The sequence below is a fragment of the Massilia sp. Masssp94 genome (assembly GCF_059491305.1).
On sequence record NZ_CP168501.1, the window covers coordinates 2,563,457 to 2,618,524 of the forward strand.

General features: G+C 65.3%; 53 protein-coding genes and 1 riboswitch (1 of these 54 running past the window's edge). Of the genes, 18 read left to right on the forward strand and 35 right to left on the reverse strand.

Annotated elements, in window-relative coordinates:
• A protein-coding gene (locus ACEN9G_RS11285) for a carbohydrate kinase family protein (RefSeq protein WP_413380448.1) crosses the window boundary here: on the forward strand, positions 1-746 show its 3' portion. Its footprint begins 175 nt before the window's first position; 746 of the gene's 921 nt are visible here — the last part of the coding sequence; its start codon lies off the left edge, out of view; it ends in the stop codon at positions 744-746.
• Here the strand turns inward: ACEN9G_RS11285 and ACEN9G_RS11290 are convergent, their stop codons facing one another.
• The 5 genes from ACEN9G_RS11290 to ACEN9G_RS11310 form a co-directional block, all read right to left on the reverse strand.
• Positions 747-1,988 (reverse strand): maltoporin, encoded by a 1,242-nt coding sequence (locus ACEN9G_RS11290; protein WP_413336813.1) that lies wholly within the window; start codon positions 1,986-1,988, stop codon positions 747-749.
• A 94-nt stretch (positions 1,989-2,082) separates the two neighbouring features.
• On the reverse strand, positions 2,083-2,994 hold the full coding sequence (locus ACEN9G_RS11295) for a carbohydrate kinase family protein (RefSeq protein ID WP_413672979.1): 912 nt from the start codon (positions 2,992-2,994) through the stop codon (positions 2,083-2,085).
• A 1-nt stretch (position 2,995) separates the two neighbouring features.
• A complete protein-coding gene (locus ACEN9G_RS11300; RefSeq protein WP_413336811.1) occupies positions 2,996-4,024 on the reverse strand; it encodes an ABC transporter permease subunit in 1,029 nt (342 codons plus the stop codon).
• A gap of 11 nt (positions 4,025-4,035) precedes the next feature.
• On the reverse strand, positions 4,036-5,544 hold the full coding sequence (locus ACEN9G_RS11305) for a sugar ABC transporter ATP-binding protein (protein WP_413336810.1): 1,509 nt from the start codon (positions 5,542-5,544) through the stop codon (positions 4,036-4,038).
• A gap of 24 nt (positions 5,545-5,568) precedes the next feature.
• Positions 5,569-6,510 (reverse strand): substrate-binding domain-containing protein, encoded by a 942-nt coding sequence (locus ACEN9G_RS11310; protein WP_413336809.1) that lies wholly within the window; start codon positions 6,508-6,510, stop codon positions 5,569-5,571.
• Between the two features lie 303 nt (positions 6,511-6,813).
• Between ACEN9G_RS11310 and ACEN9G_RS11315 the strand changes: the two genes are divergently transcribed.
• Entirely contained in the window at positions 6,814-7,812 is a 999-nt protein-coding gene (locus tag ACEN9G_RS11315) for a LacI family DNA-binding transcriptional regulator (protein ID WP_413336808.1), read from the forward strand.
• A 6-nt stretch (positions 7,813-7,818) separates the two neighbouring features.
• On the opposite strand, the gene ACEN9G_RS11320 is transcribed toward ACEN9G_RS11315, so the two are convergent.
• On the reverse strand, positions 7,819-8,478 hold the full coding sequence (locus ACEN9G_RS11320) for a GNAT family N-acetyltransferase (RefSeq protein WP_413336807.1): 660 nt from the start codon (positions 8,476-8,478) through the stop codon (positions 7,819-7,821).
• 113 nt (positions 8,479-8,591) lie between these two features.
• Between ACEN9G_RS11320 and ACEN9G_RS11325 the strand changes: the two genes are divergently transcribed.
• Positions 8,592-11,648 (forward strand): two-component regulator propeller domain-containing protein, encoded by a 3,057-nt coding sequence (locus ACEN9G_RS11325; RefSeq protein ID WP_413336806.1) that lies wholly within the window; start codon positions 8,592-8,594, stop codon positions 11,646-11,648.
• A gap of 2 nt (positions 11,649-11,650) precedes the next feature.
• Here the strand turns inward: ACEN9G_RS11325 and ACEN9G_RS11330 are convergent, their stop codons facing one another.
• The 4 genes from ACEN9G_RS11330 to ACEN9G_RS11345 are packed head-to-tail and all read right to left on the reverse strand — an operon-like array spanning position 11,651 to position 16,649.
• Positions 11,651-12,889, reverse strand: a complete 1,239-nt coding sequence (locus tag ACEN9G_RS11330) for a multifunctional CCA addition/repair protein (protein WP_413336851.1) — start codon at positions 12,887-12,889, stop codon at positions 11,651-11,653.
• Between the two features lie 5 nt (positions 12,890-12,894).
• Positions 12,895-13,611: a glutathione S-transferase family protein gene (locus ACEN9G_RS11335; protein WP_413336805.1), complete on the reverse strand. Its 717-nt coding sequence runs from the start codon at positions 13,609-13,611 to the stop codon at positions 12,895-12,897.
• 21 nt (positions 13,612-13,632) lie between these two features.
• Positions 13,633-14,598: a complex I NDUFA9 subunit family protein gene (locus ACEN9G_RS11340; RefSeq protein WP_413336804.1), complete on the reverse strand. Its 966-nt coding sequence runs from the start codon at positions 14,596-14,598 to the stop codon at positions 13,633-13,635.
• Positions 14,599-14,627: 29 nt separating this feature from the next.
• Entirely contained in the window at positions 14,628-16,649 is a 2,022-nt protein-coding gene (locus ACEN9G_RS11345; protein ID WP_413336803.1) for a lytic transglycosylase domain-containing protein, read from the reverse strand.
• Positions 16,650-16,728: 79 nt separating this feature from the next.
• On the opposite strand from ACEN9G_RS11345, the gene ACEN9G_RS11350 reads away from it, so the two are divergent.
• Positions 16,729-17,292 carry a 5-formyltetrahydrofolate cyclo-ligase gene (locus tag ACEN9G_RS11350; protein ID WP_413336802.1) on the forward strand — a complete coding sequence of 188 codons (564 nt, stop codon included), beginning with the start codon at positions 16,729-16,731 and terminating at the stop codon, positions 17,290-17,292.
• Positions 17,293-17,355: 63 nt separating this feature from the next.
• Here ACEN9G_RS11350 and metF read toward each other — a convergent pair whose 3' ends face one another.
• From metF to metK, 4 genes are all read right to left on the reverse strand, one after another.
• Positions 17,356-18,189, reverse strand: coding sequence for a methylenetetrahydrofolate reductase [NAD(P)H] (gene metF, locus ACEN9G_RS11355; RefSeq protein ID WP_413336801.1), 834 nt, complete (start codon positions 18,187-18,189; stop codon positions 17,356-17,358).
• Entirely contained in the window at positions 18,176-18,529 is a 354-nt protein-coding gene (locus ACEN9G_RS11360) for a phage holin family protein (RefSeq protein ID WP_160406869.1), read from the reverse strand. Before ACEN9G_RS11360 ends, metF begins: the two co-directional genes overlap by 14 nt.
• Positions 18,530-18,619: 90 nt before the next feature.
• A complete protein-coding gene (ahcY, locus tag ACEN9G_RS11365; RefSeq protein ID WP_413336800.1) occupies positions 18,620-20,035 on the reverse strand; it encodes an adenosylhomocysteinase in 1,416 nt (471 codons plus the stop codon).
• Positions 20,036-20,063: 28 nt separating this feature from the next.
• A riboswitch (S-adenosyl-L-homocysteine riboswitch) is annotated at positions 20,064-20,134 on the reverse strand.
• A 69-nt stretch (positions 20,135-20,203) separates the two neighbouring features.
• Positions 20,204-21,373, reverse strand: coding sequence for a methionine adenosyltransferase (metK, locus tag ACEN9G_RS11370; RefSeq protein ID WP_413336799.1), 1,170 nt, complete (start codon positions 21,371-21,373; stop codon positions 20,204-20,206).
• Between the two features lie 179 nt (positions 21,374-21,552).
• Here metK and ACEN9G_RS11375 point away from each other — a divergent pair, with 179 nt between their 5' ends.
• From ACEN9G_RS11375 to dapF, 3 genes are read left to right on the forward strand one after another with little or no spacing between them, the layout of a single operon-like run.
• Entirely contained in the window at positions 21,553-22,404 is an 852-nt protein-coding gene (locus ACEN9G_RS11375; RefSeq protein ID WP_413336798.1) for a lysophospholipid acyltransferase family protein, read from the forward strand.
• Positions 22,401-23,264: a lysophospholipid acyltransferase family protein gene (locus ACEN9G_RS11380; RefSeq protein WP_413336797.1), complete on the forward strand. Its 864-nt coding sequence runs from the start codon at positions 22,401-22,403 to the stop codon at positions 23,262-23,264. Before ACEN9G_RS11375 ends, ACEN9G_RS11380 begins: the two co-directional genes overlap by 4 nt.
• 11 nt (positions 23,265-23,275) lie before the next feature.
• Complete coding sequence (gene dapF, locus ACEN9G_RS11385; protein WP_413336796.1) at positions 23,276-24,139, forward strand: diaminopimelate epimerase; 864 nt, start codon at positions 23,276-23,278, stop codon at positions 24,137-24,139.
• A 13-nt stretch (positions 24,140-24,152) separates the two neighbouring features.
• Here dapF and ACEN9G_RS11390 read toward each other — a convergent pair whose 3' ends face one another.
• Positions 24,153-25,742 carry a tetratricopeptide repeat protein gene (locus tag ACEN9G_RS11390; RefSeq protein WP_483126657.1) on the reverse strand — a complete coding sequence of 530 codons (1,590 nt, stop codon included), beginning with the start codon at positions 25,740-25,742 and terminating at the stop codon, positions 24,153-24,155.
• 482 nt (positions 25,743-26,224) lie between these two features.
• Between ACEN9G_RS11390 and ACEN9G_RS11395 the strand changes: the two genes are divergently transcribed.
• Positions 26,225-27,298 carry a porin gene (locus ACEN9G_RS11395; protein ID WP_413341848.1) on the forward strand — a complete coding sequence of 358 codons (1,074 nt, stop codon included), beginning with the start codon at positions 26,225-26,227 and terminating at the stop codon, positions 27,296-27,298.
• A 468-nt stretch (positions 27,299-27,766) separates the two neighbouring features.
• On the opposite strand, the gene ACEN9G_RS11400 is transcribed toward ACEN9G_RS11395, so the two are convergent.
• Both ACEN9G_RS11400 and ACEN9G_RS11405 read right to left on the reverse strand, forming a co-directional pair.
• Positions 27,767-29,248, reverse strand: a complete 1,482-nt coding sequence (locus ACEN9G_RS11400; protein ID WP_413341850.1) for a hypothetical protein — start codon at positions 29,246-29,248, stop codon at positions 27,767-27,769.
• A gap of 3 nt (positions 29,249-29,251) precedes the next feature.
• Positions 29,252-29,911, reverse strand: coding sequence for a type II restriction-modification system restriction endonuclease (locus ACEN9G_RS11405; protein WP_413341852.1), 660 nt, complete (start codon positions 29,909-29,911; stop codon positions 29,252-29,254).
• Positions 29,912-30,166: 255 nt separating this feature from the next.
• On the opposite strand from ACEN9G_RS11405, the gene ACEN9G_RS11410 reads away from it, so the two are divergent.
• The 8 genes from ACEN9G_RS11410 (at position 30,167) to ACEN9G_RS11445 (ending at position 37,294) form a co-directional block, all read left to right on the forward strand.
• On the forward strand, positions 30,167-30,847 hold the full coding sequence (locus ACEN9G_RS11410) for a DUF484 family protein (RefSeq protein WP_413341853.1): 681 nt from the start codon (positions 30,167-30,169) through the stop codon (positions 30,845-30,847).
• A 1-nt stretch (position 30,848) separates the two neighbouring features.
• Positions 30,849-31,787 carry a tyrosine recombinase XerC gene (xerC, locus tag ACEN9G_RS11415; protein WP_413341855.1) on the forward strand — a complete coding sequence of 313 codons (939 nt, stop codon included), beginning with the start codon at positions 30,849-30,851 and terminating at the stop codon, positions 31,785-31,787.
• Between the two features lie 111 nt (positions 31,788-31,898).
• Positions 31,899-32,948: a CobW family GTP-binding protein gene (locus tag ACEN9G_RS11420; RefSeq protein ID WP_371764256.1), complete on the forward strand. Its 1,050-nt coding sequence runs from the start codon at positions 31,899-31,901 to the stop codon at positions 32,946-32,948.
• Between the two features lie 153 nt (positions 32,949-33,101).
• Positions 33,102-33,554, forward strand: coding sequence for an RNA polymerase-binding protein DksA (gene dksA / locus ACEN9G_RS11425; protein WP_056134490.1), 453 nt, complete (start codon positions 33,102-33,104; stop codon positions 33,552-33,554).
• Between the two features lie 210 nt (positions 33,555-33,764).
• Positions 33,765-35,066, forward strand: coding sequence for an STAS domain-containing protein (locus tag ACEN9G_RS11430; protein WP_483126659.1), 1,302 nt, complete (start codon positions 33,765-33,767; stop codon positions 35,064-35,066).
• A gap of 93 nt (positions 35,067-35,159) precedes the next feature.
• A complete protein-coding gene (gene hslV, locus ACEN9G_RS11435; protein ID WP_036231052.1) occupies positions 35,160-35,696 on the forward strand; it encodes an ATP-dependent protease subunit HslV in 537 nt (178 codons plus the stop codon).
• A 37-nt stretch (positions 35,697-35,733) separates the two neighbouring features.
• On the forward strand, positions 35,734-37,068 hold the full coding sequence (gene hslU / locus ACEN9G_RS11440) for an ATP-dependent protease ATPase subunit HslU (protein ID WP_413342530.1): 1,335 nt from the start codon (positions 35,734-35,736) through the stop codon (positions 37,066-37,068).
• Positions 37,069-37,096: 28 nt separating this feature from the next.
• On the forward strand, positions 37,097-37,294 hold the full coding sequence (locus tag ACEN9G_RS11445) for a hypothetical protein (RefSeq protein ID WP_413342519.1): 198 nt from the start codon (positions 37,097-37,099) through the stop codon (positions 37,292-37,294).
• 12 nt (positions 37,295-37,306) lie between these two features.
• Here the strand turns inward: ACEN9G_RS11445 and ACEN9G_RS11450 are convergent, their stop codons facing one another.
• Together ACEN9G_RS11450 and ACEN9G_RS11455 are read right to left on the reverse strand one after the other, a co-directional pair.
• Complete coding sequence (locus ACEN9G_RS11450) at positions 37,307-37,444, reverse strand: cupin domain-containing protein (protein WP_413342532.1); 138 nt, start codon at positions 37,442-37,444, stop codon at positions 37,307-37,309.
• The gene (locus ACEN9G_RS11455) at positions 37,444-37,692 is read right to left on the reverse strand and encodes a cupin domain-containing protein (RefSeq protein WP_413342521.1); all 249 of its coding nucleotides are present in this window, start codon (positions 37,690-37,692) and stop codon (positions 37,444-37,446) included. The genes ACEN9G_RS11450 and ACEN9G_RS11455 overlap by 1 nt, the downstream gene beginning before the upstream one ends.
• 204 nt (positions 37,693-37,896) lie before the next feature.
• Here ACEN9G_RS11455 and ACEN9G_RS11460 point away from each other — a divergent pair, with 204 nt between their 5' ends.
• The gene (locus ACEN9G_RS11460; protein ID WP_413342523.1) at positions 37,897-38,628 is read left to right on the forward strand and encodes a helix-turn-helix domain-containing protein; all 732 of its coding nucleotides are present in this window, start codon (positions 37,897-37,899) and stop codon (positions 38,626-38,628) included.
• Positions 38,629-38,634: 6 nt separating this feature from the next.
• On the opposite strand, the gene ACEN9G_RS11465 is transcribed toward ACEN9G_RS11460, so the two are convergent.
• The 16 genes from ACEN9G_RS11465 to gpmA form a co-directional block, all read right to left on the reverse strand.
• Positions 38,635-39,339, reverse strand: a complete 705-nt coding sequence (locus ACEN9G_RS11465) for a type II secretion system protein N (RefSeq protein WP_413342525.1) — start codon at positions 39,337-39,339, stop codon at positions 38,635-38,637.
• An 11-nt stretch (positions 39,340-39,350) separates the two neighbouring features.
• Positions 39,351-40,571, reverse strand: a complete 1,221-nt coding sequence (gspF, locus tag ACEN9G_RS11470) for a type II secretion system inner membrane protein GspF (RefSeq protein ID WP_413342527.1) — start codon at positions 40,569-40,571, stop codon at positions 39,351-39,353.
• A gap of 3 nt (positions 40,572-40,574) precedes the next feature.
• Positions 40,575-41,999, reverse strand: coding sequence for a type II secretion system ATPase GspE (gene gspE, locus ACEN9G_RS11475; RefSeq protein ID WP_413342528.1), 1,425 nt, complete (start codon positions 41,997-41,999; stop codon positions 40,575-40,577).
• Positions 42,000-42,004: 5 nt separating this feature from the next.
• On the reverse strand, positions 42,005-44,344 hold the full coding sequence (gene gspD, locus ACEN9G_RS11480) for a type II secretion system secretin GspD (RefSeq protein ID WP_483126660.1): 2,340 nt from the start codon (positions 44,342-44,344) through the stop codon (positions 42,005-42,007).
• Positions 44,344-45,117, reverse strand: a complete 774-nt coding sequence (gene gspN / locus ACEN9G_RS11485; protein ID WP_413344417.1) for a type II secretion system protein N — start codon at positions 45,115-45,117, stop codon at positions 44,344-44,346. The genes gspD and gspN overlap by 1 nt, the downstream gene beginning before the upstream one ends.
• Entirely contained in the window at positions 45,114-45,632 is a 519-nt protein-coding gene (locus tag ACEN9G_RS11490) for a type II secretion system protein M (protein ID WP_413344419.1), read from the reverse strand. The genes gspN and ACEN9G_RS11490 overlap by 4 nt, the downstream gene beginning before the upstream one ends.
• Complete coding sequence (gspL, locus tag ACEN9G_RS11495; RefSeq protein WP_483126661.1) at positions 45,629-46,840, reverse strand: type II secretion system protein GspL; 1,212 nt, start codon at positions 46,838-46,840, stop codon at positions 45,629-45,631. The genes ACEN9G_RS11490 and gspL overlap by 4 nt, the downstream gene beginning before the upstream one ends.
• Before the next feature lie 76 nt (positions 46,841-46,916).
• Positions 46,917-47,900, reverse strand: coding sequence for a type II secretion system minor pseudopilin GspK (gene gspK / locus ACEN9G_RS11500; RefSeq protein WP_413345205.1), 984 nt, complete (start codon positions 47,898-47,900; stop codon positions 46,917-46,919).
• Positions 47,897-48,571: a PulJ/GspJ family protein gene (locus tag ACEN9G_RS11505; RefSeq protein ID WP_483126662.1), complete on the reverse strand. Its 675-nt coding sequence runs from the start codon at positions 48,569-48,571 to the stop codon at positions 47,897-47,899. Before ACEN9G_RS11505 ends, gspK begins: the two co-directional genes overlap by 4 nt.
• A complete protein-coding gene (gene gspI / locus ACEN9G_RS11510; protein WP_413336922.1) occupies positions 48,568-48,957 on the reverse strand; it encodes a type II secretion system minor pseudopilin GspI in 390 nt (129 codons plus the stop codon). Before gspI ends, ACEN9G_RS11505 begins: the two co-directional genes overlap by 4 nt.
• An 11-nt stretch (positions 48,958-48,968) precedes the next feature.
• Positions 48,969-49,445 (reverse strand): type II secretion system minor pseudopilin GspH, encoded by a 477-nt coding sequence (gene gspH / locus ACEN9G_RS11515; protein WP_371764244.1) that lies wholly within the window; start codon positions 49,443-49,445, stop codon positions 48,969-48,971.
• 13 nt (positions 49,446-49,458) lie between these two features.
• Complete coding sequence (gene gspG / locus ACEN9G_RS11520; protein WP_371764243.1) at positions 49,459-49,914, reverse strand: type II secretion system major pseudopilin GspG; 456 nt, start codon at positions 49,912-49,914, stop codon at positions 49,459-49,461.
• 151 nt (positions 49,915-50,065) lie between these two features.
• Positions 50,066-50,827: a HesA/MoeB/ThiF family protein gene (locus ACEN9G_RS11525; RefSeq protein ID WP_371771676.1), complete on the reverse strand. Its 762-nt coding sequence runs from the start codon at positions 50,825-50,827 to the stop codon at positions 50,066-50,068.
• Positions 50,824-52,317 carry a S41 family peptidase gene (locus ACEN9G_RS11530; RefSeq protein WP_413336921.1) on the reverse strand — a complete coding sequence of 498 codons (1,494 nt, stop codon included), beginning with the start codon at positions 52,315-52,317 and terminating at the stop codon, positions 50,824-50,826. Before ACEN9G_RS11530 ends, ACEN9G_RS11525 begins: the two co-directional genes overlap by 4 nt.
• 28 nt (positions 52,318-52,345) lie before the next feature.
• Positions 52,346-53,758 carry a murein hydrolase activator EnvC family protein gene (locus tag ACEN9G_RS11535; RefSeq protein WP_413336924.1) on the reverse strand — a complete coding sequence of 471 codons (1,413 nt, stop codon included), beginning with the start codon at positions 53,756-53,758 and terminating at the stop codon, positions 52,346-52,348.
• Positions 53,759-53,827: 69 nt separating this feature from the next.
• The gene (gpmA, locus tag ACEN9G_RS11540) at positions 53,828-54,574 is read right to left on the reverse strand and encodes a 2,3-diphosphoglycerate-dependent phosphoglycerate mutase (RefSeq protein ID WP_413336920.1); all 747 of its coding nucleotides are present in this window, start codon (positions 54,572-54,574) and stop codon (positions 53,828-53,830) included.
• Positions 54,575-54,662: 88 nt separating this feature from the next.
• Here gpmA and ACEN9G_RS11545 point away from each other — a divergent pair, with 88 nt between their 5' ends.
• Positions 54,663-55,067, forward strand: a complete 405-nt coding sequence (locus tag ACEN9G_RS11545) for a rhodanese-like domain-containing protein (protein ID WP_413336919.1) — start codon at positions 54,663-54,665, stop codon at positions 55,065-55,067.
• The last annotated feature ends 1 nt before the right edge of the window (position 55,068 follow it).

Below are 55,068 nucleotides of genomic sequence, written 5' to 3' on the forward strand. Positions count from 1 at the left end.
TGTTCGGCGACCAGCTGTGGCGCGCCACCCTCGATGCAGGCCTGGACGAGCGCTTCCTGCAGCGCCTGGACAAATCGCCGCTGCTCGCGATCGTGCACCGCCTCGACCCGCCCAGCTATTTCTTCGTCGGCGACGACAGCGCGGACCTGCATTTCGACGCCGCGCAGCTGCCGCAAGACTGGATGGGCGCCTGCCGCTGGGCGCACTTCGGCGGCATCAGCCTGGCGCGCCAGCCGCTGGCCGGCAAGCTCGTCGCGCTGGCCGAAACGTTGAAGGCGCGGGGCGTGCGCATCAGCTACGACCCGAACTTCCGCGCGCTGATGGACGAGAACTACGACCCGACACTCCGGCGCATGACGGCCCTGGCCGACGTCGTGAAGGTCTCGGAAGAGGATCTCGTGGGCCTCCTCCGGACGGACGACGCCGATGCCGCCTTCGCGACGCTGCGCGGCTGGAACCCGGACGCCACCTATCTGTACACGAAGGGGGCGGCCGGCGCCTCGCTGCATACGCCGGCAGGATCGTGGGAGATGGCGGCGCCGCGCATCACGCCCGTGGACACGGTCGGCGCGGGCGACGCCAGCATCGCCGCGCTGGCGTGGAGCATGCTGCATGCGCCCGAACGCGATGGCCTCGCCCACCTGCGCTTCGCCGTGGCGGCGGGCGCCGCGGCCTGCCTCGCGGCCGGCGCCACGCCGCCGTCGCTGGCCGCCATCGATACCTTGCTGGCCGGGATGCACGCCTGATCACTTCCAGCAGTTTTCGTAGGTGGCGCCGACGGTGAATCCGGACAGCGTCGTGCCATGGATGCCGTTCGCGGCCAGCGGATCGTTCATCCGCGCGGCCGCGCGCGCGGCCTCGTTCCAGCGCGCGTGCGTGACGAACAGGCGCAATTCCGGACGGTCGAAATAGCCGGGCTTCGACATCAGCGCGACGGCGCCCGTGACCTTGGTCAGCCGGCGCACGTCGCCGTTCTGCGGCGCCACGCGGTCATGGCCGATATCCGCCAGCAGTTTTATCTTGTCGGACAGCGCATACGACATGCGGCCGCCGGCGGAGGCCCACGTTTTTGCCTTGGCCGGATCGTGTGCCGAAGTGTGAGCCGAATCGCGCTGCCAGACGGCGACGAGTTCTCCGCCGAAGCGGCGCGTGACTTGCGCGTACCAGCTGTCGACGATGCGCAGCCGGTGCACGTCGTCGCCGCTCGTGATGTCGCCCGTCGCGCCATTGTCCGTGCCGGCGCCCGTGCCCCACTGGACCGCGAGACGGTTGTCGCCGGCGCCGTCCAGCACGCGCTGGCGGTGCTGCACCGTGATCATCGAACCGCCGTGATGATCACGCTGGCCATCGCTGCGGATCAGCGCCAGGCCCAGTTCCAGCGTGCCGCCCGGATTCACGGGCACGCCGCGCAGCTGAACATCGTGGCGGTTCGCCGTGTCGCCGACGCGCATGATCGGCATCGTCTGCTGGTCGTCGTGCAGGTAGGCGTAGCTGAACTTCATGGGTCCCAGCGGCACGTCCTCGATGCCGACGCCCATGCCGGACGGATTCCAGTACAGGAAATCGTTGACGTTCGCGCCTTCGCGCTTGTAGTAGCGGCGCCCGATCCACAGCGCGGCGTCACCGAGTCCGCTCACGTGTTCGATGGCGAGGTACGCTTGCGGCAGGCCGATCTTCCAGCCGCCCTGCGGCCGCCTTGCATTGCTCGACGCGGCCGCGTTGCCCAGGTTGAGCATGGCGTACGCCTTCACGTCCTCGCCGGCGTCGCCCCGCACGAGGTGCTGGCCCAGCAGCATCTCACCGTAGACGCCGCATTCATTCCCCAAGCGGTACTTGGCGCCCGCGCCGGCCAGGCCGAAGCAGGTCTGGCCGCCGCCTTCGGAATTCGCGGCCGCGTTGGCGCGCAGGTAATTCTGGACGTCCACGGCGGACGCAGGGATGCAAAACGCGAGCGCGAGCAGCGCCGGCGCGATGGTTGGCATGCGCATGGTATCTCCTGATTGTTTTTATGGGCAAAGCGGATCCCGTCCGGCCGCGGCGCAGATGCCGCGGCAGGTCAACGGAACAGGATCGGATGACGGCTTAGTCGAGCAGTGCGCTGACTTCTTGCGCCGTCGGCGCATACGGCCCGGCATGCATGGCGGCCGTGGCGGCCACCGCCGCGATGCGCGCGAGCTGGCACGGCGCGCGCATCTCCGGATGCAGCAGCAGGCCGGTGATCCAGCCGGCCATCGACGCGTCGCCGCAGCCGACGGTGTCGACGACGTCCACGCGGCGCGCGGGCGCATCGAGCACCTCGTCGCCGCGGATCAGCGACAGGCCATCGGCACCGCGCGTGTACAGGATCTCGGCATCGGGCGCCAGCGCGCGCAGCGCGGCCAGCGCGTCGCGCTGTTCGAAGCCCGGGAACAAACCTTCCAGGTCTTCGTCCGACACCTTGATGTGGCTGGCGAGACCCGCGATGAGTTCGAACGTGGGCCGGTACGCCGCGTCGCGCATCGCGTTGCGGAAGTTCGGATCGAAGGCGATGCGCTTGCCGGCCTGGCGCGCCATCAGCGCCTGCTCCACGAGACGCCGCGCCAGCGGACCGCGCGCGAGCGCGAGGCTGCCCACGTGGATGAAGTCGGCCGCTTCCAGCCAGCCGTCCGGCAGCAGCTCGGGCCGGAAGTGCAGGTCCGCGCTGTTCTCGCCCAGGAAGACGTAACGGGGCGGATGGCGCGACGTCACCATCGCGATGAACGGCGGCGCGTCCACGCGCTGCAGGAAGCGTTCGTCCAGGCCAGCCTGCGCGCCGGCGTCCGCGATCTCGTCGCCGAAGGCATCCATGCTGACGGCGCCGGCATACCCCGTGTGCAGCCCGAGCCTTGCGCCGACGCGCGCAACGTTCCAGCACGAACCGCCGGGCAGCGAGCGCCACGTGCCGTCGTCCTGGCGGATCATGTCGGTCAGCGCTTCGCCGAAGACCACGTAGCGGGGGAGTCGTTGTGCTTGCATGTCAGTTCGCCTGTTGTTGATAACGCCATTTATCGAGCATCACGGCGAGCACGATGACCGTGCCCTTCGCCACGTACTGCCAGAACGAGGACAGGCCGAGGATCGTGAGACCGTTGTTGAGCAGGCCGATGATCAGCGCGCCGATGACGGTGCCCCAGATCGTGCCCACGCCGCCCATCAGGCTCGTGCCGCCGAGGACCACCGCGGCGATCGCATCGAGCTCGTAGCCCGAGCCCCAGTTGCCGTTCGCGCCATACAGGCGGCTGGCCGACATCGCGCCCGCGGTGCCGGCGCACAGGCCGGAGAACGCATAGACGAAGACGAGGACCAGGCCGACCTTGATGCCCGTGAGCCGCGCCGCCTGCGGATTGCCGCCGACCGCGTACACATGCATGCCCAGCACCGTGCGGCGCAGGATGAACCAGGCCACCAGCACGAGCGCGGCGGCGACCCACACGAGCCACGGCAGGCCGGCGAACGAATCGTTGCCGATCCATTCGAAGGTCGGGATCTCGCGGTTCAGGATCGTGGTGCCGTCCGCGAGCAGGTACGCCGTGCCGCGCAGCGCCGTCATCGTGCCAAGCGTGACGACGAACGGGTTGATCTTGAAGACGGCGACGAGCGTGCCGTTCAGCAGGCCCATGCCGAGGCCCGCGAGCAGGAAGATCGGCAGCGACAGCGCGGGCGCGTGGCCCGGCAGCGACGCGATCATGCCCAGCACCGCGGACACCGCCAGCACGGAGCCGACGGACAGGTCGATGCCGCCCGTGAGGATCACGAACGTCATGCCCGTCGCCAGCACGACGTTGATGGAACTCTGGCGCAGCACGTTCATCGTGTTGGCCGTCGTCGCGAAATTCGACACGCCGTCTTCGGCGAAGTAGCCGGTCAGGAAGTAGAACACGATGTACAGCGCGACGAGCACGGGCAGCATGCCCATCGTCGCGAACATGCGGGAAAAGGCCTGGCCAATGCCGCCGTGCGCGCTTGCACGCGGCGCCGTGGGAAGGGATGATTTGAGGGTCTGCATGATGTCGTCTCCTATGCGGCCTGGGCCTGGGTGGCCAGTGCCATGATGTTTTCCTGGGTGATGCGTTCGCCAAGCAGCTCGCCGGACAGCCAGCCTTCGCGCATGACGAGCACGCGGTCGCACACGCCGATGATTTCCGCCAGCTCGCTCGAGATGCACAGCACGGCCACGCCCGCATCCGCCAGCTCGTGGATGATCCGGTAGATCTCGTGCTTGGCGCCGATGTCGACGCCGCGCGTCGGCTCGTCGAGGATCAGCACGCGCGGCTTGATCTCCAGCCAGCGCGCGAGCAGCAGCTTTTGCTGGTTGCCGCCCGAGAGGCCGCCGATGATGCCGTCCGGCCCCGCGCCGCGCGCCGACAGTCTGGCAATCGCGCCGCGCGTGACGTCCAGCAGTTCCCCGCGCCGGAGTACCCCGCAGCGGGCATGCTTGCCGAGCACGTTCATCGTCACGTTCGCCAGCAGCGACTGTTGCAGGAACAGGCCCTGCCCCTTGCGGTCTTCCGGCACGTAGGCGATGCCGAGGCGGATCGCATCGCCCGGCGTGCGGATCGCCACTGCGCGGCCATCGACTTCGAGCGTGCCGCCGGACAGAGGGTCCGCGCCGAACACGAGCCGCGCCAGTTCCGTGCGGCCGGCGCCGACGAGGCCCGCGAGGCCGACGATCTCGCCGGCGCGCACCTCCAGCGACACGGGATGCACCTTCGCACCGTGCACGTCGGTGAGCTTCAGGCGCACGGGGCCCGGCGCGCGCCGCTGCGCGCGCTCGTAGAAGCCGTTGAGTTCACGGCCGACCATCATGCGCACGACCGTGTCCGGCGTCGCTTCGTCGCGCGTCAGTTCGCCGATCCACGTGCCGTCGCGTAGCACGGTCACGCGGTCGGCCAGCATGCGCACTTCCGCCATGCGATGGCTGATGTAGATGATCGCGATGCCCCGTTCGCGCAGGGCGCGCATCACGTCGAACAGGCGCTCCGTCTCGCGCTCGGACAGCGCGGCCGTCGGCTCGTCCATGATCAGCACGCGGCTGTCGTGCACGAGGGCGCGGGCGATTTCGACCTGCTGCTGGTCGGCGATCGACAGGCCGCTCGCGAGACGGTTCGGCGCGAACGTGGCGCCGAGACTTTTCAATACCTCGGCCGCGCACCGGTTCATCTGCGCCGTGTCGACGACGCCGAAGCGTCCGCGCGGTTCCGCGCCCATGAAGATGTTCTGCGCGACCGTGAGATTGGCCGCGACCGACAGCTCCTGGTAGATCAGGTTGATGCCGCACGCACGCGCATCGGCGGGACACCCGATGCGGACTGGCTTGCCGGCCACGCGGATCTCGCCGGCGTCCGGCTGGTACACGCCGGCGAGGATTTTCATGAGCGTGCTCTTGCCGGCACCGTTTTCTCCCATCAGCGCGTGGATCTCGCCGGGGCGGATGGTCAGCTGGACGCCGTCGAGCACCGTGACGGCGCCGAACCGCTTGCGGATGCCGGCGACCTCCAGCACGGGCGGTGGATTAATTGTTGCCATGTCTCCTCCAATGAGAGGTGTCTTTTAATGACTGGCCCAGCCCTTGTAGGCCAGTACGTTCTGCTTGGTGATTGCGGGGGTGGGAATCAGCACGACCGGGTTCGCGGGACGCTTGCCGTTCATGATCCCGTAGCCGATGTCGACGGCCAGCGTGGCCATCTTGTAGGGGTCTTGCGCGGTGGTGACGGCGAAGATGCTGTTCTTCGACCTGAGCGCCGCTTCCGCATCCGGCGCGCCGTCGACCGACGCGACCATCTGCACGTCCGGGCGGCCCGCCTGCTTGACCGCGAGTTCGGCACCGATCGCGGACGGGTCGTTGATGGCGAAGACGGCATCGATGCGGCGGTGCGCGATCAGGAGGTTCGTCATCACTTCCATGCCGCCATCGAGGCTGCCCTTCGCATCCTGGTTGTCGGACACGATGCGGATGCCGGTGCCGGCAAAGGCCTGCTTGCAGCCGGCCACGCGCGCGATCACGGCGGTGACGGGTGGCCCGTTGACGATGACGACATTGCCCTTGCCGTGCAGGCGAAGGGCGATGCGCTTGCAGGACTCGGTACCCGCCATCGTGTTGTCGGACATGACCGTCGCATCCGCATTGTCCGCGCCGACGTCGACGGCCACCACCACGATGCCGGCATTGCGCGCCTTTTGCAGCACGGGCGCGATGCCTTTCGGATCGGACGCGTTGACGATGAGGATGTCGACCTTGTTGGCGATGAAGTTTTCGATCTGGCCGACCTGGGTGTTGAGGTCGTACTTGCTGGAGACGGTGGTGACCTTGACCTTGTCGCCGCCGACCTTTTTCGCGGCGTCAAGCGCGCCCTTGCCGATGGCGACAAAGTATGGATTGGCCAGGTCGCTGACGGCGACGCCGACGGACTTCAGCGGGCGCGCGGCGTGCGCCACGCCGGCCAGGGAGAAGGCGAATGCCGCGATGCACGCGAACACGGCGGATCTTTTCATGACGGTGTCTCCGAGCTGTTTTAGGTATGGGATACTGCCTGACGAAAGAACTTTACACGTGTCGACTTTTTGTCGTCAACAGATTTTTTTACAAAATTTTTAATGGTTGAGTGACCACAACAACACGTGATCCACGGCGGGCGAATGGCGCGTGTGCTAGGGGAATCCGCGCTCTTATTGCACGCAAGTATTTTTGCTATGATGGTGACGCGCCTGTCGGCGGGCGCTTACTTTACACGAGTCAACAAACTGATGAAAACAGCGCAAAATCCCCGTGGCCCAGCCTCTCGTGGCCCGGTGACCATGCACGACGTCGCCGCGCGGGCCGGCGTGTCGCGCGCCACGGTGTCGAAGTATTTCAACGACCGCGAGGGATTGAAGGCCGATACGCGGGCCCGCATCGAGCAGGCCTGCCGCGACCTCGAATACGTGCCCGACCCGCACGCCGTGAGCCTCGTGCGCGGGCGCTCGCGCATGGTCGGCGTCATCCTGCCGGTGGTGAACGAACCGTTCTTCGCCGAGGCGCTGCGCGCGATCGAGGCGAAGGCCAAGGCGCTGGGCATGGACGTGATCATCCAGTGCTCGTACAACGACCCGGCCGAGGAAGCGGCGGCGCTGATGACGATGCGGTCGATGAAGGTGGCGGGCGTGATCCTGACCGCGGTCGCGTCGACGGCGAACCTCGACCTGCTGCTGCGGCTGGAGCAGGAAATGCGCATCGTCTACATGGACAGCTATGTCCACGAAGACTGCAACTACGTCATGAACGACAACCGCCAGAGCATGGCGATGCTGACCCGCTACCTGCTGGGCCGCGGCCACCGTCCGGCCTACCTGGGCGCGCCGCCGGTCGCGCATCCGTCGCCGGAAGAACGGCTGGCCGGCTACCAGGACGCGATGGCGGAAGCCGGCATGCAGCCGTACCTCGTGCCGGCCAGCACGCAGCCGTCGTGGGATTTCGAAGCGTACGCGTTCCGCCACGTGCTCGACTGGCTCGCGAGCGGCGCGTGGAAGCGCGCCGGCGTCACGGCGCTCGCCTGCGGCACCGACAGGCTCGCCATCGGCGCGATGTCCGCGTGCCGCCGCTTCGGCCTCGAACCGGGCAAGGACCTCGCGATCGTGGGCCACGACGACCTGCCGATCTCCGCCTACCTCTACCCGCCGCTGACGACGTTCCGGCAGGACGTCGCGGCCATCGGCGTCGCGGCGATGGAATGCCTGCAGGCGCAGCTGGACGGCGCCGACGTGGCGCCGTACCGCAAGCGGTTTACGGGCGGATTGGTGCCGCGCGATTCGGCTTAGGAACGTTCAGCGCTTCGGCCGGAACCATTTGACGGCAGCGCGCGCATTGGCCTTGACCGTGTAATCGATCTTGGCGAACTGCTCTTCCAGCGCCTCCGCAAGCACGCTGCCCGGGCTGGGCGGCGGCAGGTGCAGGTGGGCGTCCGCTTCTCCGTATTCGCGGCGGATCTCCATGCCGGCCTTCTTCGCAATGTGCATCATCGTGCGGTTCGACGACAGGCACTGCATGTACAACGTGTCGACGTCGGAATTGCGGCAGTGGATGGCGGCCCGTTCGAACAGCCGCGTGCCGACGCCCTGCCCCCGCGCGGATGCCGAGACGGAGACACCGAACTCGGCCACCTTTTCCTTGTCCGTGTAATGGATGCTGTCCGGATGCGCCTCGCGCGACGTGAACGCGAGGTGGCCGACGCCCACGAGCTGGAACCGCCCGTTGTAGACGCCGAACACGATGTCCTTCGAAAAATCGAGTTTCGCGACATACGCTTCGATCAGCTCGTCCGGCAACACGCTGCCGAAGCGCAGCAGGCGGTCGTCGCGGTCGAGGGCCAGGAAGTGGCGCAGGATCCGCCGCCGGTCGCGCCTGGCCAATGCCTTGACCAGCACGGCCTGACCCTTCTTCTTGATCAGGTGGTTCAGCCAGCGGCGGAGTGGATGGTCCTGCATGGGCGCTCTATTCTTGCGTCGATACAACAGAATTTGATCACTTATCGCTGCGAACGGGATACCAAGGGTAAAGCGGCATATACTTGATTCTAAAGAGAAATCGAGAGTGTCGCATGCCATTTTTTCGCCAGGCCCTGCCCTGCCTGATCTTCTGGATGAGCGCGCTGCTCGCGTTTCCGTCCACCGCAGCCAACGCAGATGCATCCGCAGCCTGGCAACCATTTTCTCATGTCTCGTTCCGGCATCACACCGAAGAAGCGCTGCGTTTCGGCACGTCTCTCGCCCAGGATCGCGACGGTTTCCTGTGGCTGGGTACGCAGACCGGCCTGGTTCGCTGGGACGGTTTCCGGGTGCGGCGCTATGTGGCCGATCCGGCGCGGGAAGGTAGCCTGCCGGACGGCTATATCCAGAGCGTGCACGTGGACGCGGGCGGCCGCCTGTGGATCGGTACGAGCGCGGGCGGCCTGGCGCGCTACGACGCGGCGCGCGATCGCTTCACCGTCATCCCGGCCGGCCCGGGCGGCCTGGGCCATGCACGCGTCTCCAGCATCGTCGACGACGGCGCCGGCGGCATCTGGGTCGGCACCGGCGCGGGACTGGGACGCGTCGACGCCGCCGGCAAGGTGCATGCCGCCGCCAGCGGCGCCCCGCAGCTGGCCGCATCCGTGCTCGCACCGGATGGGGTGGACGTGCTGTTGCGCGACCGCCAGGGCGGTCTCTGGATCGGCACCCGCGAGGGCCTGTTCTACCGGTCCGGCGACCACGACCGGCTGGAGGTCGTGCACCTGGGGCTGCCGGCGCCGAACGAACCGTCGATCAACGCCTTGTACCAGGACAGCGCGGGGCGCGTATGGATCGGCACCCGCACCCATGGCGCCTTCGTCATCGCCACGCGGGGCGCGGCGCCCCGTCCCATCGTGGAAACGGGTCCGCAGCCCGCCTTGCAGGGCGAGCGCGTGTTCACGATCGTGCAAAAGGATGACGACGTCGTCTGGCTCGGCACGGAGAGCGGCGGCATCGTCGAGGTCGACGTACGCCAGGGCACGACGCGGCGCCTGCGCTACCGCGGCGATGTGCCGGACAGCCTGCGCAGCGACGAGATCCTCGCCATGCTGCGCGAGCGCGGCGGCCAGATCTTCGTTGCCACCGGCGGCACCCTGAGCCAGCACGATCCCCTCCCGCGCGGCATCGTGACGGTGCGGACGATCGGCAGCATTACCGGCCTCAACATTTATCATCTGCTGCCCCGCCCGGACGGCAAGGTATGGCTGAGCGTTCCCGGCGGTGGCGTGAGCATCGTCGAGCCGCACACCGGCGCGCTGGCCGAGATCAGGGCGGACGCCGATGCCCTGCCCAAGGGCCGGGTGCTCGCCATGGCGAATGCGCCGGACGGCAGCGTCTACATCGGCACCCAGCAAGGCCTGTATCGCAGCGACGGCACCGGGCGTACCGTACGGCACGTCGAGATTGCGGGCCGCCGTCCCGACGCGTCCGTCTGGGCCCTGGCATGGCGCGACGGTCTCCTGTGGCTGGGCGGGCTCGACGGGGCATGGGCGGTGCGGCCGTCCTCCGCCGGGCCGGCGACCGTGTTGCGCCACGAAGACGAGGCGCTGGGCGACCGCCGCGTCACCGCCCTGCTGCCGCTCGCGGACGGCAGCGTGTGGATCGGCACCCGGCGCGGCGTCGTGCGGCTGGACCGGGACGGCACGACGGTGGAGCGCCTGCCGACCGACAACGCCGACCGCACGCGCGTGCCGAACGGCTTCGTCTCGTCCCTGCTCGTCGACCGCACGGGCCGCCTGTGGGTGTCCTCGTTCGGCAACGGCGTCGCCATCCTCGATCGCACCGATGCCGGCGGGCGCCGCTGGTTCCGGCGCCTGACGACGGCCGACGGCCTGCCCGACAACAGCGTCAACATGCTGGTACAGGACCGCAGCGGGCAGATCTGGCTGAGCACCGACCTCGGCCTGGCCGGCGTGCACCCCGACACCCTGCAGGTCCGCCGGCTGGGTGAGGCCGACGGCGCCCACGTGCCGAGTTACTGGACCAGCTCGGGCGCGCTGGGGGCGGACGGCGAGGTGCTGTTCGGCGGTTTCACCGGCCTCTCCGTCGTATTCCCCGACCGGCTGGACACCCGCCGTCCCCTGCCCCCGCTCGCCATCACGCAACTGATGCTCGGCGGGCGTGCGATCCGTGCGCTTGCGCCGGTTGCATCGGGCCGCGAGCCCGCCGCGCTGACCGTCACGCCCGCCGATCGCGAACGCGGTTTCGCGGTCGAGTTCGCGACCCTGGATTACATGCCGGCCGAGCACCGCCACTACGCCTACCAGCTCGAAGGCTTCGACACCGGATGGATCGAAGCCGACACGACCGTGCGCCGTGCCAGCTACAACAACCTGCCGCCAGGGAACTACCGCCTGCGCGTGCGTGCCTCCGGTAACAGCGACGATACCGTCAACCTGGAGCTGCCGGTCCGCGTCCTCCCCGCCTGGCACCAGCTGGCCTGGGTGCGGGCAATGGGTGCGATCGCCGTGCTGGGCATCCTTGCCGCCCTGATGCAGGCCCGCACGTCGCTGCTGCGCCGGCGCCAGCGCGAGCTGGAGGCCGTGGTCGCCAGCCGCACCGCCGAGCTGCGCGCCACCCAGCTGAAACTGGAAACCATGGCCTACAACGACGCGTTGACGGACCTGCCCAACCGGCGCCGCTTCAACGACGAACTGCAGCGCCTGGCCGCCCTCGGCCGGCGCGGCGGCGACCCGTTCGCGCTGCTCCTGATCGACCTGGACCGCTTCAAGCACATCAACGATACGCTCGGCCACGATGCGGGCGACGCGCTGCTGGTCGCGGCGGCGGAGCGCCTGCGTGCGGCCGTGCGCCAGACCGACTGCGTGGCGCGGCTGGGCGGCGACGAATTCGCCGTCCTGCTGACGCCGGCCAGCGACGCCATCGTGGGCGACGTGGCCCAGCGCATCGTCGATTCGATGCGCGCTCCGATCGCGTTCGGCGCCCACGACATGCGCGTCAGCGCCAGCGTCGGCGCCGCCGTGGCCTGGCGGGACGGTGTGGACACGGACGCCCTGTACAAGAACGCCGATACGGCGCTGTACTGCGCCAAGGAAGCGGGCCGCGACACGTGGTGCAGGTTCGGGGCCGACACCGCGGCGGCCTAGGTTCAGTCGCGCACGTCGCCCAGCGCCGCCTTCACGGCGCTCACCCGCGCGGCGTGCACGGCTTCGGGGATTTTTTCGCGGTTCTCGGCGTAGCGCGCCGCCACCTCGCCCGCGTTCACGCCGCGCGCCGCGTCCAGCGCGCGCAGCAGCCAGGGCGCCTGCGGATAGGCGCGGCTGCGCATCTCATGTCGTTCGTCGCCGCGCCCGCGCGCATCGCATTCGGACGCCAGCAGCATCTGCGCGAAGCGGTCCGGCTTGCGGAACGCGTCGCAGCGTTCGAACAGGGTCACGATCGTGTTCGGCCGCAGGTCGAGCGCGCGGCTCACGTTGCCGTGCTCGCGCGCCGTCATCACGGCCAGGTCGCGGCAGTCCGTCGGCACGCGCAGGCGCTTGCTCAGTTCCGTGATCAGGCGCGGCCCCATGCCTTCGTGGCCATGGTGCTTGGGCCAGTGTTCGGGCGACGTTGACCCTTTACCCAGGTCGTGCATGAGCGCGGCGAAGCGCACGGGCAGGTCGTAGCCCTGTTCGGCTGCGTAATCGATCACGAGCATCATGTGCACACCCGTGTCGACTTCGGGATGGTGCAGCGGCGGCTGCGGCACGCCCCACAGCGCATCGAGCTCGGGCAGGATGCGCGCCAGCGCGCCGCAGTCGCGCAGCACGGCCAGCATGCGCGACGGCTTTTGCTCCATCAGCCCGCGCGACAGTTCCTGCCACACGCGCTCCGGCACGAGCGCATCCACCTCGCCCGCCTCGACCATCTGGCGCATCAGCGCGAGCGTCGTGTCGGCCACCGTGAATGCCGGGAAGCGCGCGGCGAAGCGGGCCAGGCGCAGGATGCGCACGGGGTCTTCGGCGAACGCGGGCGACACGTGGCGGAACACGCGGTCCTGCAGATCCTGCAAGCCGCCGTAGGGGTCGACGATGGTGCCGTCCTCGGCGCGCGCCATCGCATTGATCGTCAGGTCGCGCCGGATCAGGTCGTCTTCGAGCTTGACGTCGGGGGCGGTGTGGAACACGAAGCCGTGGTAGCCCGGCGCCGTCTTGCGCTCGGTGCGCGCGAGCGCGTATTCCTCGTGCGTCTGCGGGTGCAGGAACACGGGGAAATCCTTGCCGACGGGCCGGAACCCCTTGGCGATCATGTCCTCGGGCGTGGCCCCGACGACGACCCAGTCGTGGTCCTGCACGGGCAGCCCCAGCAGCTCATCGCGGACGGCGCCGCCGACGACGTACGCCTGCATCGTCATCAGTCCGGCAACTCGTCTTCGTGCAGGCCGGCGATTTCCGTTTCGGCCATCGCTTCCTCGACCCAGCGCGCGACGGCCGGGTGCGCGAGCACGCGCGTGCAATAGGCCTGCAGCGCGGGCGCCAGCGCCACGCCATAGGTCTGGAAGCGCGTGACGACGGGCGCGAAGAACGCGTCGGCGATGGAGAAATCGCCGAACAGGAAGTTGTGGTGGCCGAAGCGGGACAGGCACTCTTCCCAGATCTCGCAGATGCGGCCGATGTCGGCCTGGGCGCCCGGCGTGCGGCCGCGGCCCGGCAGGCGCGCCTTGATGTTCATCGTCATCGCGGTGCGCAGGTCGCCGAAGCCGGAATGCATCTCGGCCACGACGGAGCGGGCCAGCGCGCGGGCGGCCACGTCCTGCGGCCACATATGCTTCTCAGGAAATTGCTCTGCTACGTATTCGCAGATGGCGAGACTGTCCCAGATGGTCATCTCGCCGGCCAGCAGCACGGGCACGCGGCCGGAAGCCGAATACTGCGCGATGTTGGTGGCCGTGTCCGGCTGGTCGAGCAGGACGCGCACTTCCGTGAACGGGATGCCGGCGGCGACGAGCGCCACCCAGGGGCGCATCGACCACGAAGAGTAATTCTTGTTGCCGATGACCAGGGTCAGGCCGGCCTGGCGTGCGTTGTCGAGGGTCTGCGTCAATGTCGGGTCGAGTTCGAGAGTCTGCATGGTGTGGCGTGATCGTTGAGGTCAGCGCCCGGCACGGGCGCGCAGAGCGTCGAGTCCGCCGGGCGGCGCCAGGTACTGCGGCGCGACGGCCTCGAGCGCCGTGAGCTTGATTCCCAGCGCCGCTGTTGTCAAGACTTTATTGTCCCTGGACGGCTGGAGCACATTGTCGACCTTCATCGAATCGAGATTGTCGCGCGTGATGACGGGCTCGCCCGGCAGCAGCTCGAACAACATCGCCTGCAGCCGCGCGAGCGCATCCGGCAAGGCGATCACTTTGCGCTCGTGCCCCGCATAGCGCCCCGCCAGCCGCACCAGTTCCGCCAGCTCGTAGACTTGCGGCCCACCCAGTTCATAGGTGAGGCCGGCCGTGTGCGGATCGAGCAGCGCACGCACGAACGCCTCGGCCACGTCGCCCACGTACACGGGCTGGAAGCGCGCATGCGCGCAGGCGAGCGGGACGACGGGCAGGTGGCGCTGCAGGCGCGCGAACATGTTGAGAAATTTATCTTCCGGGCCGAACACGACGGACGGCCGGAAGATCGTCGCCGCGACGCTGGGCTGGCTCGCCGCGGCCGCCTCGCCGTCGGCCTTCGAGCGCTGGTACATCGAGGGGCCGTTGCGGGCAGCGCCCAGCGCGCTCATGTGCAGATAACGCGGCACGGCCTCGAGCGCGCAGGCGGCGGCGATGCGGTGCGGCAAATCGACGTGGGCCCGGCGGAAGTCCGGCCCGTACGGATTGCCGCGGCGCGAGTGCAAGATGCCGACCAGGTTGATCACGGCATCGCGCCCGGCCACGAGCTTGCGGAGCGCCGTGTCGTCGTAAGGATCCGCCTGCACGATGTCGACGCCCAGCGGCATCAGGTGCATCGCGTGGCTTTCGTGCCGCGTGGGCACGACGATGTCGATGGCGTGCTCGGACAGCCTGGCCGCCAGGTGGCTGCCGATGAATCCGGTCCCGCCGAACAATACGACCGATTGCGCGTGCATGCTGTCCTCCTGCTCGTTGTTCGCTCTCCTTACGGGAGGCCGATGCCCCCGCCGCGCGGCGTGATCGTACCCAGGCGCGCCTTGAGCGATTGCGGACGCTTGTCGAACAGCGCGGCATAGTTCGTCGCGTTCGACATCACGTTGCGCACGTAGGTTCGCGTTTCCTCGAACGGGATCGACTCGACGAACACGGCCCCTTCCATCGGCGCCGTCAACAGCCCGCGCCACGTACGCGCGCGCCCCGGTCCGGCGTTGTACGCGGCCGTCGCCAGCACCTGCGAGCCTTCCGCACTGTTCAGCACCATGTTCAGGTAATTGGTGCCGAGCACGATATTCGTCCGGATATCGCTGAGCATGCCGTGGCCGTAGTCCGTCAGCCCGATCTTTTCCGCCACCCACTTGCCGGTCGACGGCATCACCTGCATCAGGCCGGACGCGCCCACGCCCGACTGCGCATCGGAGACGAAACGCGATTCCTGGCGGATCAGGCCATAGACCCAGGCCTGGTCCAGGCCGAGGCCCTGCGCCGTCGGGTGCAGGATGTCGTTGTGCGGCGCCGGGAAGCGCTGCGTGTAGTCGAACTCGGTGCGCGTGCGTTCGGACGTGGACAGCATGCGGTCGAGGATATCGTTCTGGCGCGCAAACTCGGCGGCGGCGAGCAATTGCCGTTCCGTGAATCCGGTGAGCGCCCAATTCCATTCGCGCGTGCCTTCGAAACGCATGCGCATCGAAAAGAATTTCAAGGCGCGCCTGAAGCCGGGGTTCGCGGCCACCTGCGCCAGCTCGGCCGGCGTGGGCGGCGCGGCGCTGGGCGGGATGCTGATCTGCATGCCCAGCTCTTCCATCGCCAGCTGGCCATAGAAACTGTTCTGGTCGGCGATGCCGCGGTACAAGGCCTGCGCATCCTCGCGCCGGCCTTCGGCCTGCAGCGCGCGGCCCAGCCAGTACGTCCAGGCGGGCTCGTCGTGCTGCTGCGGCGGCATCGCCTCGATCGTCGCACGCACCGTCTTCCAGTCGCCGCGGCGCAGTGCGATGCGCGTCTTCCACTCCAGCTGGTTCCACGTCAGCGGCGCCCCTTCCGCCTTCTTCCAGTCGTCGTACGCTTCGGGCGCCAGCGTCAGCGACGCGGCCAGCGCGATGTTCGCCCAGCCGATCGCCTTTTCCTCGGCTGACAGTTTCGATGCGTTCCTGTTGAGCGCCACCGTCGCCAGTTTCAGGCTCGTGCGCGCCATGCGGCCGATGGCGACGAGGTAGATCTCGTGGTCGGCGCGCGTGCTGCCGATGCCGCGCGCCATTGCCACGGCCGGCAGGTCGACGGCCTGCGCGGCACGCGTGTCGGACGCACCCAGCAGCAGCGCCGTGCGGCGCGACGGCCCCGTCGCATGCATCTCGCCGGCCAGGCGCAATTGCGCCAGCAAATCATTGTTCGTGAACTGGCCGGACTGGACGAGCTGGTTGACCAGCGCGGCGCACGCTTCGCCATACATCGGCGGATTGTCGAGCAGCACGCGTGCCTCGGCCGCCACGTTTTGTCCCTTCGATGCGCGCGACAGCAAGGCATAGCACTTGACCTGGTAATCGTCTTTCTTGACGAACAGGGGCAGCTCGCGATCGAAGTTGACCCAATCGCGCTTGCGGCCGAGTTCCAGCAGCCAGTCGTTGCGCAGGCGGTCGGCGATGGCGCTGCCTTCGTAACGTTTCAGGAAATCCAGTATTTCCTCGTTGGAAGCGTCGCGCAGCCGCGGTTTGAGCCGATAATAGTCGACGTACGACGGAATCGCGTAGTCCGGCAGCCGGGCCGCCAGCGCCGCGGCTTTATCGGCATCGTTCTTGCGGGCGGCGTCGCGCAGTTGCGCGAAGATCTCGTCCTGCTCGCGGCTGGCATCTGCCTGCGGTCCGGGCGCGACGACCGGCGCAGGCACCGCGGTGGGCGCAGCGGGTGTGGGGGGTGCCGTCCCTGGCGACACGGCCTGGGCCGCGACAGCGGACGACGCGAGGAAGAGCAGGCTGGAAGCGGCCGCGACGGCGCCGGCTAACAGTGTCTGCGACATCGATAATGCAATATTCAATGTAGGCTTCATTTCATCCATGACCGGCGATTCAAGAATACCATGCCCCTCGAGCCCGAGCGTGGCGGACGAGAAACAGGCGGCAAAATCGGCATTGCGCAAGGCGCTCAGGACTGCACGTGGGGGGCTTGATCCCGCAATCAAGGTCCAGTGGGATGCACACATCGGCGCACAGGTCGTTGCGTGGTGGAGATTGCGCCAAGTAAGTGTCATCGGTGTGTACTGGCCGCTGGCCGGCGAGCCCGACCTGCGCGCCGCATACGCGGAGCTGCACCAGGCGGGTGTGCGCCTGGCGCTGCCCGTCGTGATGGAACGCGACGCGCCGCTGACGTTCACGGAGTGGACGCCCGGCGAAGCCATGTTGCCGGACGAAGCCGGCGTGCAGGTCCCGGCCCAGCTGCGCTTCATCGAGCGCCCGCCGGCCCTGCTGATCCCCTGCCTCGGCTTCAATGCCGACGGGTATCGCCTCGGCTATGGCGGCGGCTACTACGACCGCACCCTGGAACAGCCGCCGCGCCCGCACACGTTGGGGATTGCCTACAGTAATCAGGAAGCCCAGTTCTCGCATGCGCCGCACGACGTGCCGCTGGACGTGATCGTGACGGAAACCACCAACGTCACCTGATGCCTAAAAAAAATGCCCGCGCGGCCTTCCGGTCGCACGAACATTCGTGAGGGTGACACCGGATCAGGCAGCCGTGATGCGCTGCCAGATCGCGGTCGTGGCCGCCGCCTGGTTCATGCTGTAGAAGTGCAGGCCGGGCGCGCCGCCGGCGAGCAGTTTCTCGCACAGGCCGCTGACGACGTCCAGGCCGAACGCCTTGATCGACGCGGAATCGTCGCCGAAGCTGGCCAGCTTCAAACGGATCCAGCGTGGAATCTCGGCGCCGCACATGTCGGAGAAACGCATCAGCTGCGTGTAATTCGTGATCGGCATGATGCCGGCCACGATGGGCACGTCCACACCCAGCTTGCGCGCATTGTCGACGAACTGGAAGTACGCGTCCGGATTGTAGAAATACTGCGTGATCGCGGCATTCGCGCCGGCCTGCACCTTGCGGACGAACGCTTGCAGGTCGTCCTGCGGCGACTTGGCCTGCGGGTGCATTTCCGGATACGCAGCCACCTCGATGTGGAACCAGTCGCCCGTTTCCTGGCGGATGAACTCGACGAGGTCGCTGGCATAGCGCAGTTCGCCCGCGCCACCGTAGCCGCTCGGCAAGTCGCCGCGCAGCGCCACGAGACGGCGGATGCCCTTCTCCTTGAATTCCTGCAGGATCGCGCGGATCGATTCGCGCGTGCCGCCCACGCACGACAGGTGCGGTGCGGCATCGTGGCCTTCGGCCAGGATCTCGAGGACGGTGGACAGCGTGCCGTGCTGCGTGCTGCCGCCGGCGCCGAACGTCACGGAGAAATATTTTGGATTCAGCTCGGCCAGCTTCTGCCGGGCCACGCGCAGCTTGTCCGCACCCTCGGGCGTCTTGGGCGGGAAAAACTCGATACTGATGTTAGGGGTTTCCATCTTTGTTGAGTAATAAGGTAGAAAGCGCCCACGAAATGACACTGTACAGGATCGCCGCCAGGAACGCGGACCAGAACCCCGCCACGTGAAAGCCCCCGACGAGGTGCGCGACCAGCCAGAACAGCAGTGCGTTGATCACCAGGATGAACAAACCGAGCGACACGACCGTCACGGGCAAGGTCAGCACGACGAGCAAGGGACGGATGATCGTGTTCACGAGGCCCAGGACGAGGGCCGCCACGAGGGCGGCGCCGACGTTGTCGACCGTTACCGAATGCATCAGGTAAGGCAGGGCCATCAGGGCTGCCGCATTGATCAGCCAGGTCAGGAGCAGGCGCATGTTGTGTCTTTCGTGAGAGGTTGTCCAGCACACCTCCGCCGACGATGGAATCCGGCGGAGGTGCATCAGTTCACGGAAGAGCTTACCAGATCAATAACGGTAATGTTCCGGCTTGTACGGGCCTTCCTTGCTCACCGAGATGTAGGCGGCCTGCTCTTCGGTCAGCTCGGTCAGCTGGGCGTTGAGCTTTTTCAGCTGCAGGCGGGCGACTTTTTCGTCCAGCTTCTTCGGCAGCGTGTACACGCCGACCGGGTAGGCGGCGGTATTGGTGAACAGTTCGATCTGGGCGATGGTCTGGTTCGCGAACGACGAGCTCATCACGTACGACGGGTGACCCGTGCCGCAGCCCAGGTTCACGAGGCGGCCTTCGGCCAGCAGGATGATGCGTTTGCCATCCGGGAAGATTATGTGGTCGACCTGCGGCTTGATGTTTTCCCACTCGTACTTGCGCAGCGCGGCAACTTCGATTTCGTTGTCGAAGTGGCCGATGTTGCAGACGATCGCCTGGTCCTTCATGCGCAGCATGTGCTGCTCGGTGATCACGTGGTAGTTGCCCGTGCAGGTGACGAAGATGTCGCCGTGTTCGGCGGCCTGGTCCATCGTCACGACGCGGTAGCCTTCCATTGCGGCCTGCAGTGCGCAGATCGGGTCGATCTCGGTAACCCAGACCTGGGCCGACAGCGCGCGGAGCGCCTGGGCCGAACCCTTGCCGACGTCACCATAACCGGCCACGACGGCGACCTTGCCGGCGACCATCACGTCCGTCGCGCGCTTGATGCCGTCGACCAGCGATTCACGGCAGCCGTACAGGTTGTCGAACTTCGATTTCGTCACGGAGTCGTTGACGTTGATGGCCGGGAACGCCAGCTTGCCGTCCGCGTGCATCTGGTACAGGCGGTGCACGCCGGTGGTGGTCTCTTCCGTCACGCCCCTGATCTGCGGCAGGCGCTTCGAGTACCACTGCGGATCGATGGCCAGGCGGCCCTTGATGGCGTTGAACAGGCAGATTTCTTCTTCCGAACCCGGCTTGTCCAGCACCGAGATGTCCTTCTCCGCGCGCACGCCCAGGTGCAGCAGCAGCGTGGCGTCGCCGCCGTCGTCCAGGATCATGTTGGCGTAGACGTCATCGCCCCATTCGAAGATGCGGTGGGTGTAGTCCCAGTACTCGTCCAGCGTCTCGCCCTTGACGGCGAACACGGGCGTACCGACCGAGGCGATGGCGGCGGCAGCGTGGTCCTGCGTCGAGTAGATGTTGCACGAGGCCCAGCGCACTTGCGCGCCGAGGGCTTCCAGCGTGCGGATAAGCACGGCGGTCTGGATGGTCATGTGCAGCGAACCGGCAATGCGCGCGCCCTTCAGCGGCTGGGCGGCCGCGTATTCGTCGCGGATGGCCATCAGGCCCGGCATTTCCGTTTCGGCGATGCGGATTTCCTTCTCGCCCCACGAGGCGAGGCCGATGTCGGCAACGAGGTAGTCCTGGGTGGTGTCTTTGAGTACGGCGCTCATCACGCCCTCCTTTCAAGTTAAGAAAAAAGTAACGTGAGCGCGGTGTTGATATCCGAGCCTGGCGAGATGGGGAATCTCGTCGCAACGCTCCTCGGAATTTACAAGTGTAGCACGGTGGGCACGTGTCTGCCCACCGGCTACGGGCGTTTTTGCAACGCGCGTTGGGTGTTACGCGAGACCGGCTTCGGCGCGCAGCAGCGCGGCCTTGTCGGTGCGCTCCCAGCTGAATTCCGGCTCTTCGCGGCCGAAGTGGCCGTAGGCGGCCGACTTGGTATAGATCGGGCGCAGCAGGTCGAGCATCTGCACGATGCCTTTCGGGCGCAGGTCGAAGTGTTCCATCACCAGTTCGGCGATCTTCTCGTCCGAAATGACGCCCGTGCCTTCCGTGTAGACCGTGATGTTGATCGGACGGGCCACGCCGATCGCGTAGCTGACCTGCACCTGGCACTGGCGCGCCAGGCCGGCGGCCACGACGTTCTTGGCGACGTAGCGGGCGGCGTAGGCGGCCGAGCGGTCGACCTTGGACGGATCCTTGCCGGAGAACGCGCCGCCGCCGTGCGGTGCGGCACCGCCGTAGGTGTCGACGATGATCTTGCGGCCGGTCAGGCCGCAGTCGCCCTGCGGACCGCCGATGACGAAGCGGCCGGTCGGGTTGACCAGGTAACGGGTATCCTGCAGCCATTCGCGCGGCAGCACCGGCTTGATGATCTCCTCGATCACCGCTTCCTCGATCTGGCTGTGGCTGACTTCCGGCGCGTGCTGGGTCGACAGCACGACGGTGTTCACGGACACCGGGCGGCCGTTGACGTAGCGCAGCGTGACCTGGGACTTGGCATCCGGGCGCAGCCACGGCAGGCGGCCGTCCTTGCGCAGTTGCGACTGGCGCTCGACGAGGCGGTGCGCGTAATAAATAGCGGCCGGCATCAGTTCCGGCGTCTCGTCGCACGCATAGCCGAACATCAGGCCCTGGTCGCCCGCGCCCTGGTCGAGGTCGAGGCCGGCGCCTTCGTCCACGCCCTGGGCGATGTCCGGCGACTGCTTGTCGTAGGCGACCAGCACGGCGCAACCTTTATAGTCGATGCCGAAGTCGGTGTTGTCGTAACCGATGCGCTTGATGGTATTGCGTGCAACTTGAATATAATCGACGTTTGCGTGCGTCGTGATTTCACCGGCCAGGACGACCAGACCCGTGTTGCACAGGGTCTCGGCAGCCACGCGCGCGCGCGGATCCTGTTCCAGGATGGCGTCGAGGATGGCGTCGGAAATCTGGTCGGCGACTTTGTCCGGGTGGCCTTCAGAGACGGACTCGGAAGTGAAGAGGTAGTCGTTGGAAGACATTAAGGCTCCTGATACTGTTGTAAAAATTGCCGCAGCACCAAGGCCTGCGACGCTTTAGCGAGATTTATATTCCGCTTCGCAAGTTGTCATTAACTCCGCGGATGCTACAAAGTGGTATTTTACGCTCCTCCAAAAATTCTGGCACAGCAACCCGTCGGTTCTCTACCCTAAATCAATCAATGCTTGTCCTTTTGTTTCGGATCCTGTCGTTTTTGCCGCTGCGCGTCCTGCATGCGCTCGGCGCCGCGCTCGGCTGGATCGTCTATCTGCTCTCGCCGTCGCACCGCCGGCGCCTGCGCGAAAACCTCGAACGGGCCGGCTACGGCGGCCATCTGCGCGCCGCGATCGCCGAATCCGGCAAGGCCATCGCCGAGCTGCCGTTCGTCTGGTGCGCGCCGCAGGAGCGCGTCACCCGCCACGTCACCATGGAAAACTGGGAACTGGTGCAGCGCCAGCTCGACGCCGGCCGCGGCATCGTCTTCCTCACGCCGCACCTGGGCTGCTTCGAACTGACCGCCCAGCAGGTCTCGCTGCGCGTCGAACTGACGGTCATGTACCGCCCGCCGCGCCAGAGCGCCCTGAAGCCGCTCGTCGAAGGCGCCCGCGAGCGCCAGCACATGCACCTGGCACCCGCCAACCTGGCCGGCGTGCGCATGCTCGTCAAGGCGCTGCGGGGCGGCCAGCCCGTCGGCGTGCTGCCGGACCAGGTCCCGCAGGAAGGCGAAGGCGTGTGGGCGCCGTTCTTCGGCCGCGACGCGTACACGATGACCCTGCCCGCCAAGCTGGCCCAGCTGGGCAAGGCCGACATCCTGACCGTGTACGCGGAACGCCTGCCGCGCGGCCGCGGCTTCGCCATCCGCTTCGTCCCCTTCGAAGGGTCGCTCGACGGCGACGCGGCCCGGCAGGCCGCCGCCATCAACCGCCAGATGGAAAAGCTCATCGCCTACTGCCCCGCCCAGTATTTCTGGAGTTATAACCGCTACAAGAAGCCGCAAGGCGTCGAAGCACCGCACCCCGAGACCGTCGCATGAGGTTCCTGATTTTCCTGTTGTGGCTGCTGCACTTCCTGCCGCTGCCCGTCCTTGGTCGCATCGGCAACGCCGTCGGCTGGCTGATGTATTACGCGATTCCCAAGCGCCGCAAGATCGCGCTGGTCAACCTGCGCCTGTGCATGCCCGAACTGGGCGAAGCGGAGCGGGTCGATATCGCCAAGCGCCATTTCATGGCCTATTCGCGCAGCATCCTGGAGCGCTCGCTGATCTGGTGGGCGCCGTTCGAGCGCATCCGCAGCCTGATCGAGATCGTCCCCAAGGTGCCGAAAGCGCAGCTGGAAAGCGGCCCGACCATCTTGTTCTGCCCGCACTTCGTGTGCCTGGACGTGGCGGGCGTGGCGTCGCGCGTGGTGCCGCTGTCGAGCATGTATTCGCCGCAAAAGAACAAGGCGTTCGACGATTTGTTGCGTAATGGCCGCGAACGTTATGGCCCGGTGCGCCTGTTCACGCGCACCGACGGCATCAAGCCGATCATCCGCGCACTGCGCGAGGGCCTCCCCTACTTCATGCTGCCGGACATGGACTTCGGCGAGAAGGATGCGACCTTCGTGCCGTTCTTCGGCATCCCGGCCGCCACGTTGACGGCGATGGGCCGGCTGGCGGGCGCGACGGGTGCAAAAGTCATCCCGGTCGTCGCCACTTTCCTGCCCAACTACAAGGGATACCGGGTAGAGTTCTATCCTGCATGGGAAGATTTCCCCGGCGACGACATCATTGCCGCCACGCGTCGCATGAACGCCTTCATCGAGGACCGCGTGCGCGAACATCCGGCCGAGTACTTCTGGACCCATAAGCGCTTCAAGACCCGGCCACCCGGCGAGCCTTCGTTCTACGATTAATGACAGATACCATGAAACTCAAGTTCACCAAGATGCACGGCGCCGGCAACGATTTCGTCGTCATCGACGCGATCAACCAGCAACTCGACCTCGGCCCGGAACAATGGCGCCGCCTGGCCGACCGCCGCTTCGGCGTCGGTGCCGACCAGATCCTGGTCGTCGAGCGCCCGGTCACGGAAGGCAGCGATTTCCGCTACCGCATCTATAACAATGACGGCGGCGAGGTCGAGCAATGCGGCAACGGCTCGCGCGCCTTCGTCCGGTTCGTCAGCGACAAGGGGCTGACCGACAAGCGCAGCATCCGCGTCGAAACGATGAGCGGCATTATCACCCCGCGCCTGGAAGACGACGGCAGCATCACGGTGGACATGGGCGCGCCGATCCTGGAGCCGAGCCAGGTTCCGTTCGATGCGGCCGGCCTGGAAGGCGTCGCCGAAGGCCGCGACACGCTGTGGCCGATCACCGTCTCGAACAAGGGCCAGGAACAGACCGTGCTCGTGTCGACGGTCTCGATGGGCAACCCGCACGCGGTGCAGGTCGTCGCCGACGTCGATGCGGCTCCCGTCCTGGAAACGGGCCCGCAGATCGAGCACCACCCGCGCTTCCCGCGCCGCGTGAACGCCGGCTTCCTGCAGATCGTGGACCGCGGCCATGTGAAGCTGCGCGTCTACGAACGCGGCGCCGGCGAGACGCTGGCCTGCGGCACGGGCGCCTGCGCCGCCGTCGTGGCGGGCATCCGGCGTGGCCTGCTGGATTCGCCGGTGCAAGTCCAGGCTCGCGGCGGCAAGCTGACCATCAACTGGGCCGGCGAAGGCCAGCCGGTTTATATGAGCGGTCCGGCCGAGACCGTGTTCGAAGGCGAGATCGAGATCTGAAGCGAGATCTGATTCAGGCGGCCAGCGAATAGTCTCCGTCCGGCGCCGGGGACTCTTCCGGTTCTTCCGTCCCGGACTCCGCGCTCGCCATCTCCGGCAACAGGCTGCGCAACCGGTACAGGCGCTGGCGATAATTCCCTTCCGGCCCGCCCGGACCGCAATCGACGTTCTCGAAGACGAGCGCCACGCGGTCGAGCAGCTGGCGCTCCTGCGCCGTTTCCACCGAGATCAGCCTGCGCCGGCTGCGGCCGTAGCTGGCGCGGATGTCGATCACGAGGCAGTGGCCGCGGTCGGCGCCGCGGATATCCAGCAACAGCGCCTCGGCCCGGCTCAGGCCAAAGGCCACCGCCAGTTCCAGGCGCGCGGCCAGCAGCGGATGGGCCGCGAGGTCACGCCCGGCCAGTCCACCCAGGTCCGTCCAGGCGCCAGGCTGGCGCGGCGCCAGCTTGCGCAGCGCGGCCGCAGCCTTGGGACAGGCCTGCGCCGCCGCCTTCTGCAGCCAGAACAGCGCGCGCACGTCGTTGTTCTCGTTCTCGCGGCGCGCACGCCATGCCGCGTTCCCGCATTCCAGCTGGGCATCGCGATAGCCCATCTCCGCCGCGCGCTCCAGGTATTTCTGCGCTTCCAGCACATTGCGCTGGGAGAATTCCGGCTTGATATAAATACGCGACAGCGCGTACCAGGCTTCGGCCAGGCCCTGCTCGCCAGCCAGGGCCAGCCAGCGCACGGCCTTCTTGAAGTTGGCCGCGCCATGGCTGCCGGGAATCCGCTTGCCGTCCACCCGCATGCGGGCGCACCACAGGCCGAGCGCGAACTGGGCATGGCGGTCCTGCTCGGCCGCGGCGATTTCCCAGAACCGCAGCAATTCATCCTGGCCGACGTCGTGCGGGGCCTCGTTCGCGGCCACGAGCCGGGCACAGCGCGACAGCAGCAGCACCTCGTCCGGCGCCAGGCGGGCGGCCGTGTGGTCCTGGGCGGCATCGGAACCGGCCAGGGCGCGCGCCAGCGGGAGCGCCCGCTCCAGCCAGGCGGACCAGCGGCCGGCGTTCCAGTCCTGTTCCAGCAGGGCGAACTGCGCGGCGCCGACGCCGCTGTCGGCCGCCTGGCGCAGCCAGCGCTGGCCCGCGGGGCTGGCCACGGGCGCGCGGGCGACCGGCTCGTCCGTCTCGGGCGGCGCCGCGCCGTGCTCGCGCGCGAGCAGCCACTGCGCTTCCGGAAAGCCGGCACGGGCCGCGTCTTCCAGCGCGCGCAAGGCCTTGGCGCGCTGGGCCGGCGTGCACTGGCCCTCGTTCAGCGCGCCCAGCACCAGTTGGGCATAGACGAGCCCGGCGCGCACGAGCCCGCCGTCGTAGGCCAGTTCATACCAGCCGGTGACGGGTTGCGGATTGTCACGCGCAAGATCGACCGGAATATGGTTCCCGATCAATTGCCATGCTTCAGCGCAACCCTGCTGTGCGGCGCGGTCGAGCCAGTGGAGGGCCGTGGGCAGGCTCTTCGGCAGCCCGGCACTGCCGAACAGGTAGAGCCGGCCCAGGGCCAGTTGCGAGTCGACGCGCCCGGCACGTGCGCCGCGGATGACCGCCAGTTCTTCACGGTTTGCCATCGTTCTTTTCTGGATGTTAGAGACGTCTACGAAATATCGCAGTCCAATTTCGCAAGCACAATGCACGAAGATACGTGAAGATCGCTTGCGTTGCGCTACTGATGAGCTCATGTGTCGCGCACTGCGGTAACAATGGACGTCGGATGGGCCAGAGTCTAAAGCCGCGGCGATGCGATTCGGCTACGATTCCAATGGCCTTTGAGCCCGCACAAACCCTGCCGTGGCACGGGGAGAGAATGATGATGTTTTGAAACTTAAACGAGCCTTAAGGTGTGCCCGGTTTCCCGAGGCGGCCGTTTCAAAAATACAACAGCACGATTGGATTTATTGGCTTTCGACCAAGTACAGCGGTCATAATTGACAAATCAGACAATCTTGACGCATTAAGCATTTAAGGTTCACACATCCGAGTGTTCAGCAACTAATAAAAATCTCAATGCTCTCTGGATTCCTTCGATTCACTTTTTAGGATAAAAATTAAGATGAAAAAAACCCTCGTGGCAGCCGCTCTGCTGGGCGCATTCGCCGGTGTGGCACAAGCTCAAACCGCTGTTCAAATCTACGGTAACATCGACGTCGGCATGGTCAAGCGCACCGACCAGACCCTGGCCATCGGCAAGCGTGCTTCGAACACCCTGGGCTTCAAAGGCACCGAAGATCTGGGCAACGGCCTGAAGGCACTGTTCCAGGTTGAAATGCGTTACGAGCCGGACACCGGCACCAACGAAAACAACGGCCGTCCGCTGTTCCAGGGCCAGACCCGCGTCGGTCTGCAGGGTGACTTCGGTATGGTCCGTCTGGGCCGTGGCCTGACCCCGTTCCAGGAAATCGTCGGTTCGTTCGAACCGTGGCACGGTCTGCCGACCCAGGCCGGCTTCTACACCGACATCTCGGTCGCCGGCTTCAACTCGGCTCCGCTGGACGTCGGCGGCAGCGGCCCGAACAACAACCGTGTCTCGAACGCGATCTTCTATAACTCGCCGGTCGCCAATGGCTTCCAGGTGAACGCTTCGTGGGCATCGAAAGAAGCCACCGGCGGCGGCGTGACCGGTATCGGCGCTGGCGCTGCCACCTACGCCGCGGGCGCACAGGCTTCGGCCAACCCGTTCTCGATCGCTGGTACCTACAACAACGGTCCGGCAGCAGCGATGCTGGCTTACGAGCGCAACGCCGTCGAATCGAAGGTCTGGTCGGTCGCAGGTTCGTTCTCGGTGACCCCGGAACTGAAACTGATGGGTACCTACTCGCACCAGAACATGGAGCACACCAACACCCAGCGTCCGACCATCAAGGGTGCTGAAATCGGTGCAACCTACGCTGTCGGCCCGGGCAAGCTGCTGGCTGGCTTCGGTCTGAAGAAGCAGGAAGAAAACGTCCGCCTGCACGACCTGATCACCCGTCAGTACTCGCTGGGCTACGAGTACAGCCTGTCGAAGCGTACGTACCTGTACGTCGATGCATCGCGCAAGACCAACGTCTTCAACCAGGCGACCGGCGCAGCTTCGGCTACCCCGACCGTCAACCACTACGACATCGGCCTGAACCACTCGTTCTAAGCTGACGCCGCGGGGGCAACCCGATACGTTGCTCTAAAAAGGGCGGACCAAGGTAACTTGGTCCGCCCTTTTTTATTTAGCTTTGATGCGGGCAATGCTGGGTTTTCATAAACTATGTTGGATTCGCTCGCGAACGACTACCAAATAAGGTACCGTTGCTCTTAAGCTTATCGCTCACCTTTTTTGGCGTAAGTATTAGTTGCACATGCGTTGGTGCGAACCTTCCTTACGAATCATGCTCTTCGTTTATTACACTCGAAATACGTTATTATTTTTGATCCATGGGCTACGTTCTTTCACATTACAAAAGCTTTAAGCGGCCTTTTCGTTCTCAATTAAGAAAAGGCCGGTTCCAAATATATATTTGGCGTCAAGCGCGGGCACTCTACTCGCAAAATGATTAAGGAGCATAATAAAGAGTGAAGCCATATAGCGTAGCACCGAGTTCATCACCTGATTTTTTAGCAATTAAGAAATGCATTCTTGATGACGCCAATCGAAAAGATTACTCTCGCCTTTCTCATTAAAAATACGAGACCAATCAAAAATATTAAGAATCGATGTTTTTATTGGACGTTTCTCATCCCAAAAAATGAGTGAGGAAAGCAATGACAATCCTTCATTCGACTGAATTCTCATGAGAGCCTCTTTGGCCTGAGCTTCAGTATCGAATGATATGTAATAAACCGTATCGTCGAAAACTACAGGTCGCCCTTCAATGGGACCAATAACTCTAAAACTTAAAGATTTGTATAAGGCACAAATCGCAACTTTCCACGGCCGAAAAGTATAGTCGCCAACACCGAAAACAGAAAATCTAGGATTTTTTGCATATATAGAACTACCGCGCGCATCCAAGGCAGCTCCATGGCGCTGTAAATACTCCCACGTTTTTGGTGCGACGGCACGAATATTAGATGTGTCCTCGCCAACTTTACGTTGAGTAACTAGGGCGTATTTATTCCGCCAGCCTTTATCACTACCAACATCCGATCCTTTTAATAAAGGAAATAAGTAATCAGACTCGACTTCCACCGTCTCGCCCAATCCGTTGATTAAGCTCGCTCCTGTCATAGTAAATTCCATGATAGAAGACGCATCATGCTTCACTCCCGAACGCCATTTTTGTGGGCTTTCGCCAATCAAATAGGAATATTTCTCGAACAAATCAATATCACCAATAGTTAGACCAAATCGATGTCCTACACGGCGTCCATACCCATCTTCAAGCCCCGAATATACGGTATAGTCGTAAGAAGACTCGCTTTCAACGTTCGATATTTGAATAACGAGAAGACAAGCATCTACTGCTGCATTAAAATGTTTCTTCGCATCGATCTTAATAAGAAAGGAATTTTTTACAAAATCCTTTTGCTTCTCTGCATGTGCGAGGACTTTGCGAGCAACTGCAGTCTTAACAAGCATAGCAATATCGCCATTCTGCCCCTTAAACCACCGAAGCACCTCTAATAGCATCCATTCAGATATATCGAAGTTTGCCTTGCCGCTTATAGCATCGAATCCGTTATGCCCTTGGAAATTAGATTTTTCTGGGAGGTTTGATCCACCAATAGCGCCAATACCGGAACTTGTGACCCATGGAAAGTTTCCTATGACGAGCTTCCGACCGCTAAGCCCAGCTATTTTCGCTTTCCAGTCGGTGGCAAAAAAATCAGCGCACTGCAATGTAATGCGTTCCGCGCCAACTACGTTTTGCAGTTTTTGCTTGAGTACATTCAAGTACGATTCGTTTATTTCGAACCCATGTATTGACTGCGCCTCACCAAAAACTTCTGATGCTGCACAAACAAAAGCCCCAACGCCGCAAGTGGGTTCGATAATGACATCAGGCCTAATACCTATATCAAATAATTTTTGACATACATTCAAAGCAAGGTTACCAGGGGTTTGAAAATCCCCGAACTCAATTTTACGTTTACGTTCAGACACCATTTAGACCCTGAAAATAGAAAAAATGCCACTAATCTGTCCTGCACTAGCAATTACGCGCTTATACTGGAGACGCCATTGTAGTGCCGGCGATATTGTCAAATAACCAACTTCCGGGATATTACGCATGACTTCGCCTGCCAAGATGCTTAACTCCATTACATCAGCGGTTAGATTTCTATCACTCATAAACGCCATAATGTCGTCTTGATTCCCGTGTTTCGACAATATATCTCGAATACCATAAGTCAGTTGAAAGTCTGCCGTTCTATTTTTATCAACAAAAACCGTATCAGTAATTCTTAAGGTCGCAGTACGTGTCTTAGGATCATCCTGTTTATCATATACGAAAACGATTAGCGAATACCCTAACCCATATACTTTCTGCCGAATTGATCTAAATGGACAAGATGACTGCGGCTGCCGAATACTTGTAACCTTCATATCGACGTTTAAGTCTGGGAAATCGAGACCGCTTGCTGCATTTCCTTGTTCAAAAATATATCCACGATCAACTAAATATTCGCGGAACTTGAGCTCAAGATATGTCCCAACAGCTTTTCCATCTGTAATACCAAAAAGTGAAGGCTCTGGATGCTCACTTTCCATACGAGAAAAGATCTCGGCCTCTTCGCAAAGCAAATTTATTGTTAATCTGGTCATAATTGTTTTCTACATTATGTCGCGAATTGTTACGCAGTTCGCTCACAAAGTGTATATTTTCCCCAAAAAATTTTTCCGAACTACAGTCTAACATTGCAGCACTGCATCTTTGCAGTTATTTGCAAAAATACAAGTTAGACAGAAAGAAACTTAGGTGGCTAAATGATGCGACGATGGCACAGTGCAGACAGGAAATCTGCGCCGACCCATTGCCGTCGGTTAAAATGAACTGTCTACCCATCTCGCAAGCCGCACATGACCGCCGCAACACTGGATTCCGCCGCCATCGCCCAATACCTGCTCGACCATCCGCAGTTCTTCGTGGAGCACGCCGCTTTGCTGGGCGAAGTAAAACTGTCGAGCCCACTTACGGGCCGCGCGGTGTCGCTGCAGGAACGCCAGATGGAAGTCATGCGCGACAAGTACCGCACCCTGGAACTACGCATGTCCGAGCTGGTGCGCCACGCCGAGGAAAACGCGGCCATCGCCAACCGGTTCCATGGCTGGACCCAGCAATTGCTGCGCACCCGCGTGCCGGGCGAGATCCCGACCGCCGTCGCCGACGGCCTCGTCAAGCATTTCATCGTGCCGCACGCCACGCTACGCCTGTGGAAACTGGCGCCCGAGCACGCCGACACGTGGTACACGAACGGCGTCTCCGAGGACGTGCGCCTGTTCGCCAGCAGCCTGCGCGCCCCGTACTGCGGTCCGAACAAGGACTTCGAGGCGGTGAGCTGGCTGGCAGGCGCCGAGCAGGACGGCGCGGACGCCGTGCGCTCGACCGTCCTGCTGCCGCTGCGCGCGAACGGCAGCGCCTTCGGCCTGCTCGTGCTCGGCTCGCCCGATCCGGAACGCTTCAGCGCCACGATGGCGACGGATTTCCTCGTCCACATCGGCGAGACGGCCAGTACCGCACTCGTCCCTCTGCTCGGCTGACATGGACACGCCGGCCGCCGACGACTGGACCGGCCGCTACCTGGCGGAGCTGAAAACGCAGCGCCAGCTGTCCGACCACACGATCGCCGCCTACCGCCGCGACCTGGCCGAACTGGCCCGGCTCACCGGCCAGGCCGACTGGGCGGCGTTGACCCATTTCGACATCCGCCGCGTCACGGCGAAACTGCATGCCGAGGGGCAGAGCGCCGCCTCGATCGCGCGCAAGCTGTCCGGCTGGCGCGGCTTCTTCGACTGGCTGTCGCGCCACGTTGCGCTGGCCGCCAACCCGGCCGACGGCGTGCGCGCGCCGCGCCGTCCCAAGCGCCTGCCCAAGGCACTGGCCGTCGACGATGCGGTCCAGCTCATGGAAAAAACGACGTCCGGCCATCCGGAACCCGCGGAGCTGTGCGACCGCGCCATGTTCGAACTGCTCTACTCGAGCGGCCTGCGCGTATCCGAGCTGGCCGGGCTCGACGTCCACCACGTCCCCGCCCGCGATGGCCAGCCGGCCTCGCTCGGCTGGCTGGAACTGGAGGCGCAGGAAGTGGTCGTCACCGGCAAGGGCAACAAGATGCGCCGGGTGCCCGTCGGCGGTCCGGCGCGCGCGGCACTGGAAGCGTGGCTGGCCGTGCGTCCGCCGGCGCGCGACGGCAGCCTCGCCCTGTTCCTGTCGGCGCGCGACACGCGCATCAGCCCCCGCGTCGTGCAATATCGCCTGAAAGCCCATGCGCAAAAGGCCGGCATGCCGGTCCACGTGCACCCGCACGTGCTGCGCCACTCGTTCGCGTCGCACGTGCTGCAATCCTCGGGCGACCTGCGCGCCGTGCAGGAACTGCTGGGCCACGCCAGCATCACCTCGACCCAGATCTATACGTCGCTCGACTTCCAGCACCTCGCCGCCGTCTACGACCGAGCCCATCCGCGCGCAAAGCGTAAGTAAGTGCTCCAGCGCAGGCAGGCACGGCATGCCGGGTGGTGACGATTCGTAAATTCCGGCATAATCTTCCGATTCCCTGCGGCCGGAACGGCGCACACCATTGGACAGCGACATATGGAATTGATCCCAAGCACTATCCTGACCGGCTTCCTCGGCGCCGGCAAAACCACGTTGCTCAACCGCATCCTGCAGGAAGAGCACGGCCTGCGCATCGCCGTCATCGAAAACGAGTTTGGCCAGGAAAACATCGACAACGAGATCCTCGTGCAGGACCCGAGCGAGCAGATCGTCGAAATGAACAACGGCTGCATCTGCTGCACCGTGCGTGGCGACCTGATCGTCGCCCTGACGAACCTGGCACGCAAGCGCGAAGCGGGCGAAATCAGCTTCGACCGCGTCGTCATCGAGACCACCGGCCTCGCCAATCCCGGCCCCGTGGCCCAGACGTTCTTCGTCGACGAGGAAGTCGGCGCGCACTACCTGCTCGACGCCGTCGTCACCGTCGTGGATGCCCGCCACGCCATGGACCAGCTGGACCGCCACGAGGAAGCCCAGCGCCAGGTCGGTTTCGCCGACAAGATCCTGCTGTCCAAGACGGACCTCGTGGACGCCGCCGCCGTCGAGGAACTGAAGGCGCGCATCCGCCGCATCAACCCGCGTGCACCGATCAGCACGTCGGACTTCGGCCGCGCCCCGATCAGCGACGTGCTCGACCTGCGCGGCTTCAACCTGAACGACAAGCTGGAGCTGGATCCCGCCTTCCTCACGACGGAAGAGGCGCACGACCATGGTCACGACCACGATCATGACCACGTCCACACGGAAGCGTGCGACCACAGCCACGACCACCATCATGGCCACCACAGCGACGACATCGCCGCGTTCGTCTTCAAGAGCGACCGTGCTTTCGACCCCGAACGTCTGGATCAATTCCTCGGCAGCATGGTCCAAGTATTCGGTCCAAACATGCTGCGCTACAAGGGCGTGCTGTCGATGGCGGGCGCGGATCGCAAGGTCGTCTTCCAAGGCGTGCATCAAATCATGGGCAGCGACCTCGGTGCAAAGTGGGCGGATGGCGAATCGCGCGGCAGCAAGATGGTGTTTATTGGTAAAAATTTACCGAAAGATGTCTTTATTCGCGGATTGGAACAGTGTTTGGTATAAACTACCCCGGTTCTATGGTGCTCTCATGCACCCTGTGGTTGAACGACTGAACAACGGTCACGGCAGCTCGCCCGGCGCACACACCGAAGCAATGGTAACCGCTGAGTTAGCTGATAAAATGGAAACTCTGTCGTATCAAAGGTAAGTGAAGTCATGACTAAAACAACGAAACCGAATACCGTTGCGCAGCCCGAAGAACGCCTCCTGACGGAAGAAGAAATTCGGGCCATGAGCGACGACGACTACATGAACCCGGCCCAGCTGGCGTTCTTCAAGAACCGCCTGCAGGAACTCGAAAAGGAACTGCTGAAAAACGCAGGCGAAACGACGGAACACCTGCGCGAAACGGTACTCGTTCCCGATCCGGCCGACCGCGCCACCATCGAGGAAGAGCACGCGCTCGAGCTGCGTACCCGCGACCGCGAGCGCAAGCTGCTCAAGAAGGTCCAGCAATCGCTGGCCTCGATCGAGTCCGGCGAATACGGCTGGTGCGAAGAGACCGGCGAACCGATCGGCATCCCCCGCCTGATCGCCCGTCCGACCGCGACCTTGTCGCTGGAAGCCCAGCAGCGCCGCGAGCTGAAGCAAAAGCTGTACGGTGACTGATCGCCGTACGCGCCGATGAAAAAGCATGCGCCCGTCGCATGCTTTTTTGTTTTTGGGGCCGGATTGGCCTAGGGTTCGTGCGCACGAATTATTTCCCATCGGATACACTTATCGGATTGCCGGCAAGTTGACGCAGCTCAGGCGTGCGCACCGCACCGTCCGCGCCGCCATGCTAATGTCTCGACCGGCAAACGGGCAGACAAGGACGGCATGGGACTCTTCGATTTCCTGAAGAAAAAAGGCGACGCACCGCTGGCGGGTGCGGACGCCCGCCCGCGCCCTGAGGATCCGCTGACCGCCGGCCCCGTCACGCGGCTTTCCCTCGATACCGAGGCGGAACGCGAGCGCCAGCGTGAAATCGCGCGCGCCACCGCGGCCAAGATCGACGCGATCGAACTGGAGATGGCCTCCGCCATCTTCGACGACGACGCCTGGGCCGGCAACCGGCGCCCGCCGGCCGCCGCCGGCGCGCCGCCACCTGAGCAGGACACGGACCTCCTGCCGGGCCAGGATGAAGTGCCGGACGCGGCCGCTACCCCGTCCAGCGCGCCGGTCGTCGAGGAAGCGGCGATCCTGTACGCCAACGGCCAGCTCGAGGCGGCCGCCCTCCTCTTGCGCACCAGCGTGCACGACCAGGGCACCGACCGCCTGCCGTGGTGGATGCTGTTCGACCTGGTCCAGATCATGGGCCTCGAACACGAGTTCGAAAGCATCGCGATCGACTACGCCAGCCGGTTCGAAACGTCGCCGCCCACGTATCACCCCGTCGCGGACACGTCGCACGCGCCCGACCGCCAGGTATCGGGGGCGATCCCGACGGCCACCCTGTCCGGCCGCCTGGACGACGGTCCGCTCGCCCGCGCGCAACTCGCCCGCGCCGCCTCGCCCGGTCCGCTGGTCCGGTTTGAATTCCAGGCGGTCACCGCGGTGACGGCGCCGGGCTGCGCCCTGCTGCTGGACGCGCTGCAGGCCCTGCGCAAGGCGGGTCGCGAACTCGTGCTGGCAGGCGCCGACCACCTCGTCGCCGTGCTGCGTCCGATGCTGGCGATCGGCGACCGCGGCGCGGGCGAGGCGCCCTGGCTGCTGTTGCTGGAACTGCTGCTGCTGACGAACCGTGAAAAGGATTTCGAGGAGACTGCGATGGATTATTGCGTCACCTTCGAGGTGTCGCCGCCGTCGTTCGAGGCCCCCAGACACGCGGCCTTGAGCCTGGCGGCCGGTCCGGCGACGGCGGGCGACCGCTTCCTCCTGCCGGCCGCGATCCGGGGCGGCAGCGCGCCGTTGCTGGCCGCCATCGCCGACCACGCGGCGCTCCATCCGGTCCTTGTGCTGGACGGGTCCCGCCTCGCACGCATCGATTACGCGGCCGCGAGCGCCCTCGCCGCCCATCTGCGCACGCTTGCCCAGGACGGGCGCGAGGTCGTGCTGCGCGACCTGAACCATCCCGTCGCCGCGTTGCTGCGCCTGCTCGGCGTCGGCGACCGGGTGCGTCTGTACGCCCACCGATACTGACGCCGCAGGCGCCGTGCCCCTCGGATACGGTTCAGTCTTGCAATTTCATATCGCATCCCCACTTGCGGTGAGCAGATCAACCACGAGGCAAATATGGAACAATTTCACGGCACGACGATCGTCAGCGTACGGCGCGGCAACCAGGTCGCGCTCGGCGGCGACGGACAAGTCACCCTGGGCAACGTCGTCATGAAGGGCTCGGCGCGCAAGGTACGCAAGCTCTACCAGAACAAGGTGCTGTGCGGCTTTGCCGGCGGCACGGCCGACGCCTTCACCCTGCTCGACCGCTTCGAAGCGAAACTGGAAAAACACCAGGGCAATCTGCTGCGCGCTTCGGTCGAACTGGCCAAGGACTGGCGCACCGACCGCGTGCTGCGCCGCCTGGAGGCCATGCTGCTGGTGGCCGACCGCGAAAAGACCCTGATCATCACCGGCAACGGCGACGTACTGGAACCGGAAGACGGCATCGGCGCGATCGGCTCGGGCGGCATCTACGCGCAGTCCGCCGCCAAGGCCTTGCAGGAAAACACGGATCTCGCCCCGGCCGACGTGGTCAAGAAAGCGCTGACCATCGCAGGCGAGCTGTGCATCTATACGAACATGTCGCACATCATCGAGACGCTGGAATAACGGTCTCTCACGCAAGAAAGTATTCATGAGCACAATTATGAACATGACCCCGTCCGAAATCGTCTCGGAACTCGACAAGCACGTCGTCGGCCAAAGCAAAGCCAAGCGCGCCGTATCGATCGCGCTGCGCAACCGCTGGCGCCGCCAGCAGGTCGAGGAACCGCTGCGCCACGAGATCACCCCGAAGAACATCCTCATGATCGGCCCGACGGGCGTCGGCAAGACCGAGATCGCGCGCCGCCTGGCCAAGCTGGCCGACGCGCCGTTCATCAAGATCGAAGCGACCAAGTTCACCGAGGTCGGCTATGTCGGCCGCGACGTCGACACCATCATCCGCGACCTGATCGACATCGGCGTCAAGCAGACCCGCGCCAGCGAAATGAAGAAGGTGCGCCAGCGCGCCGAGGACGCGGCCGAGGACCGCATCATCGACATTCTCGTGCCGCCGGCGCGCGACTTCGGCTTCAACGTCAGCAGCGACGCCAAGGACGGCGGCGACGCCACGCGCCAGACCTTCCGCAAGCGCCTGCGTGAAGGCGCGCTCGACGACAAGGAGGTCGAGATCGACGTCGCCGAGGCCTCGCCGCAGATGGAAATCATGGCGCCGCCCGGCATGGAAGAAATGACGGAACAGATCAAGTCGATGTTCGCCGGCGTCGGGGCGGGGCGCAAGAAACCCCGCAAGATGAAGGTGAAGGAGGCGATGAAGCTGCTCGTCGACGAGGAAGCCGCGAAGCTCATCAACGAAGACGAGATGAAGCAGAAGGCCATCGCCAACGTCGAGCAGAACGGCATCGTGTTCCTGGACGAGGTCGACAAGATCGCGTCGCGTTCGGAACACGGCGGCGCGGACGTCTCGCGCGCGGGCGTGCAACGCGACCTGTTGCCGCTCGTCGAAGGCACGACAGTGAACACGAAGTACGGCATGATCAAGACCGACCACATCCTGTTCATCGCCTCGGGCGCGTTCCACCTGTCGAAACCGTCGGACCTGATTCCCGAGCTGCAGGGCCGCTTCCCGATCCGCGTCGAACTGGAATCGCTGTCGATCGAGGATTTCAAGAGCATCCTGACCTCGACGGACGCGAGTCTGACCAAGCAGTACGAAGCCCTGCTGGCGACGGAAGGCGTCAAACTCGAGTTCGCCGACGACGGCATCCATCGCCTGGCCGAGATCGCGTATTCCGTCAACGAGCGCACCGAGAACATCGGCGCGCGCCGCCTGTACACGGTGATGGAAAAGCTGCTGGAAGAAATCTCGTACTCGGCGACCGACAAGTCGGGCCAGGCGCTCGTCATCGACGCGGCCTACGTCAACGAACGGCTGGATGCGCTGGCGGTCAACGAAGACCTGTCGCGCTACGTGTTGTAATCCACGGCTGCAGAAAGGAGAGGCGGCGATGGCAAACAAGGCACTGGCAACCCGGCAAAAGATGCGGCTGCGTGTCGAGCCGACGCCGCCACTCAAGCCCCGCAATCCGTTCGCCGGCTTCGCCAAGGCGCGCGCGGCTGGAGCGCATGCAAAACCCGAGGCCAGCGAGCGGCTGGCCGCGAAGCGTGCGCTCCAGAAGGTCAAGCTGGAGCCGGACGACGAGTAACCAGCGCCGGCGTTATTTCGCCGGCATGATCAGCGGCTTGCCCTTCTCGACGAAATAGGTGGCGATGCCCGCCCCGGCCACCGTGCCGGGGTTCCTGGCCGCGTGGATGGTGCCGGCCGGGATGAAGACGGATTGCCCCGCCTTCAGCATCACGGGCGCTTTGCCGTCGGGCAGGTACTCCAGCGTGCCCTCGACCACGTATCATCACCCGGATGCGTATGCCTCGGCACGCCATGGCCCGCGTCGACCTCGACGCGCACCTCGACGACTTCGCGTCCCGACACCACGCTGTCGTGCTTCAGCAGATCGGTGCGCCGCACGCCCGGCACCTGCGCCGCCGCCTGAGCACATGCTGCCGCACTGAATAACGCCAATACGAACACGCTTGCCGTTTTCATACGTTCTCCTTGGGTCTCGATTGGACACCGGCGCAGCGGCGAGGACACGGAAGTTCGCACCTGAACTGATGCGCATCATAACGCTGACCGGACCCAGCAGGCGGTCGTGGCTGGCGGGACTCGACATTTCTTGAACTGCCCTGCCTTCTTCTGTACATTCGTCAGGCCGAGTTGACGAACGAAAACAGAGAACTGACCACAACCATGAGCTCCCCCGACATGCTGCTGGACGTGCTGCGCGCCGAACTACGCGCGGCCGGGATCACCTACAAGATGCTGGCCGACCGCATCGCGATGAGCGAATCGAGTATCAAACGCATGTTCGGCCAGAAGGACATGACCCTGTCGCGCCTGGCGCAGATCTGCCAGGCGGCCGGCATCGCCATGGAAGACGTGCTGCGGCGCGCGGCCGATGCGCGGCCGCAGGCCGACACGCTGACGCTCATCCAGGAAACGGCGCTCGTCGCCAACCCGCGCCTGCTGCTCGTGGCGATCTGCTGCCTGGGGCACTGGAGCCTGGAACAGATGGTGGAAACCTATCGCTTGAGCGAACCCGAATGCATCGGCTTGCTGGTGGAACTCGACCGCCTCGGCGTGATCGAACTGAAGCCGCTGAACCGTTACACGCTGCGGGTCTCGAACGCGTTCCGCTGGCTGCCGGACGGGCCGGTGCAGCGCTTCTTCCGCTCCTACGTCGTCGAGGATTATTTCGCCGGTAACTTCGACGGTGCAGGCGAAACGTTGATGTGCCTGCCCGCACGCCTGTCGCTGGCGAGCGCCGCCGAGCTGGCGGAAAAGATCCATCAACTGGCCGGAGAACTTGCGCGCATGCACCGCAACGACCGCCGCCTGCCCCCGCAGGAGCGCGACGGCTTTACGTTGCTGGTCGGTTTCCGTTCGTGGGAATTCGCGGCGTTCACCGCGCTGCGGCGCTGAGCAGCCTTACTGCGTATTCATCTGGCCGGCCGGATTTTGCGGCGGCATCTGCTGACCGTTCGGCGTCGGATTGATCGGGTTCGGATTCGCGGGCGGCGGATTGTCGTGCGTGCCGACGTCGCCCGGGTTCGTCATGGACGGCTGCGGCTGGACGGCGCCCGGCGCCATCGGCGGCTCCGGCACGGCCTGCACCGGCTGCGCGGCCGGTGCGGTCGTGATCTGCTGGGGCTGCGGAAAATTCTGCTGCGGCATGCCGCCCGGCGGCGCCCCACTGGGCGGCATGCCGCCGGGCGCGCCACCCATCGCCGCGGCGGGCTTGGTATCGGTCGCCAGGTCGACACGCTTCATGACGCCGCCATCGGACAGCATCACATAGCGCGGGTGGACTTCCGCCAGCGTGATGCCGGGCGCCAGCTCCTTGCCGACCCGCAGCGCCTTCGGCGGCGAACCTTCGGCGACGATGATCGCCACGCTGCTGCTCCCGTCCGCCACGACGCCCGTCAACTGGTAATTGGTCGCGCTTGCCACGGAGACTTGGCCACCAAACAAGGTAGCGGCGGCATCGATGGTCGGGTCGGGCATGGCGGCCTGCGGCGCCGCCGCGATCGGGCGCTGGGGCGGCTGGTACAACTGCATGATCCAGTACGCCAGCGACACGGCAAACAGGACCACGCCCAGCAGGCTCAGGAAAAAAGGCAAGCGCTTGTTCATCAGTTTCCTTGTCACTGCACCAACTGGTTGATTTCAATAATCGGCATCAGCACGGCCAGCACGATCAATAGCACGACGAGGCCCATGGCCAGGATCAGCACGGGCTCCAGCAGGCCGGCGATGGTCATGGTGCGCCGTTCGAGGTCGGCCTGCTGCGAATTCGAGGCCCGTTCGAGCATGGCCGGCAGCTCGCCCGTGATCTCGCCCGCGCGGATCATGTGCACGAGCATGGGCGGGAACAGCTTTTGCGCCGACAGCGCCCGCGCCAGGCTCACGCCCTCGCGCACGCTGGCCGTCGCCTGCTCCACGAGTTCCTTCATCGCCACGTTCGACAACGTGTCGCGGCTCGTCTCGAGCGCGCGCAGGATGGGCACGCCGGAGCCCGTCGTGATCGCCAGGGTGCTCGCGAAACGGGTCGTGTTCAGGCTGCGTTCGAACTTGCCGTACACGGGCGCGTTCAACAGCCACGTATGCCAGCGGCGCTTGAGCACGGGGTTGCGCAGGGCGCGGCGCCACGCGTACCACGCCGCGATGACGACCAATGCCACATAGATCCCGTAGGCGCGCGTAAAGTTCGACACACCGAGCATGAGGATGGTCAGGAACGGCAGTTTCTGCTTGGTGTTGGCGAACACCGAGACGATCTGCGGCACGACATAGGTCAGCAGGAAGATCACGATCGCGAACGCGACGACGGTGACGATGGCCGGATAGGTAAACGCCAGGCGCACCCGCTGCACGAGGGCGTTGCGGCGTTCGATGTAGTCGGCCAGGCGCGACAGCACGCGCGACAGCTGGCCGATCTGTTCGCCGGACGCGACGAGGGCCCGATAGATCTCGGCGAAGTCGCGCGGATGGCGCGCCAGCGCGCTGGAGAACGACGCGCCGCCCATCACTTCGGACCGGATCGACGCGATCAGGTCGCGCACGTAGGCACGCTCGGCCTGTTCCAGCAACGCGGTGAAGGCCTGTTCGAGCGGCAGGCCGGCTTCCAGCAGGCTCGCGAGCTGGCGCGTGAACAGCGCGAGCTCGACCTGGGACAGGCGCTCGCCGAAGCCGCGCGCGCGCGCCGCCCCGCTCTCGTCGACCTGGGCCGCGATGGCCTCGACGGCGAGCGGCGTCAATCCCTGCAGGCGCAGGTCGGCGCGCGCGGCACGCGGGCTGTCGGCGTTCAGGACGCCCTTGCGGGTAACGCCGCCCGTGTCGACGGCTTCATAGCGGAAGGCGGGCATCGATCAATCCACCTTCGTCACGCGCAGCAGTTCGGCTTCCGTCGTGATGCCTTCCCGCACCCATCGTTGGCCATCGTCGTGCATGGTCTTCATGCCGGATTTCAGGGCCGCGTTGCGGATCTCGGCCTCGGCGGCCTGGTTGTGGATCTGCGAACGGATCTGTTCGTTCGTCTCGAGCAGCTCGTACACGCCCACGCGGCCGTGGAAGCCCGTATGGCCGCAGCGGTCGCACCCGACCGCCACCCAATGTCCCGCTTCCTGGCGCTTGCAGTGCGGGCACAGCTTGCGCACGAGACGCTGGGCCATCACGCCCAGCAGCGACGACGACAGCAGGAACGGCTCGATACCCATGTCCAGCAGACGGGTAACGGCCGAGGCGGCGTCGTTCGTGTGCAGTGTGGCGAGCACAAGGTGGCCCGTCAGCGAAGCCTGCACGGCGATTTGGGCCGTTTCGAGGTCGCGGATCTCGCCGATCATGATCACGTCCGGGTCCTGGCGCAGGATCGCGCGCAGGGCCTTGCCGAACGTCATGTCGATGCGGGCGTTGACCTGCGTCTGGCCGATGCCGGGCAGGTCGTATTCGATCGGGTCTTCCACCGTCATGATGTTGGTGGTCGTCGAATTCAGGCGCGACAGCGACGCGTACAGGGTCGTCGTTTTACCGGAACCGGTCGGGCCCGTGACGAGCACGATGCCGTGCGGCTGGTTGATCAGCTTGTCGAACTGCGGCAGCATCTGCCCGCTCATGCCGAGATGGCTGAGGTCGAGGCGGCCCGCTTCCTTGTCGAGCAGACGCAGCACGGCGCGTTCGCCGTGGCCGGTCGGCAGGGTCGACACGCGCACGTCGACGGGCTTGCCGCCGATGCGCAACGTGATGCGGCCGTCCTGCGGCAGGCGTTTTTCCGCGATGTCGAGCTGCGACATGATCTTGATACGCGAGATCAGCGACGCGTGGATGCCCTTGCGCGGGCGCACGATGTCGCGCAGCGCGCCGTCGATGCGGAAGCGCACGACGGACGTCTGCTCGAACGGTTCGATGTGGATATCGGACGCGCCTTCGCGCAGCGATTGCGTGAGCAGCGCGTTGATCATGCGGATGACGGGCGCATCGTCGGACGATTCCAGCAGGTCCTCGATCGCGGGCACGTCCTGCAGCAGCTTCGTGAGGTCGAGGTCGGCGTCGAATTCGTCCGCGACCTGCGACGCGTCGCCGCCGGCCGACTGGTACGCGGCGGCAATGGCCGATTCCAGTTCGGCGCGTTCCATCCGCCGCAGGGTGATGCGCCCGAAACGGCGCGAGACCTCGGCGATCGCCGCGGGCTTGGTCGCATTCGAGACCAGCACTTCGACGGCTTGCGACGGGTCGCCGTTGGAACGCGCCAGCACGCCGTAATCGCGTGCGAATGCGTAGGGCAACAAATTATTCATCGTCTTCAGTTCTGTTGGGTCGGCGTCGCCGGCCGGTATTCGGGTTGCGCGGGTTGCACAGGGCGGAACTCCGGCTGGGCCGGCGCCTTGGGCTGGCTCGTGCCCGGCCCGGTGGCGGCACCCGGACGCGCAGCGGCGGGTGCCGGCGGCGGCATCGTGGCCATCGGGCTGCCCGCGGGCGGCTGGCCATTGACCAGGCTCGGCAGCACCGGTGCGCCGAGATTCTTCAGCAGCACGGTGTCGTCGACCGGTTGTGCCGTCGCGCCGGCGGCGCGCATGAATTCGTAGCGGTCCATCGACAGGCTGTCGTTCTGTTCCTTGCTGCGCACCACGACCGGGCGCAGGAACACCATCAGGTTACGTTTGGCGCGCGTGCGGGTGCGGTACTTGAACAGGTTGCCGATGATCGGAATGTCGCCCAGCCCACGCGTCTTTTCGTTGTTCTCGGATTCATCATCCGAGATCAGCCCGCCCAGCACGACGATCTGGCCATTGTCGGCCAACACGTTGCTCTCGATCGCGCGGACGGTGGTCACGATTCCCGACGCCGAGCTGACGGAGTTGTCGATCCCCGAATTCTCGTGGTAGATCGCCAGCTTGATCGTACCGCCTTCGGAAATCTGCGGGCGCACTTTCAGCAGCAGGCCCACGTCCTTGCGGTCGACCGTCTGGAACGGATTGCTTGCCCCGCTCGCGCCCGTCGTGAAGGAACCCGTAATGATCGGTATGTTCTGACCGACCTTGATCGTCGCCAGTTCGTTATCCAGCGTGATCATGTTCGGTGTGGACAAGATGTTGGCGTGTCCCGTACTTTCAAGGGCATGCGCGATCGCGCCCAGGCCCAGCTCGCCGTTCACCTGCTTGAAGAGGCCGATCGACAGGCCGGTCGGCGTCGGGATCGAGCTGCCGGTGGTCGCGCCGGACGCGCCGCTGATGCCCGTCGCCGCGGCCAGCGCCAGGTTGACGATGTTGTTGTTGCTGCCGCCGAGGCTGAACGACTGCAGGCCGCCGACGCGGTAGCTGCTGTTGTTGTTGCCGGTCAGGCCCACCCATTGCACGCCGAACTCGGACGCGTCGGTCGACGTCACCTCGACCACCAGTGCCTCGATGTAGACCTGGGCGCGGCGCACGTCGAGCTGGTCGATGACGGCGCGCAGGTTGCGGTACATGGCGTCCGGCGCCGTGATGATGAGGCTGTTGGTCGACGCGTCGGCCTGGATGAAGCCGGAACCCTGTCCGCCGCCGGCACCGCCGGCCGTGGCCTGGCCCTGCTGGGAGAACGAGCCGCCCGTGCCGCCCATGCCGACGCTGCTCTGCTGGCCCTGCTGGCCGCCGAGCCCGCCGGCACCGCCTGCGCCGCCGGTGGCGGTGGACTGGATCGAACCGCCCGCCGTGCCCTGCTGCTGCACCGGTACGGCCGACGCATCCTGCGACACGACGGCGCGCAAGGTCTGCGCGACCTTGCTGGCGTCGGCGTTCTTCAGGTAGACCACGTGGATGTTGCCGAGTTCCGCCGTCGGCTGGTCGAGCTTCGCGATCAGGTTCTTGGCCATGCTCGCGCGCGCGGGCGACGGCGCGCGCACGATGACGGAGTTGGTGCGCGGATCGGCCAGCACCGTGACGCGGCCCGCGTCGCCGCCGGCCGCCGGTTCCATCAGGCGCGTGACGAGCGTGGCGACGTCGCTGGCGATGCCGTTGCGGATCGGGACCACGTCGAGGTCGCCGGTGGCCGGCGCGTCGAGCGCGGCGATGATCTTCGACAGGCGGCGCAGGTTGTCGGCGTAGTCCGTGATCACGAGGCTGTTGTTGCCCGGATCGGCCATGATCGAGTTGTTGGGCGAGATCAGCGGACGCAGCACGGCCGTCAGGTTCGCGGCGGACTCATGCTGCAGGCGGTAGACCTGCGTGGCGATCTGGTCGCCTTTGACCCGCGAGCCGCCGGTGCCGACCTGCGTGGGCGACGACTGCAGCTTCGCTTCCGCTTCCGGCACCACCTTGGCATAACCGTCGCCGGTGACGACCGCATAGCCCTGCAGGCGCAGTGCCGAGGTCAGCAGCGAGAAGGCCTGGGCCCTGGTCAATGTCTTTTCCGAAACGAGCGTCAGCGTGCCTTTCACGCGCGGGTCGATGATGAACGTCGTCCCCGTGTAATGGCCGACCGCCTTGATCACGGACTCCATGTCGGCATTGACGAAGTTGAGCGCGGCGCCATTACCACTACCGTCCTGGGCATGGGCGAGCGGCGGCAGGACGCTTGTTCCGACGGTGCAGCAGAGCATGGCGCCGGCCACGATGCGGCGCAGTGCCGGGAGTTGCTGGATGCTGCGGGTTGGATTTTTTTTCATCATCTGAACTCTAACGCGATTATGTTCTTGCCGTTCACCATACGCCGTTGACCCAGCAGGTTGAGCAGGTTGCCCAGCGTGTCTTCGTACTTGTCGGCCGCCGCGGCCTGTCCCGAGAAGTGCAAGCGGCCGTTTTCCAATGCTCCATTACCAGACAGCAGGAGCGCACCGCTCACCGTACGCAGCACCACGTCGGCCCGCTGGCCGTGCCAGTCCATGGCCATCTCGTAGGTACCGAGCGGTTTGATCGGGCTCATGCGCGATCCCATGTCGGTCAGCGACAGCACCGTACGTCCGCTCACCGCCACCGTATTGCCCTGGCGCGCGATGTCCAGCAGGTTCCAGGACAGCTTGATCGTGCCCGTGAGCGCGAGCGTGTTCAACGGCGCACCCAGCCCGGCCAGGCCTTCGGCCGGCAACAGCAACTGGCCGGCGCTGACCTGCCATTGCGACCAGCTGCCGCTGACGTGCACGGGCTGCGCCAGCGCCTGGTCGTTGGCCAGGTCCATGCTGACATCCCCGAACAGCACCAGCGGCGACAGGCGCCAGCTGAAGCGTCCCGGCAGCAGCGGGGTGACGGATCCGCCCGCGCCCGGCGCCCCGCCCACAAAGGCTGAGCCGCGCCAAAGCGTACCCTGCGCATCCCCCAGAGTCAAACGGCCATCCGTCTGGCGTTCGACCATCGGCGCGAGCCATGCCGCCGGCAGGAACGCGAGTACCGTCAGGATCACCGCGAGCGTCGGCAGCGCGATCCAGGCAAACGTGCGCCTCATTGGCCGCTGCCGGTGTTCTGGCGCAGCGTCAGGCTGGCGTCGACCTGGCCGGCGGCGGGCAGGGACGTGACGACGGCGTCCTGCACGAGCAAGCGGTTGGCGCGGCGCTGCTCGTCCAGCCACGTGGCCAGGTTGGCGAACGCCACGTTATTCAACTGCAGCTTGATGTACTCGCCGTTCACCGACAGCGATTCCGGATTCAGGCCGCGTCCCGACAGGCTGCTGCCGACGGTTTCGCGCGTGAGCGGCACGACGTGCGTTTCCGGCGCCTGGGCCAGCGTGCTCGCTTCCTGGGCCATGGCCTGCATCTCGGCCGCCTGCTGGCGCAGCTGCGGCAACTGGCGGCGCAGCTGGGCGCGCCCTTCGATGGCCGGATCGACGAGCAGCAGGTACAGCAGCGCGGCCAGCACGACGGCGCCGCCGGCCGCCAGGAAGCGGCGTTCCTGCTCGGTGCGCGCGAGCCAGAGCGCCGTGGCGCGCTCGCGGTACTGGGCAAAGGTGGTGGCGATGCTCATGGTTTGGCTCCCGTGCTGCGGATGACCCAGTTGCCCGGCGTGCTTTCTTCCAGCGTGAGCCGGCGCGTGGCCAGGGCCGTGCGCAACTGCCCGGTCAAACCGGGGTCGACCGTTTCGGGTTTGACTTTGACGGTCAACGCGCGTTCGCGGTATTCAATTGATACAAGTCCAACCGGACGGCCGAGCGATCGCGTCGCTTCACCCAGCGCCGAGGCGAGATAAGTAAATTCGTCGGGCGACACGTCGCCCGTGTTGGCGCGCGCGCGGGCGATGTGCTGGCGCATCTGCAGCACGGGATCGAGGATCGTCGTTTCGCGCGGATACACGTTGCGGTAGGTCTGGACCATCGACTGGCGCACCGTGTTGGCTTCGCGGCGCAGGCGCAGCCAGTCGACGTTCAGCCCGATCAGGTTGACGGCCACGGCCAGCGCGCCGAGCGCGATCGGCCAGCGCCAGCGGCGCCAGTCGCGCGTGGGCGCCCCCGCCGCGCCGAGGCCACTCACGAGGTCCAGCGCAGTCGTCTTGGAACCGGCGATCCAGTGCGTCCAGCTGTCGGCCTCGATCAGGATGCCCGGACCGGCTTCCTGCGCCAGCGCCTGGTATTCGCCCACTTGCGCGGGCGGCACGTACAGCACGAGCGGGGCGTCGCCGCTGAAGGCGCGCGCCGTCTGCAGCACGACGGCCGGCGTGGCGTCGAGCGCGAGGCCGAAGCCCTGGAACAGGCTCTGGCGCAAAGTCAGTTCGACGCCGGAAATGGCGGCGGCAACACTGCCCGGCTGCAAAGGCAAGCACAGTTGCGCGGGCTCGGCCATGATGGTGCGCGCGCCCTGCGCCAGCAGGCTTTTCACGATGCCTTGCAGCCAGTCGCGCTCGACCACCGCGATGGGCCGCATGCCGTCGGGCTGCTCGGGCGCGGCCACGAGGACGGCGTCCATCGGATCGCCCAGGATGTGTTCTTCGACGAGGCCCGGCAGCGCGGCCTTCAGGCGCGCGCCGGACAGCGGCGGCGCCTGCACCTGCAGCAGGGTCACGTCGGCGGCGGCGAGCAGCAGCACGATGCGGCGGCTCGTGCCGACCAGGTCGCCCAGGTTGCGCAGCGGGCCTTCGCCATGCTGGTCGATCGCGCCGCCATCGGTGACGAGGGCGAAGCGGCACAACGCATGTTCACCTTCGGCACGCGCAGGATGCCGGATATAAAGTGTGCTCAAACTGTCTCGCTTTCTCGATCTTCTGTTGGTCGTTTTAACATGCCCTGCGCTATCCCTCGAGACTTCTCTTCAATGTTCAATACTGGCGGATCCACACCACTTTCGGCCCGCTGCCCGCCACCAGGTTCGACGACCGGTGGATCAGCGCCTGCGCATCCAGCGCGGCCCGATCCAGGCGGATGCGGCTGTCGACCAGGAACCAGTCGCTTTTCACGCTCGCCGAATCCTGCGCCGGCTTCCGGTTGTCGCCGATCTCGGTCTCGAAATAATTGAGACCGCGCCACGCCGCCTGCTTGCGCCGCACGATCAGCGTATTCGCTTCCGACACCGACATGTCCGGCACCACGGCCGCCAACACTTCCGCCGGCGCCGTGTTGACGTTCACCGGCGTCTTTTCCGGCAGCACCGTCACGAACGGCCGCAGCCGCTCGACGATGGCCGGCGTCACGCCCCGCACCGACAACAGATCTTCCACCTGCAATACCTTCAACGGCGCGCCGACCACGGGCGCGACCTGCTGCCGCGTCGGATCGTTGCCCTCTTCCATCGTGGCCGGCAAACCGGCCGCGACGAAGTTCGCGATGCGCAGCGCGAGGCCCTGGTCCAGCTGCAGGTTGTTCAGCAGGCGTTTGAAGATCTCCAGCTGCTGCGGATCCGGCAACCCGCGGCTCATTCCCAGGTTGCGCAAATTGTAACGCGAGCATGCGTCGGTAATGTTACCGGACAGGCTTGCATCGAACGTTTCTCCTTCGACCCGCTGGCGTTCGACGTATTGGTCCAGGCGCGTTTCCGCCAGCGGCGTCGCCCAAACCTGGTCGAGCGACGTGTAGTCGCGGTGGTCGATGCCGTCCTGGAACAGCACCAGCGTCGACCAGTCGAGCGCGCCGCGCAGGATCCACTTGGTCTGCAAGTGCAGGCGCTGGTTTTCCATCGAACGCACCTGCACCTGCTGCTGCCAGAACAGGCTGGCGACGATGGAGATCGCCAGCGTGGTGAGCAGCAGCGCGGTGATCACGGCCACGCCGCGTTCGCGCGCAGGCCGGCGCTGGCGCGTTCTCATGGTTCCCCCAGCAGGAAGGATTTGACCATCGGCTGTTGCAGGTTCTGGGCCTGCAACGCGACCTGCAGGCCCGTGGGTTCGTTGCTCACCTGCGCCGCCTGGTCGGGCGACGGGGGCTGGGGCGGCGGCGGCGCCTGGCCCGTGCCCGCCGCATTCGCGCCGGGATCGACGCCGCCCTGGCGCCACGAGTTGTTGAGCCAGGTCGCGACCTGCATCCCCGTCACGCCGGTCTGGATGGCCACGGCCGGGTTGGTGTCGGCATCGCTGGTGACGGCCTGCCACAGCGCGTCGAGCTGGACGAGGTCGCGCGTCGGCTGCGACTCGCGCCGCATCAAGGTGCCGTTGACGATGCGGTACGCGACCACCTGCAGCCGCGACGGCTGGTTTTCCGCGAACACTTCGCGCACGAGCGTCAGGCGGTCGGCGCCGACGAGGAGATAGGGCCGCTGGTCGACGACGTCGCGCTGGGCGATGTGTTCGCAGTCGCTCTGCATCTGGGCGAAGGCCAGCTGCATGCCGCGCGTCGTTTCCATCTGCTGCGTGAGGGCCACGCGGGCACGCACGATGCCGTCCAGCCCGCGCCAGCCGAGCACGGCGACGATGGCCAGGATGCTGATCGCCACGAGCAGCTCCACGAGGGTGAAGCCGCGGGCCGGGGAAGAGTTCGTCATCGCCACGGCTTCAACACGAGTTGGACCAGCTTGACGATGCGCCGGTTGGGGTTTTCGATGTCGTACACGGAGACCTCGACCCGGCGCAGGCGCGGGTTCGGGCTGGCGATCACTTCTTCCTGGCACACGAGGTGCAGGTCGCCCTGCGGGCAATCGAAGCTGTGCTTGCCGATGTCGGGGAATTCCTTGCCCAGGCGGATCTGCACGAGCCGGTTTTCGGCCGACCACGTCGCCATCATCGAGGCGCGCAGGCCGCTGCCGTTGGCGCTCAGGCTGCCGACGGCGCGCAGGCCCGCGCCCAGCGCCGTGCCCACGATGACGAGAGCCACGAGCACTTCGAGCAGCGTGAAGCCGCGTTGCCGGTTCGGGAATCGCATGGCGCGCATGATTGACCTCTTCACTCCACCGTGAAGTGCCCGACCCCGTCGGCGCGGATGGCGACGCGGTCGTTGCCGCTGGCCAGCGTGAGCACGAACGGCTTGTCGACCGGTTCGCTGCCGAACGTGATGCGCAGCGGATTCAGGGTACCCGCGCTGGTCGGATCCAGCAGCAGGGTCAGCGGGGCATTCTTGAAGTCGCGCTCGCGCAGCATGTCGTCGTTCGCGATCGGTTGCCAGCGCGTTTCGGTACGCACGAGGAAGTGGTAACGCTCGGGCGTGGCTTCGAAGGCGACGAGGCGGTTGCGCACGATCGCTTCGTCGCGCGCCAGCTGCAGCAGCAGCGCGATACGCTGCGCCTCCTTCTGCAGGTCCTGGTGCGGGCTGGGAATGGCGTTGAGGCTGGCCAGCCCCAGCGTGATGCCGATGATGACCATCACGACCATGATCTCCACCAGGGTGAAGCCGCCGGCGCGGCCCGGCGCGCGCGTGGTCATCGACACACCTACGTTATTTGTTGTCCCACGAACCGACGTCGGCATCCTCGCCGGTACCGCCCGGCTGGCCGTCCGCGCCCAGCGAGAACACGTCGATCTCGCCGTGCAGGCCAGGCGACAGGTACTGGTACGGATTGCCCCACGGGTCCTTCGGCAGCTTGTCGATGTAGCCGCCTTCCTTCCAGCCGTTGGCGGCCGGGCCGCTGGTCGGCTTCTGGACGAGGGACTGCAAGCCCTGCTCCGTGGTCGGATAGCGCTGGTTATCGAGCTTGTACATCTTCAGTGCCGACATCAGCGTGGCGATGTCGACGCGGGCCGCGGTCACGCGCGACTCGCCGGTACGGCCCAGCAGCTTGGGAACGACGAGCGCACCCAGGATGCCGATGATGACCACGACGACCATGATTTCGACGAGGGTGAAACCGCGCTGGCGGCGCTGCCGTGCGAAACGATGCTTGAAGTTCTGCATAGATGTGATGGAAGTGGTCGAAAAAACAGTATAAGGCCGAACGAGCGGGGATGAGGTTAAAAGTCGTTTGGAAAATGTTCCAACTCGTCAGGAAAATTGTCTAATTGTAAGATAGACGGCGCAGAAAGACACCTTCTACGTGCGCCGCGACTCATTCTACGCCGGGACGCCCCGCGCAAACGGGGCAGCACGGATTGCGCGCCACGCCGATCTCCGTCCACTCCATGGCGCGCGCATCCAGCATCTGCAGCCGGCCGGCCAGCGAACGGCCGCTTCCGGCCAGCAGCTTCAGCGCCTCGGCCGCCTGCATGGCGCCGATGATGCCGACCAGCGGCGCGAACACGCCCATCGTGCTGCATGCCACTTCCTCGAACTTGCCGTCCTCCGGGAACAGGCAGGCATAGCAGGGCGAAGCGGGGTCGCGCACGTCGAAGACCGAGATCTGCCCGTCGAAACGGATCGCGGCGCCCGCGACGAGCGGGACGCCGGCGGCAACGCAGGCGCGGTTGACGGCATGGCGCGTGGCGAAGTTGTCGCTGCAGTCGAGTACGACATCGGAATCGCGCACGAGTTCCCCTAAACGTGCGGCATCGGCGCGTTCGCGCAAGGCGACGACCTCGACCTCGGGATTGATCTGGTGCAGGGCTTCACGGCCGGACTCGACCTTGGGCTGGCCCACGCGGGCCGTCGTGTGCATGACCTGGCGCTGCAAATTCGTCAGGTCGACGGTGTCGTCGTCGACGAGCGTCAACCGGCCCACGCCGCCCGCGGCGAGATACAGCGCGGCCGGCGAGCCGAGACCGCCGGCGCCGATCACGAGCACGCGCGCGGCCAGGAAGCGCGCCTGGCCTTCGATGCCGATCTCGTCGAGCAGGATATGGCGCGAATAGCGAAGCAGTTGCTGGTCGTTCATCGCTTCGGTGCAGACGGCTTGGCGTCGTCCTTGATCTCGGCCGGCTTCGGCTCCTGGCCCGGCAGCTTGGCCGGCGCGGGCTTGTCCTCGTCCGGATCGGCCTTGGCGAGCTGCACTTTCAAGCCCTTGAAGTGATTCAGGGCTTGCGCCAGCTGGAAGTCATCCTTGCCGCCGAACTCGACCGGTTTCGCATTCTTCAGCGCGGCCATGGTGAACTGCTCTTCCTCGAGCTCGTCGCGGCGCTTCGCGTTCGCGCTCTTGCTGTCGGCCGCCTCGTTGGTCAGGTGGTGATCGAGGTCCGCCTCGCGCACGCGCACGGCGTTCAGGCCGTCGCCTTCCGGCGTCTCGTCGACCTTCAGGTCCGGCACGATGCCCAGCGCCTGGATCGAGCGGCCCTTCGGCGTGAAGTAGCGCGCGGTCGTCAGCTTCACGGCCGTGTCGGGCGTCAACTGGCGCAGGGTCTGCACGGAACCCTTGCCGAACGTCTGGCTGCCCATCACGATGGCGCGCTTGTAATCCTGCAGCGCGCCCGCGACGATTTCCGACGCCGAGGCCGAGCCCGTGTTGACCAGCACCACCATCGGCACGGTCTTCAGCGCGGCCGGCAATTTCGCCAGCGGATCGGCGCCCGGCTTGACGGCATAGAATTCGCGCCGGCCGTAGAACGTGGCGTTCGACTCGGCCAGCTGGCCCTTCGTCGAGACGATCACGTCGTTCGCCGGCAGGAAGGCGGCGGAGACGCCGATCGCGCTCGGCAGCAGGCCGCCCGGGTCGTTGCGCAGGTCCAGCACGAGACCCTTGATGTTCGGATTGCGGGCGTACAGGTCCTTCAACTTGTCCGCGACGTCGTCGACGGTCTCTTCCTGGAACTGGTTGATGCGCAGCCAGGCATAGCCGGGCTCGATCATCTTCGCCTTGACGCTGGCCACCTTGATTTCCTCGCGCTCGACCGGCACGACCCACGGCGCGTCCGCGCCGCGGCGGGCGATGGTCAGCATCACCTTGCTGTGCGGCTCGCCGCGCATGCGCTTGATGGCATCGTCCAGCGACAGGCCTTTCACCGGCACATTGTCGATGCGCGTGATCAGGTCGCCCGCCTTGATGCCGGCGCGGTAGGCGGGCGAATCCTCGATGGGCGAGACGATCTTGACGTAGCCGTCTTCCATCGCGACCTCGATGCCGAGGCCGACGAAGCGGCCCTGCACCTCTTCGCGCATCTCGGCGAAATCCTTCTGGTCCAGGTACACGGAATGCGGATCCAGCGAATTCACCATGCCGGCGATGGCGTCCGACAGCAGCTTCTTGTCGTCGACCTTCTCGACGTAATCGCTTTTAATCAGGGCATACACGTCGGCCAGCTGACGCAGCTCGTCCAGCGGCAGGGGCGCATCGCCGCCCTTTTGTGCCAGCGCCGAATACTGGACCGAGGCGGCCACCCCGGCCACCATGCCGAGGCCGATGAGACCGAGGTTCTTGAGTTTCTTGCCCATGCTGTTCCCTGGATTGTGCTTCCGGAAATTAGAACCTGATCCAGCTCGAAGGATCGAACGCTTTTCCGAGATGCCTGAGCTCGAAGTATAGCCCCGATTCCTCGTTACCGCCGGTATTGCCGGCACTGGCGATGACGTCGCCCGGCTTGACCGCGTCGCCGGCCTGCTTCACCAGGGTCTGGTTGTTGCCGTAGATCGACAGGTACTCGCCGCCGTGGTTGATGATGATCAGGTTGCCGTAGCCGCGCATCCAGTTGGCGAACACGACACGCCCCGCCGCGATGGCGCGCACGTCGGTGCCTTCCGGGGCCTTGATGAACATGCCGCGCCACGTCGGACCATCGCCGCGCTTGGCGCCGAAACGGGCCGCGATCTTGCCGGAGATCGGCGCCGGCAGGCGGCCGCGCAGGCTTTCGAACGCGCCGCTCGGCAGGTCGGCGGCCAGTGCCGTGTCGGCCGAACGCTGCGGTGCTTCCGGTTTCGGTGCCGGCTCCTCGGCCACCCGCGTCTCTTCCGGCTCGGGTTTCGGCGGCGGCAACGGTTTGACGGGCTTGCCCGTCTTGGCCGCTTCCTTGGCCGCTTCGCGCGCCAGGCGTTCGCGCTCTTCGCGCTGCGCCCTGGCCCGCGCCAGCGCACGTTGTTTCGCCTCGGCGGCCGCTTTCGCGCGCGCGGCGGCCAGTTCCTGTTGGCGCTTGCGCTCGGCCGCGGCGGCGATTTCCTGTTCGCGGATCAGGCGCGTCAGGCGGTCGACGAGGCCGCTCATGCGCTGCTCGTCCCGTTCCAGGCGGCTCGCCTGCTTGCGCTGGTCCGTCAGCTTGCTCGACAGGTTCGCCAGCAGGGCGGCCCGTTTGGCCTTTTCCTTTTCGAGCAGCGCCTTTTGCGACTTCTGCTCTTGTGCAATTTCTTCCAGCTCGTCCCTGGCGTTCTGCGTCTCGGCGTGGTTCGCCTCGACGGCCGCCAGGTTCGTGCGCAGGGAATTCAGTAATTTCGCTTGCGCCTGCGAGACGTAGGCCATCATCTGCAGGTCGCGGTTGATCCGGTTCGGGTTATCGCCGGACAGCAGCAGCTTGATGCGGTCCTCGTTGCCGGCGATATAGTGCTGGCGCAACAGCTTCGCCAGCTGGCGCTTCTGGGCCGCGATGGTGTCGCCAAGTCTCGCCTCTTCGGTCGCGAGATCCTTCAGCCTGGTATTGGTCTCGGCCTGCTCGTCCGCAAGTTCGCGCAGCGAGCGGTTGGCGTCGGAAATCTTTTCTTCCGATTCCGCCAGCTCGTCGGCCGCGTCTTCCTTTTCGCTCTCGGTGCGGCTGATGTCCTTCTTGAGCACATTGAGCTTTTGCTGGATGCCGGCGCGCGCCGCCTCGGCGGCGGCCTTCTCCTTGCTGCGCGTGGTCTGGCGCGGCGCCGCCTGCACGCTGCCGAAGGCGAACGCACAGGCCAGCAGGCCGCAGACCAGTTTGCCGCGGGCGGACAGGCCCGCGGACGTCGACTTCACGAAGGAAAAACGCAAGACTTACTTCGCCTTCCCTTGGTTGGCCACGGCGGCCATGGCGGCCGCGATCGCTGCCTGGTCGCCCAGGTAGTAGTGGCGGATCGGCTTCAGGTCCGCGTCCAGTTCATACACGAGCGGGGTGCCGTTCGGGATGTTCAGGCCGACGATGTCCGTGTCGCTGATGTTGTCCAGCATCTTGATCACGGCGCGCAGGCTGTTGCCGTGGGCCGAGATCAGGATCTGCTTGCCGGCGCGGATGGCCGGGGCGATTTCCTCGTCCCAGGCCGGCATCACGCGGGCGACGGTGTCCTTCAGGCATTCCGTCAGCGGGATCTCGGCCTTGTCGAGGCCGGCGTAGCGCGGGTCGTTGAAGGACGTGCGCGGATCGTTCGCTTCCAGCGCCGGCGGCGGGGTGTCGTAGCTGCGGCGCCATACGAGCACCTGCTCGTCGCCGAACTTGGCGGCGGTCTCGCCCTTGTCCAGGCCCTGCAGCGCGCCGTAGTGGCGCTCGTTCAGGCGCCAGTCGTTCTTGACCGGCAGCCACATCATGTCCATCTCGTCCATGGCCAGCCACAGGGTGCGGATCGCACGTTTCAGGACCGAGGTATAGGCCAGGTCGAAGGTGAAGCCGGCTTCCTTCAGCAGGCGGCCGGCCAGCTTGGCTTCATTGACCCCTTTTTCGGTCAGGTCGACATCGGTCCAGCCGGTGAAACGGTTCTCGAGGTTCCAGGTGGACTCGCCGTGGCGCATGAATACGATTTTGTACATAGGTGCTTTATAGAAAAAAGTGAGCAAGAAATACCGATCCGACTTCTATTTTATAATGCGATGATTCAGTTCAACCAACGGAACCTTCGTGAAATTCATCATCGACCATTTCATCACTGTCGCGATCGCTCTTTTGTCGGGGGGCGCCCTGCTGTGGTTGTCGCTCGCGCCGCGTGGCCGCGTGGCCTCCCCGCTGCAGGCCACCCAGATGCTCAACCGCGGTAAATCCACCGCCGTGATCGATGTGCGCAGCGCCGAAGCCTTTGCCAACGGGCACCTGCGCGACGCGAAACACATTCCGCTGGCAGACTTGGGCAATCGCACCGGCGAGCTGGACAAGTCGAAAATCAAGACCATCGTTGTCGTCGACCAGGACGGCAAACACGCCACTAAAGCGGCGCGCCTGTTGAAAGCGGCAGGGTTCGAAGATATCTATGGCCTGGAAGGCGGCATCGCGGCCTGGACGGCTGCCGGCCTGCCCCTGATCAAATAAT

What these genes read in the sequence shown, in the direction of transcription:
- ACEN9G_RS11290 (WP_413336813.1), bottom strand. Translation starts at nt 1,988, where the DNA reads ATGCGCATGCCAACCATCGCGCCGGCGCTGCTCGCGCTCGCGTTTTGC.
- ACEN9G_RS11295 (WP_413672979.1), bottom strand. Translation starts at nt 2,994, where the DNA reads ATGCAAGCACAACGACTCCCCCGCTACGTGGTCTTCGGCGAAGCGCTG.
- ACEN9G_RS11300 (WP_413336811.1), bottom strand. Translation starts at nt 4,024, where the DNA reads ATGCAGACCCTCAAATCATCCCTTCCCACGGCGCCGCGTGCAAGCGCG.
- ACEN9G_RS11305 (WP_413336810.1), bottom strand. Translation starts at nt 5,544, where the DNA reads ATGGCAACAATTAATCCACCGCCCGTGCTGGAGGTCGCCGGCATCCGC.
- ACEN9G_RS11310 (WP_413336809.1), bottom strand. Translation starts at nt 6,510, where the DNA reads ATGAAAAGATCCGCCGTGTTCGCGTGCATCGCGGCATTCGCCTTCTCC.
- ACEN9G_RS11315 (WP_413336808.1), top strand. Translation starts at nt 6,814, where the DNA reads ATGCACGACGTCGCCGCGCGGGCCGGCGTGTCGCGCGCCACGGTGTCG.
- ACEN9G_RS11320 (WP_413336807.1), bottom strand. Translation starts at nt 8,478, where the DNA reads ATGCAGGACCATCCACTCCGCCGCTGGCTGAACCACCTGATCAAGAAG.
- ACEN9G_RS11325 (WP_413336806.1), top strand. Translation starts at nt 8,592, where the DNA reads ATGCCATTTTTTCGCCAGGCCCTGCCCTGCCTGATCTTCTGGATGAGC.
- ACEN9G_RS11330 (WP_413336851.1), bottom strand. Translation starts at nt 12,889, where the DNA reads ATGCAGGCGTACGTCGTCGGCGGCGCCGTCCGCGATGAGCTGCTGGGG.
- ACEN9G_RS11335 (WP_413336805.1), bottom strand. Translation starts at nt 13,611, where the DNA reads ATGCAGACTCTCGAACTCGACCCGACATTGACGCAGACCCTCGACAAC.
- ACEN9G_RS11340 (WP_413336804.1), bottom strand. Translation starts at nt 14,598, where the DNA reads ATGCACGCGCAATCGGTCGTATTGTTCGGCGGGACCGGATTCATCGGC.
- ACEN9G_RS11345 (WP_413336803.1), bottom strand. Translation starts at nt 16,649, where the DNA reads ATGTCGCAGACACTGTTAGCCGGCGCCGTCGCGGCCGCTTCCAGCCTG.
- metF (WP_413336801.1), bottom strand. Translation starts at nt 18,189, where the DNA reads ATGGAAACCCCTAACATCAGTATCGAGTTTTTCCCGCCCAAGACGCCC.
- ACEN9G_RS11360 (WP_160406869.1), bottom strand. Translation starts at nt 18,529, where the DNA reads ATGCGCCTGCTCCTGACCTGGCTGATCAATGCGGCAGCCCTGATGGCC.
- ahcY (WP_413336800.1), bottom strand. Translation starts at nt 20,035, where the DNA reads ATGAGCGCCGTACTCAAAGACACCACCCAGGACTACCTCGTTGCCGAC.
- metK (WP_413336799.1), bottom strand. Translation starts at nt 21,373, where the DNA reads ATGTCTTCCAACGACTACCTCTTCACTTCCGAGTCCGTCTCTGAAGGC.
- ACEN9G_RS11375 (WP_413336798.1), top strand. Translation starts at nt 21,553, where the DNA reads ATGCTTGTCCTTTTGTTTCGGATCCTGTCGTTTTTGCCGCTGCGCGTC.
- ACEN9G_RS11380 (WP_413336797.1), top strand. Translation starts at nt 22,401, where the DNA reads ATGAGGTTCCTGATTTTCCTGTTGTGGCTGCTGCACTTCCTGCCGCTG.
- dapF (WP_413336796.1), top strand. Translation starts at nt 23,276, where the DNA reads ATGAAACTCAAGTTCACCAAGATGCACGGCGCCGGCAACGATTTCGTC.
- ACEN9G_RS11390 (WP_483126657.1), bottom strand. Translation starts at nt 25,742, where the DNA reads ATGGCAAACCGTGAAGAACTGGCGGTCATCCGCGGCGCACGTGCCGGG.
- ACEN9G_RS11395 (WP_413341848.1), top strand. Translation starts at nt 26,225, where the DNA reads ATGAAAAAAACCCTCGTGGCAGCCGCTCTGCTGGGCGCATTCGCCGGT.
- ACEN9G_RS11405 (WP_413341852.1), bottom strand. Translation starts at nt 29,911, where the DNA reads ATGACCAGATTAACAATAAATTTGCTTTGCGAAGAGGCCGAGATCTTT.
- ACEN9G_RS11410 (WP_413341853.1), top strand. Translation starts at nt 30,167, where the DNA reads ATGACCGCCGCAACACTGGATTCCGCCGCCATCGCCCAATACCTGCTC.
- xerC (WP_413341855.1), top strand. Translation starts at nt 30,849, where the DNA reads ATGGACACGCCGGCCGCCGACGACTGGACCGGCCGCTACCTGGCGGAG.
- ACEN9G_RS11420 (WP_371764256.1), top strand. Translation starts at nt 31,899, where the DNA reads ATGGAATTGATCCCAAGCACTATCCTGACCGGCTTCCTCGGCGCCGGC.
- dksA (WP_056134490.1), top strand. Translation starts at nt 33,102, where the DNA reads ATGACTAAAACAACGAAACCGAATACCGTTGCGCAGCCCGAAGAACGC.
- ACEN9G_RS11430 (WP_483126659.1), top strand. Translation starts at nt 33,765, where the DNA reads ATGGGACTCTTCGATTTCCTGAAGAAAAAAGGCGACGCACCGCTGGCG.
- hslV (WP_036231052.1), top strand. Translation starts at nt 35,160, where the DNA reads ATGGAACAATTTCACGGCACGACGATCGTCAGCGTACGGCGCGGCAAC.
- hslU (WP_413342530.1), top strand. Translation starts at nt 35,734, where the DNA reads ATGAACATGACCCCGTCCGAAATCGTCTCGGAACTCGACAAGCACGTC.
- ACEN9G_RS11445 (WP_413342519.1), top strand. Translation starts at nt 37,097, where the DNA reads ATGGCAAACAAGGCACTGGCAACCCGGCAAAAGATGCGGCTGCGTGTC.
- ACEN9G_RS11450 (WP_413342532.1), bottom strand. Translation starts at nt 37,444, where the DNA reads ATGCTGAAGGCGGGGCAATCCGTCTTCATCCCGGCCGGCACCATCCAC.
- ACEN9G_RS11455 (WP_413342521.1), bottom strand. Translation starts at nt 37,692, where the DNA reads ATGAAAACGGCAAGCGTGTTCGTATTGGCGTTATTCAGTGCGGCAGCA.
- ACEN9G_RS11460 (WP_413342523.1), top strand. Translation starts at nt 37,897, where the DNA reads ATGAGCTCCCCCGACATGCTGCTGGACGTGCTGCGCGCCGAACTACGC.
- ACEN9G_RS11465 (WP_413342525.1), bottom strand. Translation starts at nt 39,339, where the DNA reads ATGAACAAGCGCTTGCCTTTTTTCCTGAGCCTGCTGGGCGTGGTCCTG.
- gspF (WP_413342527.1), bottom strand. Translation starts at nt 40,571, where the DNA reads ATGCCCGCCTTCCGCTATGAAGCCGTCGACACGGGCGGCGTTACCCGC.
- gspE (WP_413342528.1), bottom strand. Translation starts at nt 41,999, where the DNA reads ATGAATAATTTGTTGCCCTACGCATTCGCACGCGATTACGGCGTGCTG.
- gspD (WP_483126660.1), bottom strand. Translation starts at nt 44,344, where the DNA reads ATGAAAAAAAATCCAACCCGCAGCATCCAGCAACTCCCGGCACTGCGC.
- gspN (WP_413344417.1), bottom strand. Translation starts at nt 45,117, where the DNA reads ATGAGGCGCACGTTTGCCTGGATCGCGCTGCCGACGCTCGCGGTGATC.
- ACEN9G_RS11490 (WP_413344419.1), bottom strand. Translation starts at nt 45,632, where the DNA reads ATGAGCATCGCCACCACCTTTGCCCAGTACCGCGAGCGCGCCACGGCG.
- gspK (WP_413345205.1), bottom strand. Translation starts at nt 47,900, where the DNA reads ATGAGAACGCGCCAGCGCCGGCCTGCGCGCGAACGCGGCGTGGCCGTG.
- ACEN9G_RS11505 (WP_483126662.1), bottom strand. Translation starts at nt 48,571, where the DNA reads ATGACGAACTCTTCCCCGGCCCGCGGCTTCACCCTCGTGGAGCTGCTC.
- gspI (WP_413336922.1), bottom strand. Translation starts at nt 48,957, where the DNA reads ATGCGCGCCATGCGATTCCCGAACCGGCAACGCGGCTTCACGCTGCTC.
- gspH (WP_371764244.1), bottom strand. Translation starts at nt 49,445, where the DNA reads ATGACCACGCGCGCGCCGGGCCGCGCCGGCGGCTTCACCCTGGTGGAG.
- gspG (WP_371764243.1), bottom strand. Translation starts at nt 49,914, where the DNA reads ATGCAGAACTTCAAGCATCGTTTCGCACGGCAGCGCCGCCAGCGCGGT.
- ACEN9G_RS11525 (WP_371771676.1), bottom strand. Translation starts at nt 50,827, where the DNA reads ATGAACGACCAGCAACTGCTTCGCTATTCGCGCCATATCCTGCTCGAC.
- ACEN9G_RS11530 (WP_413336921.1), bottom strand. Translation starts at nt 52,317, where the DNA reads ATGGGCAAGAAACTCAAGAACCTCGGTCTCATCGGCCTCGGCATGGTG.
- gpmA (WP_413336920.1), bottom strand. Translation starts at nt 54,574, where the DNA reads ATGTACAAAATCGTATTCATGCGCCACGGCGAGTCCACCTGGAACCTC.